Annotated in this window: 59 protein-coding genes (2 of these 59 cut by a window edge); 25 read left to right on the top strand and 34 right to left on the bottom strand. The window is 34.1% G+C overall.

Annotated elements, in window-relative coordinates:
- The 4 genes from EKL95_RS03005 to EKL95_RS15120 all read right to left on the bottom strand — a co-directional run.
- A protein-coding gene (locus EKL95_RS03005; protein WP_126563516.1) for a peptidase domain-containing ABC transporter crosses the window boundary here: on the bottom strand, window positions 1-372 show its beginning. 1,803 nt of this gene lie to the left of the window's left edge; 372 of the gene's 2,175 nt are visible here — the first part of the coding sequence; the start codon lies at window positions 370-372; its stop codon lies off the left edge, out of view.
- Window positions 373-450: 78 nt separating this feature from the next.
- Window positions 451-1,593 carry an HlyD family secretion protein gene (locus tag EKL95_RS03000; RefSeq protein ID WP_199736771.1) on the bottom strand — a complete coding sequence of 381 codons (1,143 nt, stop codon included), beginning with the start codon at window positions 1,591-1,593 and terminating at the stop codon, window positions 451-453.
- Between the two features lie 279 nt (window positions 1,594-1,872).
- Window positions 1,873-2,058, bottom strand: coding sequence for a hypothetical protein (locus tag EKL95_RS15020; RefSeq protein WP_091259184.1), 186 nt, complete (start codon window positions 2,056-2,058; stop codon window positions 1,873-1,875).
- A 24-nt stretch (window positions 2,059-2,082) separates the two neighbouring features.
- Window positions 2,083-2,256: a bacteriocin gene (locus tag EKL95_RS15120; protein WP_231507447.1), complete on the bottom strand. Its 174-nt coding sequence runs from the start codon at window positions 2,254-2,256 to the stop codon at window positions 2,083-2,085.
- Window positions 2,257-2,769: 513 nt separating this feature from the next.
- Here EKL95_RS15120 and EKL95_RS02985 point away from each other — a divergent pair.
- From EKL95_RS02985 to EKL95_RS02965, 5 genes are all read left to right on the top strand, one after another.
- Window positions 2,770-4,476 carry a helix-turn-helix domain-containing protein gene (locus EKL95_RS02985; protein WP_158614838.1) on the top strand — a complete coding sequence of 569 codons (1,707 nt, stop codon included), beginning with the start codon at window positions 2,770-2,772 and terminating at the stop codon, window positions 4,474-4,476.
- Window positions 4,477-4,617: 141 nt separating this feature from the next.
- Window positions 4,618-4,797, top strand: a complete 180-nt coding sequence (locus EKL95_RS02980) for a hypothetical protein (RefSeq protein ID WP_126457790.1) — start codon at window positions 4,618-4,620, stop codon at window positions 4,795-4,797.
- A complete protein-coding gene (locus tag EKL95_RS02975) occupies window positions 4,794-6,458 on the top strand; it encodes a S8 family serine peptidase (protein ID WP_126457791.1) in 1,665 nt (554 codons plus the stop codon). Before EKL95_RS02980 ends, EKL95_RS02975 begins: the two co-directional genes overlap by 4 nt.
- Entirely contained in the window at window positions 6,458-8,668 is a 2,211-nt protein-coding gene (locus EKL95_RS02970) for a lantibiotic dehydratase family protein (RefSeq protein ID WP_126457792.1), read from the top strand. The genes EKL95_RS02975 and EKL95_RS02970 overlap by 1 nt, the downstream gene beginning before the upstream one ends.
- A gap of 3 nt (window positions 8,669-8,671) precedes the next feature.
- A complete protein-coding gene (locus EKL95_RS02965; protein WP_126457793.1) occupies window positions 8,672-9,520 on the top strand; it encodes a thiopeptide-type bacteriocin biosynthesis protein in 849 nt (282 codons plus the stop codon).
- A 60-nt stretch (window positions 9,521-9,580) separates the two neighbouring features.
- Here EKL95_RS02965 and EKL95_RS02960 read toward each other — a convergent pair whose 3' ends face one another.
- The 5 genes from EKL95_RS02960 to EKL95_RS02940 all read right to left on the bottom strand — a co-directional run bounded on the left by EKL95_RS02960 (window position 9,581) and on the right by EKL95_RS02940 (window position 14,375).
- Complete coding sequence (locus EKL95_RS02960) at window positions 9,581-10,558, bottom strand: hypothetical protein (RefSeq protein WP_126457795.1); 978 nt, start codon at window positions 10,556-10,558, stop codon at window positions 9,581-9,583.
- Window positions 10,552-11,322 carry a hypothetical protein gene (locus EKL95_RS02955; RefSeq protein ID WP_126552889.1) on the bottom strand — a complete coding sequence of 257 codons (771 nt, stop codon included), beginning with the start codon at window positions 11,320-11,322 and terminating at the stop codon, window positions 10,552-10,554. The genes EKL95_RS02960 and EKL95_RS02955 overlap by 7 nt, the downstream gene beginning before the upstream one ends.
- A 169-nt stretch (window positions 11,323-11,491) precedes the next feature.
- Window positions 11,492-12,118 carry a hypothetical protein gene (locus tag EKL95_RS02950; RefSeq protein WP_126457799.1) on the bottom strand — a complete coding sequence of 209 codons (627 nt, stop codon included), beginning with the start codon at window positions 12,116-12,118 and terminating at the stop codon, window positions 11,492-11,494.
- A gap of 83 nt (window positions 12,119-12,201) precedes the next feature.
- A complete protein-coding gene (locus EKL95_RS02945) occupies window positions 12,202-12,864 on the bottom strand; it encodes a hypothetical protein (RefSeq protein WP_091259556.1) in 663 nt (220 codons plus the stop codon).
- Between the two features lie 50 nt (window positions 12,865-12,914).
- Complete coding sequence (locus EKL95_RS02940) at window positions 12,915-14,375, bottom strand: hypothetical protein (protein ID WP_126552891.1); 1,461 nt, start codon at window positions 14,373-14,375, stop codon at window positions 12,915-12,917.
- Between the two features lie 406 nt (window positions 14,376-14,781).
- Here EKL95_RS02940 and EKL95_RS02935 point away from each other — a divergent pair, with 406 nt between their 5' ends.
- The 8 genes from EKL95_RS02935 (at window position 14,782) to EKL95_RS02900 (ending at window position 22,433) form a co-directional block, all read left to right on the top strand.
- Window positions 14,782-15,225 (top strand): GNAT family N-acetyltransferase, encoded by a 444-nt coding sequence (locus EKL95_RS02935; protein WP_126457805.1) that lies wholly within the window; start codon window positions 14,782-14,784, stop codon window positions 15,223-15,225.
- A 10-nt stretch (window positions 15,226-15,235) separates the two neighbouring features.
- A complete protein-coding gene (locus tag EKL95_RS02930) occupies window positions 15,236-15,694 on the top strand; it encodes a hypothetical protein (protein WP_126457807.1) in 459 nt (152 codons plus the stop codon).
- A gap of 123 nt (window positions 15,695-15,817) precedes the next feature.
- On the top strand, window positions 15,818-17,284 hold the full coding sequence (locus EKL95_RS02925) for a lipopolysaccharide biosynthesis protein (protein WP_126459065.1): 1,467 nt from the start codon (window positions 15,818-15,820) through the stop codon (window positions 17,282-17,284).
- Between the two features lie 177 nt (window positions 17,285-17,461).
- Window positions 17,462-17,896 (top strand): dUTP diphosphatase, encoded by a 435-nt coding sequence (gene dut, locus EKL95_RS02920; RefSeq protein ID WP_126457809.1) that lies wholly within the window; start codon window positions 17,462-17,464, stop codon window positions 17,894-17,896.
- 84 nt (window positions 17,897-17,980) lie between these two features.
- Window positions 17,981-18,991, top strand: coding sequence for a sugar phosphate nucleotidyltransferase (locus tag EKL95_RS02915; RefSeq protein ID WP_126563515.1), 1,011 nt, complete (start codon window positions 17,981-17,983; stop codon window positions 18,989-18,991).
- A gap of 27 nt (window positions 18,992-19,018) precedes the next feature.
- A complete protein-coding gene (locus EKL95_RS02910) occupies window positions 19,019-20,371 on the top strand; it encodes a tetratricopeptide repeat protein (protein ID WP_126563514.1) in 1,353 nt (450 codons plus the stop codon).
- On the top strand, window positions 20,371-21,156 hold the full coding sequence (locus EKL95_RS02905; RefSeq protein ID WP_126563513.1) for a DUF4292 domain-containing protein: 786 nt from the start codon (window positions 20,371-20,373) through the stop codon (window positions 21,154-21,156). Before EKL95_RS02910 ends, EKL95_RS02905 begins: the two co-directional genes overlap by 1 nt.
- 23 nt (window positions 21,157-21,179) lie before the next feature.
- A complete protein-coding gene (locus EKL95_RS02900; protein WP_126455028.1) occupies window positions 21,180-22,433 on the top strand; it encodes a murein hydrolase activator EnvC family protein in 1,254 nt (417 codons plus the stop codon).
- A 201-nt stretch (window positions 22,434-22,634) separates the two neighbouring features.
- On the opposite strand, the gene EKL95_RS02895 is transcribed toward EKL95_RS02900, so the two are convergent.
- Window positions 22,635-23,483 (bottom strand): polysaccharide deacetylase family protein, encoded by an 849-nt coding sequence (locus tag EKL95_RS02895; RefSeq protein ID WP_126563512.1) that lies wholly within the window; start codon window positions 23,481-23,483, stop codon window positions 22,635-22,637.
- A gap of 15 nt (window positions 23,484-23,498) precedes the next feature.
- Window positions 23,499-24,527 carry a hypothetical protein gene (locus EKL95_RS02890; protein ID WP_126561342.1) on the bottom strand — a complete coding sequence of 343 codons (1,029 nt, stop codon included), beginning with the start codon at window positions 24,525-24,527 and terminating at the stop codon, window positions 23,499-23,501.
- A gap of 340 nt (window positions 24,528-24,867) precedes the next feature.
- Here EKL95_RS02890 and EKL95_RS02885 point away from each other — a divergent pair, with 340 nt between their 5' ends.
- Window positions 24,868-26,946 carry a TonB-dependent receptor family protein gene (locus tag EKL95_RS02885; RefSeq protein WP_126561341.1) on the top strand — a complete coding sequence of 693 codons (2,079 nt, stop codon included), beginning with the start codon at window positions 24,868-24,870 and terminating at the stop codon, window positions 26,944-26,946.
- A gap of 22 nt (window positions 26,947-26,968) precedes the next feature.
- On the opposite strand, the gene EKL95_RS02880 is transcribed toward EKL95_RS02885, so the two are convergent.
- The 10 genes from EKL95_RS02880 to EKL95_RS02845 form a co-directional block, all read right to left on the bottom strand.
- Window positions 26,969-27,412 (bottom strand): c-type cytochrome, encoded by a 444-nt coding sequence (locus EKL95_RS02880; RefSeq protein WP_126561340.1) that lies wholly within the window; start codon window positions 27,410-27,412, stop codon window positions 26,969-26,971.
- Between the two features lie 3 nt (window positions 27,413-27,415).
- Complete coding sequence (locus EKL95_RS02875) at window positions 27,416-28,540, bottom strand: PQQ-dependent sugar dehydrogenase (protein WP_126563511.1); 1,125 nt, start codon at window positions 28,538-28,540, stop codon at window positions 27,416-27,418.
- A gap of 206 nt (window positions 28,541-28,746) precedes the next feature.
- Window positions 28,747-28,899: a hypothetical protein gene (locus EKL95_RS14875; RefSeq protein WP_158614837.1), complete on the bottom strand. Its 153-nt coding sequence runs from the start codon at window positions 28,897-28,899 to the stop codon at window positions 28,747-28,749.
- Between the two features lie 12 nt (window positions 28,900-28,911).
- Window positions 28,912-29,079: a hypothetical protein gene (locus EKL95_RS14870; protein ID WP_156063277.1), complete on the bottom strand. Its 168-nt coding sequence runs from the start codon at window positions 29,077-29,079 to the stop codon at window positions 28,912-28,914.
- A 25-nt stretch (window positions 29,080-29,104) separates the two neighbouring features.
- On the bottom strand, window positions 29,105-29,614 hold the full coding sequence (locus EKL95_RS02870; RefSeq protein WP_126552907.1) for a DUF2480 family protein: 510 nt from the start codon (window positions 29,612-29,614) through the stop codon (window positions 29,105-29,107).
- An 81-nt stretch (window positions 29,615-29,695) separates the two neighbouring features.
- Entirely contained in the window at window positions 29,696-30,019 is a 324-nt protein-coding gene (locus EKL95_RS02865) for an SUF system Fe-S cluster assembly protein (protein ID WP_066075681.1), read from the bottom strand.
- 128 nt (window positions 30,020-30,147) lie between these two features.
- On the bottom strand, window positions 30,148-30,555 hold the full coding sequence (locus EKL95_RS02860; protein ID WP_126457831.1) for a GxxExxY protein: 408 nt from the start codon (window positions 30,553-30,555) through the stop codon (window positions 30,148-30,150).
- A 70-nt stretch (window positions 30,556-30,625) separates the two neighbouring features.
- Window positions 30,626-31,045: a SufE family protein gene (locus EKL95_RS02855; protein ID WP_126563510.1), complete on the bottom strand. Its 420-nt coding sequence runs from the start codon at window positions 31,043-31,045 to the stop codon at window positions 30,626-30,628.
- 23 nt (window positions 31,046-31,068) lie between these two features.
- Window positions 31,069-31,500, bottom strand: coding sequence for a hypothetical protein (locus EKL95_RS02850; protein WP_126552911.1), 432 nt, complete (start codon window positions 31,498-31,500; stop codon window positions 31,069-31,071).
- Window positions 31,501-31,606: 106 nt separating this feature from the next.
- Window positions 31,607-32,821 carry an aminotransferase class V-fold PLP-dependent enzyme gene (locus tag EKL95_RS02845; protein WP_126563509.1) on the bottom strand — a complete coding sequence of 405 codons (1,215 nt, stop codon included), beginning with the start codon at window positions 32,819-32,821 and terminating at the stop codon, window positions 31,607-31,609.
- A gap of 237 nt (window positions 32,822-33,058) precedes the next feature.
- On the opposite strand from EKL95_RS02845, the gene EKL95_RS02840 reads away from it, so the two are divergent.
- Window positions 33,059-34,405, top strand: coding sequence for a serine hydrolase domain-containing protein (locus EKL95_RS02840; protein WP_126561337.1), 1,347 nt, complete (start codon window positions 33,059-33,061; stop codon window positions 34,403-34,405).
- Between the two features lie 70 nt (window positions 34,406-34,475).
- On the opposite strand, the gene sufD is transcribed toward EKL95_RS02840, so the two are convergent.
- From sufD to EKL95_RS02800, 8 genes are all read right to left on the bottom strand, one after another.
- A complete protein-coding gene (gene sufD, locus EKL95_RS02835) occupies window positions 34,476-35,792 on the bottom strand; it encodes a Fe-S cluster assembly protein SufD (protein WP_126552917.1) in 1,317 nt (438 codons plus the stop codon).
- 97 nt (window positions 35,793-35,889) lie between these two features.
- A complete protein-coding gene (locus tag EKL95_RS02830) occupies window positions 35,890-36,264 on the bottom strand; it encodes a four helix bundle protein (RefSeq protein WP_126552919.1) in 375 nt (124 codons plus the stop codon).
- A 49-nt stretch (window positions 36,265-36,313) separates the two neighbouring features.
- On the bottom strand, window positions 36,314-37,066 hold the full coding sequence (gene sufC / locus EKL95_RS02825; RefSeq protein WP_126455797.1) for a Fe-S cluster assembly ATPase SufC: 753 nt from the start codon (window positions 37,064-37,066) through the stop codon (window positions 36,314-36,316).
- A 44-nt stretch (window positions 37,067-37,110) separates the two neighbouring features.
- Complete coding sequence (locus EKL95_RS02820; RefSeq protein ID WP_126561336.1) at window positions 37,111-37,350, bottom strand: Txe/YoeB family addiction module toxin; 240 nt, start codon at window positions 37,348-37,350, stop codon at window positions 37,111-37,113.
- Entirely contained in the window at window positions 37,341-37,544 is a 204-nt protein-coding gene (locus tag EKL95_RS02815) for a DUF2683 family protein (protein ID WP_126552921.1), read from the bottom strand. The genes EKL95_RS02820 and EKL95_RS02815 overlap by 10 nt, the downstream gene beginning before the upstream one ends.
- 19 nt (window positions 37,545-37,563) lie before the next feature.
- Window positions 37,564-39,012: a Fe-S cluster assembly protein SufB gene (gene sufB, locus EKL95_RS02810; protein ID WP_126457852.1), complete on the bottom strand. Its 1,449-nt coding sequence runs from the start codon at window positions 39,010-39,012 to the stop codon at window positions 37,564-37,566.
- Window positions 39,013-39,168: 156 nt separating this feature from the next.
- Window positions 39,169-39,426: a four helix bundle protein gene (locus EKL95_RS02805; protein ID WP_199736767.1), complete on the bottom strand. Its 258-nt coding sequence runs from the start codon at window positions 39,424-39,426 to the stop codon at window positions 39,169-39,171.
- Between the two features lie 43 nt (window positions 39,427-39,469).
- Window positions 39,470-39,799, bottom strand: a complete 330-nt coding sequence (locus tag EKL95_RS02800) for a HesB/IscA family protein (protein WP_126455801.1) — start codon at window positions 39,797-39,799, stop codon at window positions 39,470-39,472.
- Between the two features lie 167 nt (window positions 39,800-39,966).
- Between EKL95_RS02800 and EKL95_RS02795 the strand changes: the two genes are divergently transcribed.
- The 3 genes from EKL95_RS02795 (at window position 39,967) to EKL95_RS02785 (ending at window position 44,472) form a co-directional block, all read left to right on the top strand.
- Window positions 39,967-40,827, top strand: a complete 861-nt coding sequence (locus EKL95_RS02795; protein ID WP_126455803.1) for an MBL fold metallo-hydrolase — start codon at window positions 39,967-39,969, stop codon at window positions 40,825-40,827.
- A 76-nt stretch (window positions 40,828-40,903) separates the two neighbouring features.
- Window positions 40,904-42,535, top strand: a complete 1,632-nt coding sequence (locus EKL95_RS02790; RefSeq protein ID WP_126515245.1) for a S8 family peptidase — start codon at window positions 40,904-40,906, stop codon at window positions 42,533-42,535.
- Between the two features lie 62 nt (window positions 42,536-42,597).
- Complete coding sequence (locus EKL95_RS02785) at window positions 42,598-44,472, top strand: M1 family metallopeptidase (protein ID WP_126563508.1); 1,875 nt, start codon at window positions 42,598-42,600, stop codon at window positions 44,470-44,472.
- Between the two features lie 74 nt (window positions 44,473-44,546).
- On the opposite strand, the gene EKL95_RS02780 is transcribed toward EKL95_RS02785, so the two are convergent.
- Window positions 44,547-45,485 (bottom strand): L-threonine 3-dehydrogenase, encoded by a 939-nt coding sequence (locus tag EKL95_RS02780; RefSeq protein WP_126563507.1) that lies wholly within the window; start codon window positions 45,483-45,485, stop codon window positions 44,547-44,549.
- Window positions 45,486-45,797: 312 nt separating this feature from the next.
- On the opposite strand from EKL95_RS02780, the gene EKL95_RS02775 reads away from it, so the two are divergent.
- The gene (locus EKL95_RS02775) at window positions 45,798-46,403 is read left to right on the top strand and encodes a hypothetical protein (protein WP_126563506.1); all 606 of its coding nucleotides are present in this window, start codon (window positions 45,798-45,800) and stop codon (window positions 46,401-46,403) included.
- Entirely contained in the window at window positions 46,396-49,764 is a 3,369-nt protein-coding gene (gene mfd / locus EKL95_RS02770) for a transcription-repair coupling factor (RefSeq protein ID WP_126563505.1), read from the top strand. The genes EKL95_RS02775 and mfd overlap by 8 nt, the downstream gene beginning before the upstream one ends.
- Window positions 49,765-49,820: 56 nt before the next feature.
- On the opposite strand, the gene EKL95_RS02765 is transcribed toward mfd, so the two are convergent.
- The 3 genes from EKL95_RS02765 to EKL95_RS02755 form a co-directional block, all read right to left on the bottom strand.
- Window positions 49,821-50,477 (bottom strand): aspartate kinase, encoded by a 657-nt coding sequence (locus EKL95_RS02765; RefSeq protein ID WP_126451909.1) that lies wholly within the window; start codon window positions 50,475-50,477, stop codon window positions 49,821-49,823.
- Window positions 50,478-50,585: 108 nt separating this feature from the next.
- Window positions 50,586-50,945, bottom strand: coding sequence for a YraN family protein (locus EKL95_RS02760; RefSeq protein WP_126451910.1), 360 nt, complete (start codon window positions 50,943-50,945; stop codon window positions 50,586-50,588).
- Window positions 50,946-51,110: 165 nt separating this feature from the next.
- Entirely contained in the window at window positions 51,111-52,112 is a 1,002-nt protein-coding gene (locus tag EKL95_RS02755) for an LD-carboxypeptidase (protein ID WP_126457871.1), read from the bottom strand.
- Between the two features lie 162 nt (window positions 52,113-52,274).
- Here EKL95_RS02755 and EKL95_RS02750 point away from each other — a divergent pair, with 162 nt between their 5' ends.
- A complete protein-coding gene (locus EKL95_RS02750) occupies window positions 52,275-53,387 on the top strand; it encodes an endonuclease/exonuclease/phosphatase family protein (protein ID WP_126563504.1) in 1,113 nt (370 codons plus the stop codon).
- An 89-nt stretch (window positions 53,388-53,476) separates the two neighbouring features.
- The gene (locus tag EKL95_RS02745; RefSeq protein WP_126451913.1) at window positions 53,477-54,016 is read left to right on the top strand and encodes a 3-hydroxyanthranilate 3,4-dioxygenase; all 540 of its coding nucleotides are present in this window, start codon (window positions 53,477-53,479) and stop codon (window positions 54,014-54,016) included.
- 507 nt (window positions 54,017-54,523) lie between these two features.
- On the opposite strand, the gene EKL95_RS02740 is transcribed toward EKL95_RS02745, so the two are convergent.
- Complete coding sequence (locus EKL95_RS02740) at window positions 54,524-54,679, bottom strand: helix-turn-helix domain-containing protein (protein ID WP_233589366.1); 156 nt, start codon at window positions 54,677-54,679, stop codon at window positions 54,524-54,526.
- Between the two features lie 110 nt (window positions 54,680-54,789).
- On the opposite strand from EKL95_RS02740, the gene EKL95_RS02735 reads away from it, so the two are divergent.
- The 3 genes in view from EKL95_RS02735 to EKL95_RS02725 are tightly spaced (at most 45 nt apart) and all read left to right on the top strand, a layout consistent with a single transcriptional unit that may run on beyond the window.
- The gene (locus tag EKL95_RS02735; protein WP_126563502.1) at window positions 54,790-56,199 is read left to right on the top strand and encodes a phospholipase D-like domain-containing protein; all 1,410 of its coding nucleotides are present in this window, start codon (window positions 54,790-54,792) and stop codon (window positions 56,197-56,199) included.
- A gap of 3 nt (window positions 56,200-56,202) precedes the next feature.
- Window positions 56,203-57,231 carry a hypothetical protein gene (locus EKL95_RS02730; protein ID WP_126563501.1) on the top strand — a complete coding sequence of 343 codons (1,029 nt, stop codon included), beginning with the start codon at window positions 56,203-56,205 and terminating at the stop codon, window positions 57,229-57,231.
- A gap of 45 nt (window positions 57,232-57,276) precedes the next feature.
- Window positions 57,277-57,671 carry the start of an FRG domain-containing protein gene (locus EKL95_RS02725; RefSeq protein WP_126563500.1) on the top strand. It continues 403 nt past the right edge of the window, so only the first 395 of its 798 coding nucleotides appear in the window; its start codon is at window positions 57,277-57,279; its stop codon lies beyond the right edge, outside the window.

The following is a 57,671-nucleotide window of genomic DNA, read 5'->3' as shown; positions in this document are numbered from 1 at the left end:
ATAGGTTTCCATTTTGCCAAAAGCGGGATCCATTACCGTTATGGTTCCCCCTCCTTTGGAGGGGTTAGGGGAGGATTCAACTTTATAAATCACCACATAATGATGCAATTGTTCTTTTACTATAATGTGAGCAATAGCAGGGAGCGGAATTTTATCAATAGCATCTATGCCTCCTTTTACTCCCTTGGCAGAAAAACCCATTTTTTCGGCAGCTTCAATTATCCCCAGCACATTGGTACCTCTTTTATCGGTATTCGCAAATTGACGAATGCGCGCTATAGGCAGATTAACTTTGTAATGATTGCCAATAGAAGCGAGACAAGCAGCACCACAATCTTTAATATCATGTTGTTTTATTTTTATTGAAGCCATTATAAGAGTATAGATGATAGAAAAAAGACTTTAGAATTTTCTCAGAGAGTATAAATTATTTTATAAAATTTTACCAGTTTAAGATTTGGATGCAATTTGTTTTGGGTTGAGCCAATCATCGACTTTGTCAAACAATAAATCAAATAAGCTTCTTCTTGTAATGATGTATCGTGTGGTTAGGGTCATTCCTTTTGTAATTTGGGTTTTGTAACCGGATTGCAATTGCATTGCGGTAGTATTCAGTGCGCATCGTACTTTAAAAAAAGCTTGTTCCCCTTGAATGGTAATATTACGGTCAATATCGATTACTTTTCCTTCTAGCAAACCCCATTGGTTGTAATTGAAAGCATCGAGTTGAAATTTCACCTTTTGATTTTTTCTAATTAAACCTATATCGTTTGGTGAAACGGTGCTTTCTACAATCAATTGATCTATTGCCGAAATAGAGGCTATAGGTTGAGAGGCGTTCAAGAAAGAACCAGCTTGAATTCCTGAGAAATTTTCTATAGTTCCAGATAATGGTGCTGTTATATAATAGTTTTGCGCTTCTACTTTTATTTTTTCTAGGGTGCCGTTTAGGTTTTGAAGTTGCATTTGTAGCTCTCGTTTGCTGTTTTGCCAAAGGCTACGTTGGTTTTTTTCTAAACCAGAAAGTGCTTGCTGAGCATACGTATAATCAAAACTATATTTCTCAAATTCAGCTTTGGCAATTATGCCCTTATCATGCAACTGTTTGTTTCGGTCATATACTATTTTTGATTGGGCAATTTTGCTTTGCAATTCCTCTCTTTTATTATTGTAACTCTGCCACTCTTGCTGCATAGCAAGTGTTTTAAAACCCGTAGCCCTGCCTTGTGTAACTTGAGTTAAATCATGAATTTGATCCTGAATAGTAGCCGCCGTCACTTGATTATTGGCTTTCTCGGTATTTAAATTTTCTTGGGTAATGGCAATCAGGGTATCTCCTTGTTGCACTACTTGGTTATTCTTTATTTTTATAAAAGTTACTTTGCCATTCACTAAGCTACTTACTGGAACATTGTCAGTAGTACTTCGCACGATACCGCGACTCTGACTGCTAATGTCTATTTTGATGACAGGCAATAGTGCCAGAAAAATAAGTATAGCCAGAATCAAGACCAAGTAAATAGAAATACTCTTGGTTTTGTTTTTTGCGATAAGGTTTTCGAGAGTGTTTATGGGATCTTGACTGAAGTTCATTTTTTTTAGTGAATTTATAAGACACGTTTGTATAGATAATAAAAACATGGAGAACCTGCAATCCAACAAACAAATTTCCTTTAACTGATTACTATTTCAATACTAAAAAGACTGCCTAATAAAATAGGCAGTCTCACAATAAAAATCTTGATTTAAAAGTTATTTTTTAACTTTTGAATATGAGCAATTAACGCTCCTAAAGCAATACCTATGATAAATATCTTAAACCAATAAGGAGCTAAGTATTGCATTATTTTATGATAAGTCATTGTGTTAATTTTATGATGTTGCCCAGTCTACAAATTTATAGACGCCATATCCAACTAAAGCACCTACAACAACAACGCCAACAACTGTAGCCCCTGCAGCAGCCACGGCTATCACTGCTGGAGCAAGATAACCTCCTTCAGTCTCTTTGGACTCTTGGATACTAATTTCCTTTAAATTCAACGCTTCTAAATTCATATTTTAATTTTTTGATATTTAACATTATTTTTGTCCTTGAGCAACTGCTGCACCTACACCAACTCCTACCCAAAATGCAGTAGCTACAGTTTCAGCAGATATTGCTATTCCCCATATTAGAAGAGGTATAAACCCACCTTCTGTTCCTTTAACTTCTTGAGCATTAAGCTCCACTAAATTCAAATTATCTAAATTCATTTTTTAAGTTTTTAAAATTACACATTTCATTTCAATAAAAAGTTTCTCGAGAACTTTTGTGCTTGGTTTTTTTTAGAGACCATAGCTTTCAAACTCCTTGCTCTGTTTTTTTTGAAAGGGTTACAGTACAGCTGAATTATTCCCTTATGCTTTGTTTTTTGAGGAACAAATACCTTTACATAAAACCTCATGCTCTGTTTTTTTTGAAAGGGTTACAGTACAGCTGAATTATTCCCTTGTAATTGGCCAATTGATTTAGGAAAGTAATCTACATTTAAAAGTAACGTCTTACTCCAAACGCTTTCACTTTCTTTGTGCCAAAACTAGAGTAAGAAGAGGTTCTAAGCAAACTGTTGTTATCGGAATTCCTGAATTCCGATACTGAATTCACGGAATTCCACAAATTGTATTTTATAAATCACTGAAAATATGCTATTTAAATAATGTAAAAAAATCATTATTTTTAAGATTATTTTAGTGATGTTGCTGTATTTTTGTGCAAAATCTACTGTAATGACTAACCAACGTTTTATTAAAATAGTGCTTTTAATACTGTTTCCTTATTGTTTATTGGCGCAAACGGCTGATAAATTTATCGGAAAAGATTCGTATGAAGATTTAAAAAAAGAGTTTATTTTACAGAAAAGTGATAATAATAAGAAAACATTTATTTCGGAAATCATTTCTAAATCTTATTCTAGAAAAAATAATTTAAGTCTTTCACGGGGTTTTTATCTTTTATCAACATTATACAAAGGAAATAAAGCAATACAATACCTTGATTCATCTATTGCCTATTCAACTAATCAAAATGATTATAATTTTCCAGCATTGTCTTATTCTAGAAAGGCATATGAGTTAAGAATGCAATTTAAGTATAGCAAGGCTTTAGCTAATTATTTCAAAGCAGAAAAATATGCTAAAGACAATAATGAAGATTTAAATTTTTATATCAAGCGGTCAATTGGTGTTTTAAGGTCAGAGGAATTAGGTGAAGTAGAGGAGGCATTGCTACTATATCGTGAATGTTTAAGTTACATAAGAAAAAAAGACATATCATCTTTAAAATACAGTAGCGATTATCACAATCTTTTATTTGTGATTGCCGATGCGCACAAATCATTAAAGAATTTAGACTCTGCTAGTTTTTATAACAAATTAGGGTACAAAGAATCGATTATAACCAACGATAAGTTTTATATACCATATTTTATTTTAAATGAAGGTGCAAATGAAATGTTAAAGAAAAATTACAAAGCATCTTTAGATAGTATAAATAAGGCATTGCCTCAAATAATATTAGATAAAAATTTTGGTAATATACTGGCGTCTTATTTTTATTTAGGAAAGTCGTACGCTGGTATGAGTAGTGAAAAGAAAGCGATTCAAAATTTTATCAAAGTAGATTCCATGTATTTATTAAATAAAAGAATTACACCAGAGTTTATAAGTGGGTATTCCTATTTAATTGAATATTACAAAAAAACTGGAGACAAAGAAAATCAATTAAAATTCTTGAATAAGTTTATGAGTATTGATAGCATATTACAAAGAAACTATAAGCATTTAAATAAAGTTTTAGTCAAAGAATATGACACTCCTCGTTTACTTGCAGAAAAAGAATCCCTTGTACAATCCTTGCAAAACAATGAATCTAGATATTTTATATGGATTTTGATTCTAATAGTAGGTATTGGAGGCTTAATAGGCTACCAATTTTATTCAAAAAAACAATATCAAAAACGATTTGAAGCAATTATTCGTCCTACATCAGTTGATTTTCAGCCTTCTGGTGCTATAAAAAAGGAAGATGATTTTAAACAAGAAAGTAAATCACAAGAATCACGAGGTATAGCAATAGAGGTTGTGGAGCAATTATTAGAGAAGTTAGTCTACTTTGAACGCAATAAGGGATATTTAGAGAATACGATTACCATTCAAAAAGTAGCTTTGCAGTTAAATACAAATACAAAATATTTGTCTAATGTTATTAATGAACATAAAGGAAAAACGTTTGTGCATTATATTAACGATTTGAGAATTACACATGCGGTTGACCAATTGCAAGCCCAAACGAAATTACGAAATTACACCATGCCTTTTTTAGCGAAGGAGTTTGGATTCAATTCTGCCGAAGCTTTTGCTGCGGCTTTTTATAAGAAAAACAAGATTAAGCCTACTTTTTTTCTAAAAGCACTAGAAAATGAAAAATATTCATAACTATTTCGTTTTCAGTTAATTATTTTATATAGCGCTATCGGAATTCACGGAATTCCGCCAATAACTTTTAATTTTTTTTAGCTATTATCAGGCCAAGCTTTTACTTTTGCAACTTGTATAATAAATAAATAATTTTATCACATGAAAACAGAAAAAAAACAAACAAAAACGCAATCAAAGTTCAATTTAGAAAAAATGAAAGTAGCTCAATTGGATAACTTACATTTAATAAATGGTGGTTTTTTAAAATTGACTGGTGACATTGAAACTGTAACTGACTCTTTAATGCCTCCTCCCAATAACTTTAACTTAAAAAAATGAAAAATATTTATTTAATTTTTTTAGTCTGTATAATTTTAAGTTGTGCCACAAAAAAAAATGGAGTTTATGTTTTAAAAAATGAATCAATTAGCTCTGGTTGGCGAAGTTTAGATTCTTTAAATTGGTTTCATAAAGTCAATAAAGATCAAAATGCTTTTATCATTGATTTTATTCAAGTCAAAAAAACATCTAAAAGTAAAGTTCGAAACAATAATGTTGTGGTTGCTATAATTGACACTCCATTAGATACTAATCATGAATATTTAAAGAATAATATTTGGTTCAATAAACATGAAATTCCTTCTAACGGTATAGATGACGATAAAAATGGCTATGTAGACGATATTAATGGTTGGAATTTTATAGGAACAAGAGATAATGGTTATTTAGTTTGGGTTAATTTTGAATTTGTAAGATTTTTGAAAATTTTGAACGCTAATTCTAATCCTCAATTAACTATTCAAAACCTAGGCGGTGATGAATATAAACGTATAATCAACACTTATAACAAGCAATTTGGAGCTTATGACAACTGGTTAAAATCACAACAATACATTGTTGATAATTATCAAATAGCAAAAGATAGCTTAAAAAGATATTTTCCTAATGAAAAGTATTCAATCAAGGAATTAGATAGTTTGTATCTCAAGCATAAAATTAATGATAAAACTTTTAAACAAAGACGTGAAGACAAGGATTATGATATTGGTGCAATGATAGGTTTTATAAAGTCAAGATTGCAAGCAGGAGAGAATACAATTGAGGAAGCTTTAGATACAAGGGTTCGAATAGATTCGATAGTCAACAGAAATCTAAATGTAAATTTTGATGAAAGAATATATATTAAAGGCAATCCTTATTTAGTTAGTAAAGGATATGGAAATGCGACTATCTCAGAAAACAAGGCAGGCAAAAGATCTACGCATAATCATTCAACTAAGGTATCAGGTATTGTATCGATGATTGCAAAAAATAATTTCAAGATAATGCCGTTAGTAATTTCGGCATCAGGTGATGAATACGATCAGGATATAGCTAATGCGATATATTATGCAGTAGATAATGGTGCAAAGGTTATCAATATGTCATTTGGTAAAGAATTTTCTTTATATAAAGAATTGGTAATAGAAGCATTAAAGTATGCAATGAAAAGGGATGTATTGATTGTACATTCTGCGGGTAACAATAAATTCAATATTGACGAAAACCCTTATTATCCGTCAGATACAGAATTTAAGGATGATGCAAAAGAAGTCGTAGATAATTTTATCAATGTAGGCGCCACTACTGCAAAAGCAGACAGTACTTTTGTGGCCTCTTATTCAAATTACGGCAAGAAGAATGTAGATTTATTTGCTCCTGGAGATAAAATTTATACCACAACCGCAGGCAATAGTTATGGCTATGATTCAGGTACTTCACTTGCAGCACCCATGGTTTCTGGAACAGCGGCTTTAATATGGTCGTATTATCCTAAACTAACAGCTAAGGAGGTTAAACAAATTATTCTAGAATCAGGAACGGCTTACGATTTAGACGTTTTGGTCCCTGGTGGAGAGGGCAAAAAAATCAAATTTAGTGAATTATCTAAATCAGGAAAAGTATTAAATGTCTATAACGCGATGCAACTCGCTGAGAAAGTGAGTAAAAAGAAACGATAATGCACCACTATCAAGTTCGTCCTTTCTCGCACTATGTTTTAAGAACCCCTTTATTTCCATTGCCTTTCTATTTTGATTTATTGGAAAATTATTCCGAAGAGGCCTTATTGCTGCAGTTTGAAAACCCTTATGTTAGAGAAGCCATTCGTATGGCTTCACCGGAACTACTAACAGCTTTAAAAAAATGGAAAGCTGATCCTTCCAGTGTATCACCTAAAAAAAGGGAGAGTTTGCAGCTTAGTTTACTGAAATACATTGCGCGAATATCAACTCGTTGTACTCCTTTCGGGTTATTTGCGGGTTGTTCAGTTGGAAAAATAGCTTCTGAAACGAACATTATACTCAATTCAACTGAAAATTTTAGTCGTTTTACACAATTTGACATGCAATTTTGGGTGGCATTATTACGAGAATTTGCTAAAAGAGAAGAAGTTATACCTTATCTTAAATATTATCCTAATAATTCGATCTATGCTCTTGGGGATTTTTACCGCTATGTTGATTACAACTATGTAAAAACAAAAAGAGTCCATACCATTTCAGCATTGCGAAAAACAGCCCTTTTAAGTGAATTAGTGCTTAAAGCAACATCAGGGATGACTGTTGATGAAATGGTTTGTCTTCTTGCCGATGATGATTCTGAAACCGCAGAAGCTTTAGAATATATTAATCAGCTTATCGATTTTCAGTTTCTTGTAAGTGAATTGGATGCAACAGTTACAGGTAGTGATGAATGGGGACGCGTTTTTTCTATCATCGATAAAATTCCGAACTTAAAAAAAGATTCTCAACTTTTGCAAAGTATAAGAACTCAATTTTTAGTATTAGACCAAACGCTTGTTCCTTCTGAAAAAGACTATGAAGCGATACAGGATTTAATTGAGAAAACAGGTGTGGAGTTTGATGAAAAATATCTTTTTCAAACTGATTTAAATACGACCGCTTCCGTAAATACTTTGAGTACTAGTTCACAAAATAAAGTCTTCCAAGCGGTTCGTTTTTTAAACGGAATTCAAAAGCAAAAGAAGTCTGAAAACCATACTAATTTTATAAAAGCATTCACACAAAGGAATGAATCAAGAGAAATGCCTTTGACAACTGTTTTAGATACTGAAACGGGAATTGGGTATCTTCAAAATTCTGAAATGAATGATACGCATGAGATTTTGGAGCATTTTTCTTTTAAAAGTAAAGTTCAAGAAACAATCCTCGAACCTTGGACGGCTTATGATTTTATAATGGAGAAGAAACTTCAGCAATGTATTCTTAAAAATGAAGAAGCAGTATCGCTTTCTGAAAAGGATTTTCCGGATTTTGATCCTAGTTGGAATAATGCACCAGCTACTTTCTCGGTAATGATTGAAATTGCATTGCATCAAGAAAAAGAAATCATATCAATTGAATCTTCGGGGGATGTTAGTGCCGCCAAACTATTAGGGCGTTTTTGTAATGGAAATGATGCTATTTTCAATTTAACCAATGAAGTTGTAGCCAAAGAAGCGACCTATCATTCTGATAAAATTTTAGCAGAGATTGTTCATATTCCGGAATCAAGAACTGGTAATATATTAAGAAGACCTGTTTTAAGAGCATTTGAAATTGCCTATTTGGCTAATTCGGCAGCAACTAAAGACTACACGATTGACTTAAATGATTTAATGATTTCGATACGCAACAACAAAATTATTTTGCGATCTAAGAAACACAATAAAGAAGTTATTCCTTGTTTGTCAAATGCCCATAATTATGTTACTAAATCGCTGCCTGTTTATCATTTTTTATGTGATTTACAGTCGCAAGATGTAAAGCCTATTTACAGTTTCAGTTGGGGTGTTTTAGAAACGCATTATGATTTTTTTCCAAGGGTTGAATATAACGGAGTACTACTTTCAAAATCAAAATGGATCGTAAGTAAAACTGAAATTATGCCTTTTTATAAAATGGATGGCATTCTATTATTTGAAGCTTTTTCGATTTGGAGAAAACAACGAAGCATTCCTAGTCTTGTAAATTGGGCTCATTTTGACAACACATTGTTACTTGATTTTGAGACAAATATAGGGATTCAATTATTTTTGAAATCAGTTGTAAATCATGTTAAAATCACTTTAGAAGAATTTCTATTTACAGAGGAATCTGTGGTGAAAAACGCAAAAGGTGAAAATTTTGCCAATCAGTTCATTCTATCCTATTATAAAGACCAATTGTAAAGTATGAAAAGGGATTTTTGCATAGGAAGTGAATGGCTGTATTATAAAATATACACTGGAGTAAAAACAGCAGATCTTATATTATCTGAAAAGTTGTATCCCTTAATTTTAGATTTACAAAAGGAAAAGATAATTGCCAAATGGTTTTTTATTCGGTATAACGATCCTGATTCGCATCTTCGTCTTCGTTTTTTAGTAACCAAACCAGAAGCAATAGCTACCATTATCAGTTCATTCCATCCTGTTTTTGAGAAGTTATTGGTCAACCATTTAGTTTGGAAAGTACAAACGGATACTTATAAGAGAGAATTGGAGCGGTACGGAGAGGCTACCATGGTAGATTCTGAGACTTTGTTTGGGTATCATAGTGAGTTGATTGTAGCCTATTTAAAGCATAAATCCAATTTTGAGGTAGCAGCACAGCTATTGTTTGGACTGTTTACAATTCATCATTTTTTAGAAAGTTTTCAGTTATCAATGTCTGAAAAACATGAATTGATGCGCCGGTTACAAATGAATTTTAAAAAAGAATTTAATGCCGATGCGGCCACAAATAAGGGACTAGATACCCAATACCGCAAGCGTGAAGTAGAAATTACTGCCTTGCTACTAGGCAAAACGGACTTGCCATTTGAAGTATTAACTCCCTTCATAGAAACTAAAATATCAGAAATTGCTTTGTTAAGTTCCAACATAAAAAGTCAGTTGGAGATTCCTCTTTTTGATTTTTTAAGCAGCCATATTCACATGATGGTTAATCGTCAGTTTACCTCCCGCCAACGACAATATGAGCTCCTGATATACGACCATTTGTATCGGTTTTATAAAACTCAGGAGCTCAGAAGGCATTAAAAATTGGGATTGACTTTTGAGTTAAGCCCTTTTGCTCTATAATACAATAGAATGTTTTAGTTAAAAATCAGTGACAACAAATTTACCATTTGTAATATTGTGAATCAAAGCGCCTTTATTATAAACTTGCAGATTCATTTCGCCTCTAGTTACTTTTTCTTCATTTATAGTTGTATGCTCAAGAATTGTGTAACTGCCAGCTGTTTGGTATTTTTTCCAATCAATATCTCTAATCCACAATAACTGGGTAGCTCTAAATATGCCAACATATTGATCAAAATCAATTCTGTTCTCTATTGTATTTTGGTCAAATTTATACGTGCCTACTGCTAAATTTGGCAATTTAATTTTAGATTTAATTAAAGCTCTAAATCCGTTATCTGTGTAAAAGTACATTTGATATGGATTATTTAATAGTTTCGGATCATATTCGCCAAAATGAAATGCGGTAAAAAAACTTAAAGCAGTTCCTTTAAAATTCATATTTGTAAAAGTATATGGGCACTCGGTAGTTCTTACATTATTACTAGTTACCGACCCTTCGATATATTTTCTTTTTTTATCAATGTCTAATTCATCATAGTAAGATTGTTCTAATAGATATCCTTTAAAATCAAAATGAAGGTACTTTTTTGTTTCATCGTAGTTGAAATTTGATATTGTCATTAAGCCTTTAGGGTTAAAATCGGCAGATTCAAAATGTGCATTTTGATTTCTATAGTCAAAAAGTGTAATATTTTTTAACGTACCATTTTTCAATAGCGAGAATTCAATTCTAAAACCTGGATTTTTATTGTTTTGATAGCTACAACTAAAAAATAAACTTTCACAACTTTCGTTGGAGCCGATGCGACTATTTATTAAATTTAACTGTTCATTGTCAATTTTAATATTTAGAGAATTCACAACTTCTTCTTTAAGAACTTCTTCTCTTTCACAAGATGCTATAAAAAGGAATAAAAGCAAACTATTTGCTTTTATTAAAAACCACCTACAGTACTTACCGTAGGTGGATATGTTTTTTTTTGTGCCTACCATTGAACTTGAATTGGTCTTACTTGAAACTCTACTTTACCAGTATAATATGTTCTTGTAGCAAATTGCCCAGTATTAGGATTTTTATTTACTACATTATCGTAAAAAGGAATTACAGAGTCGAATAAATTGTTGCTTTTCGTTGTTCTTTTGACGATATAATCATTTGATTTTGATTCTTCAATTGACGCTCCATATTTCGTGTTCACTTTAACAACCTCAAAAATTGTCCCGCTTAATTCGGTAGAAAAGTTAGCATTGAATTTTGAGCTTATTGATTGTTTAGTTTCAATTATTAATGGATCATCTACTTCTTCAAAAGAAAATTTCCATTCATTTGAAAATCTATTTAAATCCCACGTTTGAAATTCTAACACTGTACCGTAATTATTATTCAAAAAATTTATAGTTTTTAAGCCAATTATAGTTGTACGAATGTAAGTTTTTTTGAAAGGCCAATTAAATCTGCTGTATGCTTCATGTTTTAATTCAAATAAATCAGACGGTTTAGCAAAAAAGCCTTTTTTATCTGATTCACCAGTGTTTGATGCTTTTGATCCATAAAAGCAATAAATCATAAATTCAAATTGTCCGTCTGTCCATCCGGAGGAGCTATTGAGTCTATAATCAGTTACTTGTTTTGGGTCATCTGTGTTTGAAATAGTATTAAATGCTCCTTGTGCATCATTTCCCGACATTTTGAAAGAGGTTATGTATTCTCTATACTTCCCACCACTAATTGCTCCTTTTTGCTTGCTAGGAGTCAATCCATAATAGATGTTGTCTCTTTGCCAACCCTCTGATGCAGTACCTTCCCAAACATTGTAAGCATCCTTTAAAAATTGACTTTAGCACCATCATTTTTTATGTTGGAAAATAGCAAAATTACTGAACATTTCTATTCGATTTGCTACATAACAAGTAACAATCATTACGTTATAATTTTACTCTTAAAGTAGGTAATATAGCTATGGTTTCAACACCATTTAATGAATAATACAACTTGCTTTTTAAACCAAGTTCAGCATAACTATTGAGTTTGAAATAATATTCTAAAGATCCAAATAAACCCAAATTGTCTGCTCGATTTTTTTCGTTTATTAACACAAACACAGTATTGTTATCAATATTAGTAATATCGCTTCTGTTCATATTTTCAATAAAATAGTATGCTCCAAGCGTAAACTGCAAATTGTTTTTAAAAACGGTTCTAAAATGAACATCATAAAAGTCTTTGGTATGAATGTTTCTATAGTTTTGTAAAACCAAACCAGTATTGGTTGAAGTAAGTATTACACCATCATCTATATTTTTTGCATGCTGTAACCTAGAATAACCTAATCCAATGTAGCGGTCTTTAGGTAATTTAAAATCAAAATTTATTTCATAAAACGAGCCAATATTTGGCAATTCAAAAGGTACGGGATCATCTAAAAAGGATTTGGAGTACTCGATGTAGGATAGACCATAAGAGAACGAAATTTCAATTTTTTGTTCTTTGTTTTCTTGAGCAAATAAAGAAGTTGAAAGAAAAAATATAGTTAATAGTAGTCTATTTTTCATAGGATTAGATTTTATAAGTAACTGTTTTTTAATTTTAATGAATGTTTTATTGAATCATTTTTCTAAAAATAATTTTATGATAATTAGAATCTTTTACCAATATTTAAAGTAAGGTTATAGTGGTTAGGATACACCGGAATTGAGTTAATTTTTTTTTCGCCAATAGGCATTAAATAGTACGGACTGATACCAACAAAGTAATTCTTATAAAATGTACATTGAAATTGTAATCCTAAGGTATAATAAAAAGTATTTAAATTACCTGAAGTGGTTCCATTTTCATAAGTAAGTATCTGTCCATTATTAAAATCATAAGTCCAATTTTTTACATCATGCGCTCTAGAATATGAAAACAAATAGCCAGCACCTAAATTAAAATTAAATAAAAACCGATCATTATTAACAAATAGATAATCTATCTTAGTTCCTACAGTAACAGTATTTATTTTTGACCAAAGCGAATTAAAATATACACCTGAGTAGGTTTGATCCATTAAATAATTATCGACTGCTGTTGCATCATCAAAAAAACGAGGAAAATCATTACTTTGATTGTATTCTAAATACAAATCAAATGCAAAAGACTGAGAAAATCTATTTTGATAATTTAAACCTAGTGAAAAATTATTTAAGTTGCTTTCTTTATCAGGAAACCAAGGTTTGCCAATTGACACATAAACGCTTTCGTTTTGAGCAGATGAGATTGTAAAAATAAAGATAAATAAAACTGTAAAATTTTTTTTCATAACAACATAAATGTAGATGCTGTACCAAAGATACAGCATCTAATTAATAATTAAAGGTCGGTATAATAGTGTTTAAAGTAGTAATCTACAATGCCATTTTTCTTCACATTATAATCCACACCACCATCACTGACTGTTTCACCAGTAGCGCCAAGACCTACAATAGTTGCTAAAACAATTCTACGTGAGATTTCTGCATTTGTCCTAAACTTTGCATTACCGACTGAAACATTAATTTTAGCTGAACCGCTTGCCTCGGCATTTGGTTTAATTTTACCATCTTCAAGTTTAAAACCTGACTTCATGGAAAGTTCAAAAGATGCTGTAGCCTTCAAGTTATGTATGGAAAAAATAGCGAAATCCTGTGTATTTTCGCTCATGTTCCAATCTTGGTCAAATTCAGCACCAAAATCAACCCAATTTTTATCTTTGACATGTTTTCTTTTACATCTGAATTCTTTTACAATATAATCTTTTGGAGAAGCTGTTATTGTGCCATCTGCGTTTTGTGTGACAGAACCATCAGTTGTGCCGCGGTAAAATCTCAACTTTTGATGTGTGCCACCAAACCCCATGTAACCAGTTCCATTTATTCTTATTCTTGGGATATAGGAACTGATACCATCTGTTTCGGGAATATTATTATGATTGGTATTTGTTGTCAGTAATGTTGTTGTTGGTATTGTATTGTTATTATTAGTAAATCCACTAGGATTGTAAACCATGAATTGATTCTCACTAGTTATCAGTTCATTATTTTGGTCTAAAGGTGTAGGTAACAGTTCTATAAAATTACAAGGTCTACCAGCAATATCACATGGATCTATAGGTACGATTACATAAACGGGATTGTTATCTAAAAAATTGTTATCAAGATTATTAATAATTTCATAATCACTGTAGCCTGTATTAAATTGAAATCCGATGTTTGTTTGCGAATTGTTTAGCGGATCGAATGAAACATAATATTCTTGTGCATTTTGATCATCATTTTCATATTCAGGATCAAATGGAAAAAAAATTTGTAATTCCTGTGAAACAAGAAGATTAGTTAATTCATCTGCAATAAACGCTGTAGATCTAAAATTGTTCTTAGAAGTTAAGTTTTTGTCCAAAATTTCTTTAATTGTTTTATAATCATTAGAATTATTTTCAAACTCTTTTCTTAAAGCATTTTTAAAAATATTTTGCTTTCTTAAATTATTTATTTGGTTTTTGAACGTAGCTTGTTCATTTTTTCTTAAACCTTCTTCTTGTTCAAGTAAGTATGCAAAAGATACAATATTTGCATCTTTGTCAACTTCTTTCATTTTGTTATTTAAAGCGTTTTTGACTTCAGAGTCAGTTAATAACTTGCCTAACAAAATAGCAGTTTCTTGTACTAACTTCTGTTTTGAATTTAAATTTGTTTTTTCTAGTGTTTCACTATTGTTTTCAGTAGAACAACTGATTACCAAGAGGCAGAAGGAAAGTAGGAATATACTTTTTCTCATTATAAATTTTGTTCTCATTTAAGATTGTTTTAATTGTTTTAAATTGATAAATTTTAGATAAGTAGCTACAATATCATTTTAGAAAAAAAACTTAATTCTAAATAACGTCTTACTAAGAACTTATTTGTTTTTCTTGACTCCAAAACTACCCTCATATATTTTAACATACAAACACTTGTTATCGGAATTCACGGAATTCCGTGTCTTAATTCCGTGAATATTTTTTTAAAATACCTGAACATCAATAATTTGAAAACATGATTTTTTCTATGAATTTAAGCTATAAGCTCTAATTTTAGGTGTTGCGCGATAAATGACACTTATTAAACTTCAAAATTTTCAATTAGATTTCTCAAAAATTTACCCTATCATCACTTTCAATCTCATTCCTTTTTCTCTAATTTTACATTTTTGAAAAGCAAATATGAAATTAGAAATTAGAGAACTGACCACTAAACAGGAAATGTTAGCTCAATATGAAGTTATGCTACATTTATATACGAATTTCACTTTAGACAAATACGATGCGTATCTCACAGAGATGATCCCACACAACTACAAGCAAATTGCCGTTTTTGAAGGTGATGTATGTGTTGGACTCTCTGGATTGTGGTCAGGAACTAAACTCTGGTCTGGCAAGTATTTAGAAATTGATAATTTTATTGTACACCCAGATCACCGCAAAAAAGGAATTGGCAAAATGTTGACGGATTATGTTGATGCTTTGGCAAAAAAAACGGGCTGTACGATGATCGTTTTAGATGCCTTTACCGGAAATTTCACCGCACATCGCTTTTATTACAACCAAGGTTACGTACCCAAAGGGTTTCACTTTCTTAAAATTTTAAACGAAGAAGGTCTAAGTTAAAGAGAAAATTATGAAAGGATATAAAATAATTTTTTTCTCTGTGATTACCGCTATCAGCCTTACTTTTTGTGCTATGAAACACGAACTTCAAACGGAATTCCCTCAAGAAATACAATCAGTATTCTACCAAAAAGTGAAAAAAGATACGGAAAGCAGCGTGATCAATTTTTATATCGAATTCAAAAAACCGCTTGCGGCAAACATCAAATTGGAGAAAATCTATTTTCACAATCAAGAATCTCTAGTTCAGGAAATTACACCAAAAGACTTTAAATCTTCATTTTTACAAAGCAATAAAAAAGAAGATTTGATTATGGATATAAATCCCACCAAAGAATATTGCAACAAAGCACCTATAATTTCAAAGACCAAATTCGATATCAAATCCACAGAAGCAGTATTAAAATACAAGCTAAAAAATAAAACGTATTATTTGAAAATCTCCAATGTCTTCGAAAAACCGCTCTAATTAAAATCTTCAAATCAAATATTTTCTAAGACAAAACAGCAGTAAAAACAAAAAGGTACTGAGGTCATTTAAACCAAAGAATTGGTTATTTTTGTCGATATCAATTTAAACAAATACGCCATTTTGGGATTATATAAAAATCTTTTTAAACAGACTGCGATTTACGGTTTAGCAACGGTTGTCCCGCGAATGTTCAGTTTTTTTTTGGTGCCCTTATATACGGATTTACTTCCAAAAGCAGCATACGGAAAACTTTCCATCATTTTTGCCGGCATGATTTTTTTTAATGTCATTCTTGCGTACGGAATGGAAACCGCTTTTTTTAGATTTTACAATAAAGAAACAGACAAGAAATCGGTAGTGGAAACCACATCCGTTTCGCTTTTTTGGACTTCCATTTCGTTTCTATTTATAGCATTATTATTCCGCAATAAATTAGCCGTTTGGGCCGGAATTGAAGCGCAATTTATTACGTATAACATCTGGATTTTAGTGCTCGACGCTTTGGTGATTGTTCCTTTTTCTAAATTAAGAGTCAATCAACAACCGATAAAATACGCCATAATCAAAATAGGAAATGTAGCTGTCAATTTATTTTTGAACCTTTTCTTTTTGAGTTATTTACCGGTGATTTCACAATCAAACCCGGATAGTTTTTTAGGTTCTTTTTACTTGGAAGATTTTCAGATAGGCTATATTTTTGTGTCTAATTTAATTGCCAGTCTACTGACCTTTATAGTGTTGTCACCCAATTACTTTATATTGAAATGGCATTTTGATTATTCGCTTTGGAAACGCATGATGCAATACGGTATGCCTGTTATGGTGGCCGGAATAGCATTTGCCATCAACGACCAATTTGACAAAATTTTATTGGGATACTTATTGCCTCCTGACATTGCTGATGCCGAAGTGGGAGTGTATAACGCCTGCTACAAACTCGGTTTGTTCATGGTCTTGTACCGAACTGCCTATACTTTGGGAATCGAACCCTTCTTTTTTAGCCATTCTAATAGTAAAGATGCGCCACAAACCTATGCTACAATTACCAAATATTTTGTCATTTTTGGGTCGTTTATATTACTGTCCGTCATCGTTTTTGCCGATGTGCTCAAAGTTATTATGATCCGAGATGATTCCTATTGGGAAGCCATGAAAGTAGTACCATTAATTATTTTGGCTAATTTTTTCCTAGGCATTTACACCAACCTTTCCGTTTGGTACAAACTCATTGACAAAACGCATATTGGTGCATACATTTCTATAGTGGGAGCCATCATTACCTTAGCATTAAACTTTCTTTTAATTCCTACAATGAGTTATTACGGTTCTGCAATTGCCACCATTGCGGCTTATGGGAGCATGATGACCATCTCTTATTATTTTGGAAACAAATATTACCCCATACCGTACGAAACCAATAAAATTGCCATGTATTTAGTGATTTCCATAGGTTTTTCAGCAGTTTCATTTTATGGCTTTAGAGAAAATTATTTAGTTGGAGTGCCGCTATTGTTAGCATTCCTATATTTTATTTACTACAACGAGAAAGAATTATTAATCAAAATGTTGAACCGAAAAAAGAATTAGAATCTAGTTTTTAGGAGCTATTTCCTGCTTTTTGCTGTATCTTTTCTTTTTTAAAGAAAAAAAGAAAAGGATGCCGCTTCAATCAGGGCTAAAAAATCGAAAACAATACAAAAGAACATATACGGACAAGTAGGGACAAGTCGCGACTTGTCCCTACAGCACATAAAAATAAAAAAAATGACAATAAACATCATCAACAAATCACAACATGCCTTACCAAACTATGAAACCATAGCCTCTGCCGGAATGGATTTACGTGCTAACTTAACAGCATCTATAACATTAAAACCATTAGATCGAGCCATCGTAAAAACAGGACTTTTCATAGAACTACCCATAGGTTACGAAGCGCAAGTAAGACCTCGAAGCGGTCTCGCTGCTAAAAACGGAATCACAGTATTGAACGCACCCGGAACAGTAGATGCCGATTATCGTGGTGAAATTGGAGTTATTTTAGTAAATTTATCCAATCAGGATTTTGTGATCCAAAACGGAGAACGCATAGCACAACTCATCATTGCAAAACACGAACGCGCAGAATGGACAGAAGTTCAGGAATTAACTGAAACCTCCAGAGGTGAAGGTGGTTTTGGTAGTACGGGAGTGAAATAGATTTAATAATTTAAAGATTGAAAAATTTAAAGATTTGCGATACTCTTTAAATTTTTCAATCGTTTAATCTTTCAATAAAAAAACATGAAAATAATTGTCCCAATGGCTGGTCGTGGTTCACGCCTTCGCCCGCATACATTAACCATTCCTAAACCATTAATTCCTATTGTAGGAAAACCAATTGTACACCGCCTAGTTGAGGATATCGCTGGCGTTTTGAATCAAGAAATTGAGGAAGTAGCATTCATCATTCATGAAACTTTTGGCAGTAAAGTAGAGGAGGAATTGATCGCTATCGCTAACAAACTTGGGGCAAGAGGCACCATTTATTATCAAAACGAAGCATTAGGCACTGGTCACGCCATTATGTGCGCTAAAGATTCATTGAGTGGACCAGCAGTAATTGCGTATGCAGACACCTTAATTCGAGCTGATTTCGATTTAGATAAAAATGCCGACAGTGTAATTTGGGTCAAACAAGTAGATCAACCAGAAGCTTTTGGTGTTGTAAAACTAAACGAAGCAAATGAAATAGTAGAATTGGTCGAAAAACCAGAAACATTTGTTTCAGATTTAGCGGTGATTGGGATTTACTATTTTAAAGATGTAGCGGTATTAAGAAATGAACTGCAGCTAGTGCTAGACAATAATATTATCCATGGTGGTGAGTACCAAATTAATGATGGTATCAAGCAAATGATGGCTAAAGGCATGAAATTTGTCCCAGGAAAAGTAGCCGAATGGATGGATTGTGGGAATAAAAATGTCACTGTAGAAACTAATTCACGAATGCTAGGTTTCTTACACAACGACGGTATACATTTAGTAGATGATGCTGTAAAACTAGAAAATTCAACTATTATTCCGCCTTGTTATATAGGTAAAGATGTTATTTTAATCAATGCTACTGTTGGTCCAAATGTTTCCATAGGTAATAATTGTCACGTGATAAACAGTACCATACAAAACAGTTTGATACAAACGCATACGCACATAAAAAATGCAAATCTCGATAATGCCATGATTGGAAATCACGTTAATTTTGATGGTAATTTTACCAGTATCAGTATTGGAGATTACTCTGTTTTAGAATAATCCCCATCCAAAAGGAGAACAAAAGGAATGATAAAAAAAAGACTTTTTATTGTACTATTTATCGCTTTGCAATGCAATTCGGCTTTGATATGGGCACAAATAGAACCAGAAGACATTAAGCTGGATGCAGATCAGTTTCAAGAACTTTTTTTCGAATCCTTAATGCAAAAGGGAATTGAAAACTATGACAAAGCAATAGTGGCTTTAGAAAAAGCTAATAAATTCAAGCCAGATGACGCTTCGGTATATTACGAACTAGGAAAAAATTACTTGTCGTTAAAAGAATATAAAAGCGCCTACTCTTCTTTTGAAAAAGCGACTCAAATAGATCCAAAAAACAAATGGTTTTGGGTTGGAATGTATGATGTAAGTTATGAAACTCGAAATTTTACGCAAGGAATTACCGTTATCAATAAATTGATTGAATTCGACACCAATTATAAAGAGGATTTGACCTCGCTTTACATGGCAACCAACCAGTTTGATAAAGCGTTGGCTTTAATTCAAGAACTCAATGAAACTACTGGAAAAACAGATCGCAGAGAATTATACAGAAGCCAGATTCTATCTGAAGGGAAATTTCAAAATGCAGAAATCAACAATCTAGAACAGTTGATTGCAAAAAATCCGCAGGAAGAAGCCAATTATATCAGCTTAATATTTTTATATTCTAAAAATAATGAAGAGAAAAAAGCATTCGAAATTGTTGAAAAATTAGAAAAAGCAATTCCAGGTTCTGAATGGGCTCAAGTAACGTTGTTTAAAAAATATTTGGATGCTAATGATGGTCCACAAACGGTCAAAGCGATGAATATTGTTTTATCTAGTGCCAAAATTGATTCTAAAATTAAGCATCGAATTTTAAACGAGTTCTTACTTTTCACGGAGAAAAATCCGCAATACGCTGCTGATTTAGAGCAAGCCGTTAGCTATTTTGATACTGATAAATCGGTAGCAGTGGCTAAAGAAATAGGAAAGTTTTTTCAGGTCAAAAAACAATGGGAAAAGGCTATTAAATATTACAATCAAGCTTTGAAAACGGGATTATCGGAGGATATTGAAACGAATTTACTTTTGCTGCAAGCGCAAACAGAATTGAAACAATTTGATAATGTTGCTACAAACGCAACGCTTCTGGTAGAAAGTTTCCCAACCCAAGCTCAGTTTTATTACTATGCCGGATTAGCAAACAATCAGTTAAAGCAATATAAAAAAGCCAAGGATCTTCTAGAAATGGGCATAGATTATGTAGTAGAGAATAAGGAATTAGAAATTAATTTCAATATTCAATTAGGAGAAGCCTACAACGGATTGGGAGATTTCAAGAAAAAAGACTTGTTTTTTTCCAAAGCCAATCAATTATTAAAAGAAAAAAAGTAATGAAAAAAATAGCATTAGTACTCGTACTTTCTGTTTTGGCGCTGTCGTGTAAATCTAAAGCAGTGGCTGTAGTAGCTAGTAACGAGCCTGTTGCAGCATCAAACGGAATGTCAGCAAAAAAAATAATAGAAAATTATTACAACAATAAAAATCAGTTTTCTACATTATATATTAAGTCCAGTGCGCGCTATTCTGACAACAAGCAAACTCAGAATGTAACAGCAGAAATTAGGATTAAGAAAGACGAACAAATTTTGATAAGCATTCGCTTTCTTGGAATCACGATGGCAAAAGCATTGATTACACCCCAGTCTGTTAATTATTATGAAAAAATAAATGGTAGTTATTTTGAAGGGGATTTCAGTAGTTTGAGCCAATGGCTGGGAACGGATTTGGATTATAATAAAATCCAAAACATGCTTTTAGGCAAAGCTATTGATGATTTAACAAAAGGAAAATATTCGGAATCAGTATTAGAAAAAACCTATCGATTGGATGCTATTTCAAATGGTAGTACAAAAAAATCATTTTTTTTGGATTCAGATACTTTTTTAATAGAAAAACAAGAAATTACACAAACTACCGAAGAGCGAACGATCAAAGTTACATACACAGACAACAAAGTATACAACGAGACAACATTGCCTACAAGTGTTTTAATTAATACGTTTCAGAAGAAAGGAACTACCGAAATCAGTTTAGATTACAATACGGTAACTTTCAATGAAGAACTTTCTTTTCCTTATAGTGTTCCAAATGGGTACAAAAGAATTATAATTAAGTAAATTAGCAAAAATATTTTTCCGATATGCCAAAATTTCTCCTAAGCCTAATTTTAATTTGTACCACTTCATTACTATGGAGTCAGGAATCCCAACAAGAAAAATTAGAAGAACGTAAAGCTCAAATTCAAAAAGAAATTCGAGAAAATGAAAGATTACTGCAGAATGTAAAGAAAAAAGAGAAATCCGCTCTCAATGTGGTGATTATTCAAAGTACTAAAATAAGGCTTAAAGAAAAATTAATAAATACCACTGAAAAGCAAACCAAGTTGCTTAACAACGATATGTATATTAATCAGGTTCAGATCAATAAATTAAAAAAAGAATTGGGGGAACTGAAGGAGGATTATGCCGAAATGATTTTAAAATCATATAAAAGCCGTTCGTCAGAAAGTAGAGCGATGTTTTTATTGTCTTCTGAAAACTTTTTACAGGCATACAAAAGAGCGCAGTACATGAAGCAGTACACCAGTTATAGAAAAGCACAGGGCGAGGAAATTAAATCTAAGTCGACCAAGTTATTGGACTATAATGATAAATTAAACATTCAAAAAAAGGAAAAACAAAAACTGATTGCCGAAAACGAAAAGGAACGATTGGCTCTGGAAAAGGAAAAGAAAGAACAGCAAAAGGTAGTAAATTTTATCAAAAAAGATAAAAATATGATTGCCAAAGAGCTTAAGAAAAGACAACAAGAGTACAAATCAATTGACAGACAAATCAATAAATTAATTCGGGAAGCCATTGCGGCAGCCAATAGGAAAGCCGCCTTAGAAAAAGCGAAAGCCAATCCAAGTGCTCCGGTTTCCAGAGGTGCAGTGTCATCCTCTAAAATTGAGTTAACTCCCGAAGCTAAAATAGTTGCTGATAATTTTAGAGCGAATAGAGGAAGATTGCCGTATCCTGTTGAAAAAGGATATATATCATTAGGATATGGAAACCAAACCCATCCTTTGTTCAATACAATTACGGTTCACAACAGCGGTGTAGAAATCACTACGGACAATGGCGCAAGTGCCAGAGCTGTTTTTGGAGGAGAAGTAACCAGTGTCATCGTTTTGTCACCAGTAAACAAAGCCGTAATGATACAGCACGGAGATTTCTTTACGGTCTATCAAAATTTAAGCTCAGTGTCAGTCAATAAAGGAGATAAAGTGAGTATAAAGCAAAGTCTTGGAAAAGTAAGAACGAATGGCGAGACCGGAAAAACGATAATTAAATTTTTAATCCTACAAAATACAACCTATAATAATCCTTCAAGCTGGTTGTCCCCAAGATAGAAAATAGTTGTCTGATAAAAAAAGCACTATCAATTCAATCGAATTGATAGTGCTTTTTTTAGTTAAGGAATTCTTTAGTATTAATGGATAAAAGGTCTGTTGACGAAACCTTTTTGACGGTTGTGCTCCATTACTGTAGTGTTAGTATAGATAGCTGTTTGATTTTTGAATAAATTAACGAATTTAGAACCTTTTAATGGGTTATTCTGCTTTGTTAAAAGAAGAATGTACAGCTTTCATCATTCCTTCAGTAGACCAGGTTCCGGAAACTATAATACGTCTGATAGTGTACAATGGATCTGCAGGATCTCTTTTGGTTGATAAAATATAAGCCATTTCATAACCACTTTTCTTAATTTCAGGAATAGCTGCAGTATTCCATAATCCAAACGGATAGGCAAAATCCGTCACCGGTTTTCCTATGATTTCTTCTAATTTTGCTTTTGGTTTTACCAATTGTAAATTCCAGTCGTCGCCCATATATTTTGTAACCATGTGGTGATCCCAAGTATGCGCGCCTACCACATGTCCGTCATCAGATAAGCTTTTAATTTGCTTTTTGCTCATATATCCGGGACGATTAATTGAGACAGTCATAATATAAAACACGCCTTTGAAACCCTGTTTTTTCATTTCGGCTGCGCCAATGCTAAATTGTTCTTCTCTGGTATCATCAAAAGTAATCATGATTGGTTTTTCCGGTAAGGGACCATCAAATACTAAATAATCATAGAGTTGTTGTGGTAAAATGGTTTTATATCCTGCATCGGCTAAGGCTTTCATTTGTGCTGCAAAAGCATCAGGTTTTACGGTGTACACTTTCATGTTTCCGCTCGCACTGGCACTAAAATCTCGGATATTATGATAACATAAAACGGGTACTTCTTTTTTTGAAAGAATAGTCGCAGCATCAGCCGCTACTTTTTTTGGTGCAATAATTTTTGCAGGAACAGTTATAAGCGGGATTTCCGGTATTATTTTACGAGGTTCTGATTGGCATCCAACTACTAAAAAAAACCCAACAGAAAGGGAATAAAGAATATTCTTCATAAATCAATTAGTAAATTATTGGTACTGAATGTAAATTGGTTTTGGAGTAAATTTTACTAATTCCTCTGGGCTGTACATCTTCCAATCGTTTTTATTGTCATTTTTATAAAATAATTTAAAACCAGTGAATTGTACCGGTTCTCTATAAATATAACTCATATACGTGGACTTTTTTAGAATTTTACTTCCAAAACCATCCATGTCCATAACGATTTGAACTTCAGGAACGGTCTTGATTTCTTTATAGTTTTTTACCATGCCCTGAGTAAAACGGTGTATTACAAGCACTTTTGGAGTCAGTTTATTTTTGCGCACAATATTTGCCAATATGTCAATGGCATCGTTAATATCAGCGGCAGTGAAATGCCCGATTTTTGAACCTGGGCGCTCTCCATTTTTCATAGAAAACTCCGGATCAATTCCAAGGTGTACATTAGGCATTGAAAGGTATTGTTCCAGTTCTGCCACTTCTGCCTTAACGGTGCTGTGTCCCACCTGAATGTCTAGAAATACCAGCGCATTTATAGGTTTTGCCCAACTTATAATAGTGTCTATTTGCTTAAATGGCATACGCATGCGGTGCATATTATTTTTTCCCGGAGCGCCTTGAGCGGTAACGGCAATATAATGCAAAGCCGGAATTGCTTTTACAGTAGAATCCGCTGCTTGCCACTTGGCCACTTCACCTTGTAATTTTGCCAACATTTCTTTTCGGGGAATTTCACCTAATATTCCCATTCTGGTGGAATATAAGTTGCCGTAATAAGCAATGATTCTATTGTAGGGCAAGAGTGCGCCCGGTAAAGGATAAGGGGCTTTTACAGGCCATCTGCCCGTGGTGTCATTGTTGCTTAAGGCAATCATTCTGGAATTAAAATCAAGCGTGTCGATGGTAAGGGCTATTTTCTTTTCTATCGAATTTACTTTTACGGTGGCCGGTTTTTCTGTTTCACTTTCATTATCAGCGGCTTTATTCCGATTACAGGCTAGCGTACTTAACAATAATACGGGAAGTGTGATATATGCAATTGTTGATTTTTTCATAGGTAGCTACTACTTTTTATTTAAAATGAAGGTCCAAGTTTAAAGATAATTTAATTCTCGGATTAATCACAAAGATATGATTTTTAAAGAACGTCATTTTGGTTAAACTAGTGTTTTTAAAATGGTGCTTTTTATATAATTTCCGTTTAAACTAGACTTTTGTGTAATTTTACAATAATCTTTAATGGAATTCAAAACAATATGAAACAGAATATAGGTTGCAACTTATAATTGTGGGGAGCATTTTTATTTAATCCATATTTTATTTAAAAGGGTTTTTTGGAACAAAAAGAAAATGCTAACTTTATAAACGTTTTCATTCCCTTTAACACAACAAAAATTGTTCAAAAACAGCCTTTCCTTTCTTCTTTTTTTATGCAGTGTTTTCACTGTTTTTGGACAAATAAAAAAAGATACCATAGCCCTTTCAGAAATCACTTTGAAGGGTTCGCCAATCAAAAATGCACCTCAAAACACTGCTTCTTCCGTTTCAGTGATTACGACTGTCGACATCAATAAAAGTGATGGCATTATACTGACTCCTGTGCTAAACAAAATTCCCGGGGTTACCATGCAACAAGGTGCGTTGAACACCAACAGGATTACGATTCGTGGCATTGGCGCCAGATCTCAATACGGAACCAATAAAATAAAAGCCTATTTTGATGGTATACCATTGAGTTCCGGTGATGGTGAAACCACTATTGACGATATTGATTTAGCGTCAATCGAAAAAATAGAAATCATAAAAGGACCAAATTCTACGAGTTTTGGATCCGGTTTGGGTGGCGTGATTCAGTTGTTTTCAAGAGAAACTCCATTATTGGAATCGTTTGGAAAATCAACAGTTACTTTTGGGAGTTTTGGGTTGCTACAAAACCGACTCTCGGCAGGATACAGCGATTCCAAAACGAATGTATTTGCGAGTTTTACGGATTTACAAAGTGAGGGATTCAGGGAAAATAGTTCCTATGACAGAAAATCATTTAACCTGCATGCCAAACAAAAAATTAATTCAAAGGGTAGTTTTTCCTTTTTGGGAACATTCACCCGATTGAAAGCTTTTATTCCAAGTTCTATTAATGAGACGGATTTAAAAAATAATCCAGAGAAAGCAGCCGCTACATGGGCAGCCGCACAAGGTTTTGAGTCGTATGATAAATTCATGCTGGGTTTAGGATACGACCATCAATTTTCTGAAAAATGGTCGCTGCAAACCAGTATTTTTTCTAATTTTAAAGATGCTTACGAACCCAGACCTTTTGATATTTTGGACGAAAAAACAAGTTCGCTAGGCCTTCGTTCGAATGTGAATTACAAAGACCAATTGTTTTCTTTGCCCTTTGAACTGAGTTTTGGTACCGAATTATTAACGGAAAAATACGCGTATTCCCTTTTTAAAAATTTGTACAAATCGCAACCTGGTCAAGGTAGTTTAAAAGGCGACGAATTCAGCTCTGTCAAACAAAACCGGAATTACAGCAACTACTTTTTACAAATGGAATTTTGGATTTCAGAAAAACTGCATCTGGAAACCGGAGTAGCATTTAACACAACCAAATATTCGTTAAAAGATATTTTCGAAAATAATTCTGAGGCTCAAAAAATGCCCTTTACTTTTGGAAATGTGTGGTCACCAAGAATTGGTTTCTCGTATAAAGTAAGCAAAGGAAAAAATATATTTACATCGGTGAGTAAAGGATTTTCGGTGCCATCAGTTGCTGAAACATTGACTCCAGAAGGGCAAATAAACACCGATTTGAAACCAGAAGTGGGGTGGAATTATGAATTGGGTTTCAAAGGAAACTGGCTTGAAAATAAAATATACACCGAAGTAACGTTTTATAGCACACAAATTGAAAATTTATTAGTGGCACGACGCACCGCCAATGATCAATTTGTTGGGATTAATGCAGGAAGCAGTTCACATTCAGGATTAGAATTCTTGGTTAATTACAAACTTTTCGAACTTACCCAATTTCAAATGACTTCTTATTTTTCAGGTGCGGTGAATACCTTTAAATTCAAAGAATTCTTGGATGGTGATGCTGATTATTCGGGAAATCAATTGACGGGCGTTCCTGAAAAGCAATTTAATTTTGGAGTAGATTTAACCACAAAAAATGGATTTGGTGTCAACACTTCTTTCCGAACGATGAGTAAAATTCCGTTAAATGATTCCAATACAAAATACAGTGAGCGGTATTCGTTGCTTGATATTAAAACGACCTATGTTTTCACGATTCTTAAAATCCTGAAAACAGAGCTGAATGCTGGAATCAATAACGCTTTGGATACTAAATATGCGGCTAATATTTTGCCAAACGCAGTTGGTTTTGGCACTGCTGCGCCACGTTATTTTTATCCAGGAAATCCCGTCAATTTTTACGGTGGTTTTTCGGTAGCGTTTCTTTTTTAGATAGGAATCCTAAGCCGATATTTTATTTTTTAATGCCCGCGACTTCTTTCTCGGTAACGATTTTGGTTTGTTTATTACTCCAGGAAGTCATAATGTAATTCATCACATCAGCCACTTCCTGATCCGTAAGTCCCATGGCCGGCATGCTGCTATTGTACTTGATTTTATTGACAATAATTTCGCCACTTTGTCCAAATTTTACGGCAGCGATACTTTGATTTCTCTTAGTTTTCAACCAGTCCGAACCGTCTAGAGGCGGGAAGTTCTTACCATCTCCTTTTCCATTTGCGCCATGGCATTGCATGCAAAAATCTGCATAAATTTCTTTTCCGGGTGACTGAAGTTTTGCAGCAACTTCGGTTTCAGTATTCAAGTCAATATAGTTGTCTGCGGAAAATGGATTTGCAAAAGAGAAGCCTCCCAATACAAACACTCCAAATCCTAAAAATAATTTCGTTATCAACATCGTTTAATTTGGTATAATTTTAATAATTCCTTTTCCTTCCACGCCCATATAAATATAGCCATCCGGACCTTGTGCCACATTACGCACGCGACCAATTCCGGTTGCAATTTTTTGTCTGCCGATCACTTCATTTCCTTTTAACTTTAGCAATTCAAGATATTGGAATTTCAAAGAGCCCACCAATAAATGTCCTTTCCAGTCTGGATATTTGTCGCTGGTGACAAAGGTCATTCCGCTTGGAGCGATGGATGGCAACCAATAATAAATAGGTTTTTGAATACCTGGTTTTTCGTTTTCTTTACTAATGGTGGTTCCGTCATAATCGATACCATAAGTCACCACAGGCCATCCATAATTGGTTCCTTTTTTTATGATATTGATTTCATCTCCACCTTGTGGACCATGTTCATGTTCCCAAATGGCGCCTGTTACTGGGTTTTTTGCCATTCCTTGCGGATTGCGATTTCCATAAGTGTAAATTGCTTCTTTGGCTCCGGTTTGACCTACAAATGGATTGTCTTTAGGGATGCTTCCATCATCATTTAGTCGGTATATTTTTCCGCCATCACGCTTAATGTCTTGCGGATTGACAAAATGTTCGCCCCGCTCTCCGATGGAGAAATACAAATAACCGTCGTTGTCAAATAGAATTCGGGAACCAAAATGTTGTCCTTTTGTAGTGTTTGGAGTGGCTTTGTAAAGTGATTCGATTTGTGTCAGCGCTCCGTCCAATAATTTGGCTCGAATGAGTTTTGTGTGACCGCCAGTACCTTCCCCTTCATCGGAAGCGAAGGTCATATAAATCCAACCATTTTTAGCATAATCAGGGTGTAAAGCGATGTCTAATAACCCACCTTGTCCACGTGCGTATACTTTTGGAACATTTTTGATTTCTGTTTTTGTTCCGTTTTTGATATGGTATAAAACACCACTTTTTTCGGTAACTAACATGCTGCCGTCTGGCAACCAAGTCATCCCCCACGGAACAACAATATCTGCAACCACGGTTTCAAGCGTATAGTTTTTTACCTCGTCTTTGATAGGAATATCTTCAGATTTTACCTGAGCGTTACAACTTAAAGAAAGAAAGGATATAATTGAAAGTGAAACTAATTTAATTTTTTTCATGAGTATCATTTTTGGTCTTTTTAAAAAAGAAATCTTTTAAAGATAGTAAAAGAGGATTTAAAAAGGCAAATAAGTATTTGATTTTGCTTAGAATTAACAAAAGGAAGCTATTGAATTCCTTTTTTAAAGCTATGATTTAAATTTAGAATTGGACAAAAACCCCATCTAAAAATCAGGTGGTTAAATTTAATCTTCTTGAAAAAAAATTATTTCTTAGCGCTGTATTTTGCAGTTCTGGCGTTGTTGATTACCCCTTTCCAGTTCAATCCAAAACCAAAATCATTCACATTACCAGATGCATCTGTGTATGGAATCATGTCAAGAGGAACGTCTTCTAATTGTTTTTCAACGGTTGTCATATTCAATGGCATTTACAAAGGCAATAATCCGGAAGGTTCTGTTTTACCCGAAACAATATCCAATAAAGCTTCCATTTGAACACCAAATTCTCCCACGATGGCATCTACTTCTTTTTTAAATTCCCCAAAAACCATTGGATTAGAAATATTCACAGATACTAATACCGGCTTTCCTTTCATGGCGCTTTTAGTTTCCGTAATGGTATTATCCTTTTTTAGGCGCTTTGTATAATGGAACGGCAGAGCAGGCTTCACCATACATGATACTTCGTGCAAAAGGGTACAAGTAATGCGCGGCCAATACATAAGCCCGCATCGGAACCGGTTTTCTGGAGCATCCTTTTATAATAATAGGCTTGTTTTCATACGCTGAGTAGTCAATTTTAGGCAGTAATTCTTCATACAAGGATGCGTCTAAATCTTCCAAGGTTCCATTGATAATTTTCTTTGCAAACGGCGCCAATTGAATGGCAACCAAAATCGAAGCCCAGGCAGGAACAATAGCATCAGTGCTGCAGTGAATTGCCACATAGTGATCTTGATATTGTGACCAATCGTGATTTTTCAGTTCCTCTCTAAAGTCTTTTTCTTTCAATAAAAATCCTTCTAAAAGCCATTTTGAAATATCGATTTGCGTACGAATCCCTTTTGGATAATAGTCTTCAAGATCGAAAACTTCCAAAACACTATTCGCAACTTTATTTATTATTTCCATTTTAAAAATCATAAAGTCGAATATCGAAAGCCATAAGGTCAATTACTTAGAGACTTTATGACTTTCGACATTAGGACTAATTTAAAGCATTCCCAATTCTAATTTAGCTTCTTCGCTCATTAAATCTTTGCTCCAAGGCGGATCAAAAGTAATTTCTACTTCAGCGTCTTTTACATGTTCGATCGATTTCACTTTTTCTTCCACTTCTCTTGGTAAGCTTTCTGCAACGGGGCAGTTGGGCGAAGTAAGGGTCATCAGGATTTTTACTTCATAATCCGTATTGACCATCACGTCATAAATTAATCCTAATTCGTAAATGTCTACAGGAATCTCCGGATCGTAAATAGTCTTTAATATTTTTACGATCGATTCTCCTAATTCAGTTGTGTCTATTTCTTGTTCCATTATTTGAGTGTTTTAACCATATAAGACATTGAAGGTCATTTAAGGTTTTTGTTTTGAATATTATATTTGTACTTTTTATTATTATTTAGCTTGATTAAATCATATTTAAAGTCTGCTATGTTTGTTTTTTATTCTTCCAGATATCTATATCTTTCGTTGACATATGTTTTTTGTCCTTCTTTAAAAATATGTGTTACATTGAAATTTATCATTAATCCTATAGGAATTTCTAAAAGGTTCATATAGGTTAAAATTTGAGCTTCATGTATTGGTAAAACTTTTTCTATTGCTTTCAGTTCAACAACCAAACTTTTTTCAACCAATAAGTCACATCTTAATCCTGTTTCAAGTTCTAAACCTTTATAATAAACAGGAATTGTAAGTTCAGTTTGAAATTCAAAACCTCTTATTGTCAATTCTTTTTTTAAACAAGTATGATAAACACTTTCTAAAAGACCGGGACCAAGATGTTTATGTACTTCTATGGCACAACCATTAACCTGATAAATTAAATCTTTTAAATATGTTTTGGTCATAAATTTCCATTTTTTATTCTGACTTATATGACCTTAAATGTCTTATATGGTTAAACGAATTAGTTCGCAATTAATTCTGCGAATTGAATGCCAAAGCATACATTTTTATATTTTTTATCATAGATACCAATCCGTTGGCTCGAGTTGGCGACAAGTGTTCTTTCAAACCTATTTCGTCAATAAAATGTAGATCTGCTTCCAGAATATCAGATGCTTTTTGATTGGAAAAAGTACGAATTAATATCGCAATAATTCCTTTGGTCAAAATGGCATCACTGTCAGCAGTGAAAATAATTTTATCATCCGTTTGCTCTCCTTGCAACCACACTTTGGACTGGCAGCCTTTGATAATGTTGTTCTCTGTCTTGAATTCTTCTTTGATTAAAGGAAGCTTTCTTCCTAATTCGATGATGTATTCATAACGCTCCATCCAGTCGTCAAACATGGAGAACTCCGCTACAATTTCTTCTTGTATTTCTTTAATTTTCATACTATGCTGAATTTATTTCAGTATTATTCTTTAGCTAATGAAGTTATCGTATTCACAAACTTCTTAATTTCTTTTGGTGGAAAACCGTGATCAAAACTAGTGGTTTCATAGGCTTTCTCCTTAAGGGTAATTTTCAGTTTGGCTATAGCGGCACCGTCATGAAAACGTTTTTCGCTGGGCGCTTTGAGCTTAGACAAACTATCCAATTTCACTGTTTTAAAACAATCTACTAACTCTTTCCAGTCGGCATCCGATACTTTTTTGGGTATTGGTTTGTCATTTCCGTCTCTGTCTTTTGAAACTGTCAGTATCTGATTTTTCAGCGTTATTTTTTGATAAAAACCTCTGGTGTTGGCCGTGTATTCAATAACAGTAGTTTCCATATCTTGCGCTTTGGCACTATTGCAACCGTTGCCCATAAAAATAGTCAGGAATATAATAGATAGTATTTTCATATGAAGATAATATTTGTTTTTTATAGGAATATGGTATCGCCAGATCTTCATTGGTGTTTGATACAGCTTCTGTCATGGCGATTTCATATGAAGATAATTTTAAATTTTAGGACAGCATGACTTTTGCTTTTTTAATAGCTTCAACCATAACATCAATTTCTTCGGTGGTATTATAAAAAGCAAATGATGCTCGTATCGTACCTGGAATCTTAAAGAAATCCATGATGGGTTGCGCACAATGATGGCCTGTTCGTACGGCTATTCCTAGCTTGTCAATTATAGTGCCAATATCGTACGGATGAATGCCTTCAATATTAAAGGATATTACGGAAGTCTTTGCTGCTGCGGTGCCAAAAATTTTCAACCCTTCAATTTCCAATAACCGTTTGGTTCCATATTCCAATAATTCTAATTCCTGTTGTTGAATGTTGTCAAAACCCACTTCGTTCATATAATCAACCGCAGTTCCCAGAACAATTCCTCCGGCAATATTTGGTGTTCCGGCCTCAAATTTATGGGGCAATTCCGCATAAGTAGTTTTTTCGAAAGTTACTTCTTTGATCATTTCGCCTCCGCCTTGATATGGGGGTAATTTATTCAACCACGCTTCTTTTCCGTATAAAATTCCGACGCCAGTTGGACCACATATTTTATGTCCTGAAAAAACATAAAAATCACAATTTAATTCTTGTACATCTGGTTTCAGGTGTGGAACGGCTTGTGCGCCATCAATCAAAATTGCGGCTCCTGCCTCATGTGCTTTGTCAATCATGTATTTGATAGGATTGACAGTTCCAAGAGCATTCGAAATATGATTTACTGTTACAATCTTCGTTTTGTCCGAAAGTAATTTGTCATATTCGGACATGATCAGTTCGCCATCCAGATTCATTGGAATGACCCGCAAAATTGCTCCGGTTTTCTCACACAACATTTGCCAAGGCACAATATTGCTGTGGTGTTCCATTGCCGAAACTAAAATTTCATCACCGGGTTTCAAAATCGAAGTAAATCCATTGGCCACTAAATTAATTCCATGAGTAGTCCCCGAAGTAAAAAGCACTTCATGGGGAAATTTTGCATTGATGTGATTTTGTAATTTACCGCGTGAAATTTCATATGCATCGGTGGCCAGTTGGCTCAGCGTATGAACACCACGATGAATATTAGCATTGATTTCCTGGTAGTATTTAGAGATCGCATCAATCACAACTTGTGGCTTTTGCGAAGTGGCTCCGTTGTCAAAATAAACCAATGCTTTCCCGTTTACTTTCTGAGAAAGAATAGGGAAGTCGGCTCTAATTTTATTTACATCTAACATTTTATCTGCTTGTTTTTATTGTTTTTATTGGTAAGATAGAACGCCAATAGTCAACAATTTTTTCGACAATCCAATTTAGTATTGGTCTTTTCTTATTTAGAATTTTTCTACATACAAAAGTAGTGAAATTGGAATTAATTTATAGCAAACACTTGTTAATAATACCTCATTTTCTCAATCCGATACTGTTCCAATAATGTGGTTCTTTTTTATTAAATTGCTTCAAATTAAGCCTCTATGAAAAAAGTATTCAAGTTCGTTGGTTTTGTCTCTTTTATCGGAATCTTTTATGTTGGTTTAATAACCTATCCAAAATTGGATTTAATTTCTGGCTTTTCAGCCAAAAGTATAGCCTCGGGACATTTTATTGATAATCGTTCGCAGAAAATGATAGAAAAAGGCGACAATGACATCGATATGATTGACTTAGCCAAAAACAAAATAGAAGCTACCGGAAAATTTGCGATTGCTTCGGTTTATGGTTTGAAAGAACGAAAAGCGATTTATCGTGAAGGCTTGGGGGCCACTTTAATCAACGATGATTTTGATGTTTCAAAGCCGTATTTGGTTCCTAAAAGAACGAGATTGAATATTAATATGCCTTTTCCATACGGGAATAACGAGCCAAAAGACACTGTTTTTTCAGATGTTGATTACACTAAATTGAATGCAGCTGTTGCCAATGCTTTTGATGAAAAAGAGGCAATCAAAAAAAGAACCCGCTCCCTTTTAGTGATTTATAAAGATAAAATTATTGCCGAAAAATACGATAGCGGTTTTGATAAAAACAGTAAAATATTGGGTTGGTCGATGACAAAAAGTATTACCAGCGCCATGTTTGGAATTTTGGAAATACAAGGCAAATACGATATTTACAAACCTGCTCCAATTCCAGAATGGAAAAATGACGATCGAAAAAGTATTACTACCAATGATTTATTACACATGAATTCCGGTTTAGAATGGGAGGAGCAATACGATAAAATTTCTGATGCCACCAAAATGCTTTTCCAAGCCGAAGACATGACCCTTGTACAACGGAAAAAATCAATGGTATTCCGGACGAATACGCATTGGAATTATTCTTCGGGGACCACGAATTTGCTTTCGGGAATTTTACGGAAGCAGTTCAAAACGCATCAGGAATATTTAGATTTCTGGTACAGTGCCTTGATAGATAAAATAGGAATGTACTCGATGGTAATCGAAACGGATATGGCAGGAAATTATGTGGGTTCATCTTACGGTTGGGCTACCACACGTGATTGGTCTAAATTTGGGTTGTTGTATTTGCATAAAGGCAACTGGAATGGTGAACAAATTTTCAACGAAAGTTGGGCAAAATACACCGCAACTCCTACAAACACTTCGAATGGAAGATATGGTGGACACTTTTGGCTCAATGCCGGCGGACACTTCCCTGATGTTCCCAGAGATATGTATTACTGCAGCGGTTTTCAAGGTCAGATGGTAGCGATTATTCCATCACTGGATTTAGTGATTGTACGAATGGGTTTGAAGGAAAATCCTAATTTTGATTTTAATGGAATGTTGCGTGGGATTGTGGAGAGTGTGAAAAAATGATTGGATAAAAAACCCTGTTAGAGTTTTAAACTCTGACAGGGTTACTATTATAACTTCTTTTTAGTGTTGATTACAAATCGAATCCCATTTTTACACCTAATTTAGTTGCAATAATCGTAGTAATTCGTTTTTTGAGTTCCGGTATTTTAATGCTTTCAATAACTGCATTGGAGAAGGCATACATTAATAACGCTTTGGCTTCTTTTTTAGGAATTCCACGCGCTTGCATGTAGAACATTGCGGTTTCATCCAATTGTCCAATAGTACAGCCATGAGAACATTTTACATCATCAGCAAAAATTTCTAGTTGCGGTTTGGCGTTGATTGTTGCTTTATCACTCAAGAGTATATTATTGCTTTTTTGAAAGGCATTGGTTTTTTGTGCTTCTCTTTCTACAAAAATCTTTCCGTTGAAAACGCCTGTCGAGCGATCAGAATAGATTCCTTTATAATCTTGATGACTTTCGCAATTAGGAGTAGAGTGCTGCACTAGAGTGTAATGATCTACGTGTTGTTTCTCCCCAATTATTGTTATTCCGTTAAGATAACTTACGATTCTTTCTCCAAAATGATAAAAGTTCAAGTTGTTTCTGGTGAGGTTTCCGCCAAAACAAAACGTATTAACGGATACACTGCTTTCTTGTTTTTGAGAAACGTAGGTATTGTCAATGAGATTGGCTTCAAGCGTATCGTTTTGAATTTTATAATAATCAACGATGGCGCGTTTTTGAGCAAAAATCTCAGTCACAGAATTCGTTAATACGGGATTTTCGGTTAAGCTTTGATGCCGTTCAATAATTTGTACATGGGAATTCTCCCCTACAATAATCAAATTTCTAGGTTGAACCATTAGTGCTGCTTCATTCCCTGTAGAGAAATACATGATTTCAATAGGCTTGTCAGCTACTTTACTTTTTGGGATATTGATATACGCTCCTTCATTGGCGAAAGCCGTATTCAATGATGTTAGACTTTCCTCTTTGCTGGCAATTTGATTAAAATAAGTATCAATAACCATTTTGTATTTTGGTTTGGTCAATGCCGATGACATTAAGCAAACATCAATTCCTTCGTGTGTGGTTGACGATAAATTAGAACTGAAAACACCGTCGATAAATACTACTTTGTAGGTGTCTATTTCGTGTAAGAAATATTTTTTTACATGGTTGAATTCAACTGCATTTTCCTGTTTTGAAAAAACGGTAAAGTCATTTTTCAGGATGGCGTTTAGCGATGTGTATTTCCAAGACTCCTCTTTTTTTGTTGGGAAACCTTTATTTTCGAAGTTTTTTATGGCTGCAGTTCTCACATCATGAAGTTCAGAATGTACATCAATGCGTTCTTCGAAAGCCATAAAAGACGATAGTAATTTTTCTTTTAATTCCATTTTTATTTAAGTCTTAAAGTCGAAAGTCAAATGTCTTAAAGTCGGTATAAGCATAAAATAGCTGATTCAACTATTTTAGACTTTCGACTTTCGATTTTTAAACTTTACGACTAGATTCTAGGTATTTAATAAAACCACTTAACAATTTTGATATTTCTGTTACTGATTCTAAAAGTTTTTCAAATTCTTCTTTAGTAATATAATCTAAATCAAATGCTAAATATAATTGAGAACGAACTTCTCCAGCGGAAGCTTTTGCAACATATAAAAAGTAAATAAACTCTTTGTCTGTATTTCTCTCAAAGCCTTCAGCGATATTTGATGATATAGAAATTGATGCTCGCCTAATTTGTCTAGTGAAATCAAAGTCTTTCTTGAAATTTGTGTTTTCGGTAACTAGGTAAACTTTTTTGTTAAAAACTCTTGCTTTTTGCCAAGAATTAATTTCTTCGAAAGAATTAAATTTTCCCATTACTTTTTTCTTTTGACTTTATGACCTTCGACTTTAGACTATTTTAATTTTAAGCTTCTTGTTCTTGTTTAATCCAGTCGTATCCTTTTTCTTCCAGTTCGTGTGCCAGTTCTTTTCCACCAGATTTTACAATTTTTCCATTGTACAATACGTGAACAAAATCAGGAACGATATAGTCTAACAATCTTTGGTAGTGTGTGATCACTACAATTGCATTTTTGTCGCTTTTTAGTTTGTTTACCCCATTTGCAACAATACGCAAGGCATCAATATCAAGTCCAGAATCAGTTTCATCAAGAATAGCCAATTTTGGTTCTAGCATTGCCATTTGGAAAATTTCATTCCTTTTTTTCTCACCACCAGAAAAACCTTCGTTTAAAGAGCGAGACAAAAATTTACGGTCAATTTCTAATAATTCTGATTTCTCCCGAATCACTTTTAGCATTTCATTAGAAGGCATTTCTTCTAATCCTTTAGCTTTACGGGTTTCGTTGATTGCTGTTCTCATGAAGTTGGTAACTGAAACTCCTGGAATTTCCACTGGATATTGGAACGAAAGAAAAACGCCTTTGTGCGCTCTTTCTTCTGGTGCCAATTCCGAAAGGTCTTCTCCGTCTAAAGTGATTTCGCCTTCGGTTACTTCGTAGTTTTCGTTTCCTGCAATAATGGAGGCTAACGTACTTTTTCCAGCACCATTTGGTCCCATTATTGCGTGAATTTCTCCCGCTTTTACTTCAAGGTTGATTCCTTTTAATATTTCTTTGTCACCTATTGAGGCGTGTAAATTTTTTATGCTTAACATTTGTTTCTTTGTTTATTCGTAATGACCTTTTAGTGATAAAATGTCTAATATTTCAATTGTATTTTTTCGGTAACTTTATATATAATGCGATGTTCTTGATTTATTCTTCTTGACCATTTTCCAGAAAGCTGGTATTTTAATTGTTCCGGCTTTCCAATTCCTTCAAAAGCATGTAGTTGAATGTCTTCTATTAAATCTGTAATTTTATTTAAAATATTTTTATTTCCAGATTTAATCCAAAAATCTAAATCTTTTCTAGCTTTAGTCGTAAATACTATTTGCATAAAGCACGTATTTCTTCCATCGTCATTTTTATCCCTTTCCCGTTTTTAATACTTTGTTCTGCTTCCAAAATTTCTTTTACAAACTCAGGGTTATATGGATTTTCTTCTTTTACAATTTCAAATCCAAGTGATTTCGCCAACGATTTTAACAATGGAAAATCTTTTTTCTTTACATTTTTTAAAATTATATCCATAATATTTAGATTTAAAAAATTACCCTACAGAACCTTCTAACGAAATTTCTAATAATTTTTGTGCTTCTACGGCGAATTCCATTGGTAACTTATTCAATACATCTTTACTGAAACCGTTTACGATTAAAGCAATAGCTTTTTCGGTTGGAATTCCACGTTGGTTGCAATAGAAAACTTGGTCTTCGCCAATTTTACTTGTCGTAGCCTCATGTTCGATTTTTGCCGATGGATTTTTGCTTTCGATATAAGGAAACGTATGCGCGCCACAATTGTTTCCCATTAATAAGGAATCACATTGTGAAAAGTTTCTAGCGTTCTCTGCGTTTGCTGAAATGCGCACCAAACCTCTGTAACTATTTTGTGATCTTCCGGCAGAAATCCCTTTAGATATAATAGTAGATTTAGTGTTTTTACCTAGATGCACCATCTTAGTTCCTGTATCGGCTTGTTGGAAATTATTGGTCACCGCAATCGAATAAAATTCGCCGGTTGAATTGTCTCCTTTTAAAATAACCGAAGGATATTTCCATGTTATTGCAGAGCCGGTCTCCACTTGTGTCCAGGAAATTTTTGCGTTTTTCTCGCAAATTCCTCTTTTGGTTACAAAGTTGAAAACGCCGCCTTTTCCTTCTTTGTTTCCCGGATACCAGTTTTGTACGGTTGAATATTTTATTTCGGCATCGTCCAAAGCGATTAATTCTACTACTGCAGCGTGCAATTGATTTTCATCACGACTTGGAGCGGTGCAACCTTCTAAGTAAGACACATAGCTACCTTCGTCAGCAATTAATAATGTTCTTTCAAATTGTCCTGTTCCTGCTTGATTAATTCTAAAATAAGTAGATAGTTCCATTGGACAACGAATGCCTTTTGGAATATAACAGAAAGATCCGTCAGAGAAAACTGCCGAATTCAGCGCCGCATAAAAGTTGTCTTTTTGCGGTACAACTGTCCCTAAATATTTACGAACTAATTCGGGATGTTCTTTGATGGCTTCAGAAATACTCATGAAGATAATTCCTTTTTCGCCTAATGTTTTTTTGAAAGTCGTTGCTACTGAAACGGAATCCACAACGATATCCATAGCTACATTATTCATCATCTTTTGCTCATCGACAGAGATGCCTAACTTTTTGTACATTTCTAAAAGTTCCGGATCTACATCATCCAATGTTTTATTTGGATCTACCGCTTTTGGAGCTGAATAATAGGAAATAGCCTGAAAATCAGGTTTGGTATAATGCACATTTGCCCATTCTGGCTCTGTCATTTGCTCCCAAGCACGAAAAGCCTCAAGACGCCAATCAGTCATCCATTGAGGTTCTCCTTTTTTGTGCGAAATAGCGCGAACGATATCTTCATTTAAACCTATAGGAAACGTTTCTGATTCTAATTCAGTGTAAAATCCGTATTCGTATTCTTTATTTTCGAGTTCGATTTTTAAGTCGTCTTCTGTATATTTGCTCATTCTGATTTAAAGATTTAAAGATTTAAAGATTCAATTATTGAATATTAAACTTTATTATTTGTGTCTAATATATTTAATAAAATTAGAAAGGTTTTGAGAAATCTCAATAGTTAAATTATAACTTTTTTGAATTTCTTCGTGATTGCAAAAACCTAACTATCTGGATAATACTAACATATTTCTAACCTCAGCACAACTGCCTTTGGAGATTTTTAAATATCTTGTAAATTGTCTATTACTGTTGTATTCTGAACCTTCGACAATATTATTTGTAATTGAAACTACTGCTCTTTTTATTTGGTCCTTAAAACCAAATTCTTTTTCCAAGGATTTATTATTTAATAATTCAAAAACTAATTTAGTTAAGACAATACCTTTTTTATGGACATCAAATTCTTCAAATGATTTTGTCATACTATCATTAATCTTTTAATTTTTAAATTTTTCAATCTTTAAATTAAAGAGAGAAACTCTCACCGCAACCACATGTTCTATTGGCATTAGGATTATTAAAAACAAATCCTTTGCCATTTATTCCTCCTGAAAATTCTAATACTGTTCCGGCTAGGTACAGAAAGGATTTTTTTTCGACAGCAATAGTGATATCGTTGTCTATAAAAATCTTATCGTCGTCGCTTTTTGTTTTATCAAATTTTAAATCATAAGACAATCCAGAACATCCGCCGCTTTTCACACCTACTCTCACGTAGTCTATGGAGGCGTCAAAACCATCATCTTGCATTAAATCGATGATTTTTTTTCTTGCTGTGTCAGAAACTTTTATCATAGCTTATATTGATTTTGTCTAAATTAAAGACAAAGATAGTATATAAAAAGCTTTTTACATAGTTGATAACATTTTTATAACCAATACAAAAATAGAAAAAAGCTATTTTAAACAACTAAAAGCATTTGAATTCCTTAACTTTGAAACTTCTCAAAAAACACAAAAACATGAAATTATACCCCATAGAAACTGGAAACTTTAAATTAGATGGAGGTGCAATGTTTGGCGTAGTGCCAAAAACCATTTGGAACAAAACCAATCCCGCAGATGAGAATAACCTGATTGACATTGCCGCTCGTTGTTTACTAATTGAAGAGGGCAATCGATTGATTTTGATTGATACCGGAATGGGAAACAAACAATCCGATAAATTTTTTGGATATTACTCGCTTTGGGGTACCCATTCGATGGACAACTCATTAGCTAAACACGGTTTTCATCGGGATGATGTCACGGATGTTTTTATGACGCATTTGCATTTTGACCATTGTGGGGGCAGTGTACAATGGAATAAGGGCAAAACGGGGTATGAACCGGCTTTTAAAAACGCTAAATTCTGGAGTAACGAAAATCACTGGGAATGGGCAACCAAACCAAATCCCAGAGAGAAAGCATCGTTCTTGTCTGAAAACATTTTGCCGATACAGGAAAGCGGTCAGTTGCATTTTATCCAAAGACCGGAAGGCGATTTTCTGGCAAAATCGGAATTGGGTTTTGGCATCTTCTTTGCTGATGGACATACGGAAAAGCAAATGATTCCGCACATACAGTACAAGGACAAAACCATCGTTTTTTGCGCTGATTTATTGGCAACAGCCGGACACGTTCCCATTGCGTATGTCATGGGTTATGACACCAGACCTTTGTTAACGATGCCTGAAAAAGCGAAATTTCTAAATGCTGCGGCAGAAAATAATTACTATTTATTCTTAGAACATGATGCGCATAACGAAATCATAACGGTTGAAAAAACGGAAAAAGGGGTGCGTTTGAAAGAACGGTTTTCATGTGATGAAGTCTTAACGTAGTGTTAAGTATAGTTTCAGTTGTAACAAAAAAAATTATTTTAGACAAATATTTTAAAATTAACAAAAAACATTTTCGATGAATACCATTAAACCCATTTGCATTTCTGCTTTTGCTTTATTAGCATTAGCAGGTTGTGGCGCTTCAAGACAAGTTTCAAATACTTCAATTTCTGGACTGGTTGCCATAAGCGCTCCTTTGAATATTACAAAAAAAGCACCAATAACTGAAAATGACTTGAAACGTTGGAGCCATTTAGATATTGTTACTGACACGATTCCCGGAATGAGCGTAGATAAAGCGTATGCTGAATTATTGAAGGGTAAAAAAGGCGTGCCTGTTATTGTTGGGATTGTAGATTCGGGAGTGGATATTGAACATGAGGATTTAAAATCGGCACTTTGGACTAATACCAAAGAAATTCCCGGAAACGGAATTGACGATGACAAAAATGGATATATTGATGATATTCACGGTTGGAATTTTCTTGGAGATAGTACCAAAGAGAATCTGGAATACGAAAGGATTATCAAAGATAAAACCCTGGTAGATGACGTTACCTATCAAGCTGCAAAAGCGTTGAATGACAAAAAAGTGGCTGATGCTGCGGCAGGAAAAACACGTTCCGAGCAAATGTTAGCGGCTCTTATGACCAGCGATGCTACTTTAGTAAAACATTTTGGTAAGTCAGTTTATACCATTGAAGAGGTAAATGCGATTGTTTCGCAAGAACTGGAAATACAAAAGAGCAAAGCGGCTATGCAACAAATGCTTTCTTATGGATTGCCAATTGCGGAACTAAAAGTGGCTATTCAAAAACAATTAGACGATCAGGTTGCCCTTATAAACGGAGACAATCTAAAAACAGACTACCGTAAAGTGGTAGGAGATAATCCAAATGATATTACGGATACTAAATACGGAAACAATAATGTGATGGGACCAGACAAGAATGAAATTCTTCATGGGACTCACGTTGCCGGAATTGTTGCTCAAACCAGAAATAATACTTTGGGGGGTGATGGTGTGGCTAATAATGTTCAAATTCTGACCGTTCGCGCTGTGCCGGATGGAGATGAGTATGATAAAGATATTGCACTTGGAATTCGTTACGCAGTAGATAATGGAGCCAAAGTAATCAACGGAAGTTTTGGAAAAGGCTTTTCTCCTCACAAGCAATGGGTGTACGATGCTATAAAATATGCAGAGAAAAAAGACGTCTTGATTGTACATGCAGCCGGAAATGACGCAAAAGACATCGATTATGCAGACAATTTTCCAAATGACTCTGAGGATAAAATAACAGAGTTTGCAGATAATTTTATCACAATTGGGGCTTTAAATTTTGAATATGGAAACAAAGTGGTGGCTCGTTTTTCTAACATTGGAAAAATTAATGTAGATGTTTTTGCGCCTGGCGTAAAAATCTATGCTACAACTCCAAACGATACTTATAAATACTTGCAAGGAACTTCAATGGCTGCGCCAAACGTTGCCGGAGTAGCGGCTTTGATCCGTTCGTATTACCCAAAATTATCCGCGCAACAAGTAAAACACATCTTGATGGATTCCGGAATTGCAATTACAACAGCTGTTATTGTGGGAGGAAAACCAAATGACACGCGTCCCTTTTCGGCACTTTCTAAATCTGGTAAAATAGTAAATGCATACAATGCTTTACTCATGGCAGAAAAAATGTCTAAAAAATAATATTTTAAGAATTTAGTACTTGGAAGGGCAGTTTGTCCTTCCATTTTTATTTAAACCTACCTATGAAAAAATTACTTTTATTTTCTTTTGTTGTTTTTGGTCTCGGAACTGTTTTTGCCCAAAACTCCTCGTATTGGCAACAACATGTCGATTACAAAATGGATGTTACCTTGGATGTAAAAACATACCAGTACACCGGGAAGCAGGAATTGGTATACACCAATAATTCTTCGGATACTTTGAGAAAAGTATATTATCACCTATTTAATAATGCCTTTCAGCCCGGAAGCGAAATGGATGCCAGAATCCAAAGTATCAAAGATCCTGACGGCAGAATGGTCACCAAAATAAAAGTAGACGGTAAAGAAGTGAAGGAAAGCCGCATTAAAAACCTGAAACCAAATGAAATTGGTTTTTTGCGAATTTCTAATTTTAAACAAGATGGAGCAGTTGCTACTGCAAAAGAGGTTGGAACTATTCTTGAAGTGACTTTGGCCAAGCCAATATTACCGAATACTAAAACTACATTTACATTAGATTTTGAGGGTCAGGTTCCCATTCAGATTCGTCGTTCCGGAAGAAATAATGCTGAAGGTGTAGCATTATCCATGTCGCAATGGTATCCAAAAATGGCTGAATTTGATTTTGAAGGTTGGCATGCTGATCCTTACATTGCCAGAGAATTTCATGGTGTTTGGGGAAATTTTGACGTAAATATTACTATTGACAAGGATTACGTTTTAGGCGGTACCGGTTATTTGCAAAACAAAAATGAAATTGGTCACGGCTATCAAGACCAAGGTGTTGTTGTGTCTGTTCCAAAGAAAACAAAAATGTTGACTTGGCATTTTAATGCACCAATGGTTCATGATTTTACATGGGCTGCTGATCCGGATTACATTCACGATGTAGTAAAAGGGCCTAACGGTGTTGATTTGCATTTTTTGTATAAAAACAACCCTAAATACATTCAAAACTGGAAAAACCTGCAACCAAAAACGGTCCAGTTAATGGAAATTTACAACAAAACGGTAGGGGATTATCCATACAAACAATATTCTGTGATTCAGGGTGGCGATGGTGGTATGGAATATGCCATGTGTACACTGATTTTAGGACAAGGTAGTTTTGAAGGATTGCTTGGAGTAACTGCACACGAAATGGCGCACTCTTGGTTCCAACATGTTTTGGCTTCCAATGAATCAAAACACGGATGGATGGACGAAGGTTTTACCTCATTTCTGGAAGATTTTGGACTGAATGAAATTGCAAATAAAAAAGTAGAAAACCCTTATACAGGAGCCTATACCGGTTATTTTTCTATGGCAAATTCGGGAAAAGAATTACCACAAGGAACGCATGCAGATCGTTTTGATGAAAACAGAGTCTACAGCATCACATCGTATAGTAAAGGGGAAATTTTCTTGACTCAATTGATGTATTTGATTGGAAAAGATAATGTCATGAAAACATTGAAGAAATATTACAGCGATTTTAAATTCAAGCACCCTACGCCAAATGACATTAAAAGATCTGCAGAACGAATTTCTGGAGCAAATCTCGATTGGTACTTAGTGGATTGGACAGAAACCACCAATACTATTGATTATGGTATTAAGGATATAAAAGAAAATGGAGACAAAACAACCGTTACTTTAGAAAGAATTGGTAGAATGCCAATGCCAATTGATTTATTAGTGGAGTACACAGATGGAACAACGGAAAGTTTCTACATTCCGTTGCGCATGATGAGTTTCGAAAAAGAAAATCCAAATCCCGCCATAAAAAGAACAGTTTTGAATGATTGGGCTTGGGCGTACCCAACCTTTGAATTTGATATTTCTAAATCGAAAGCTTCTATCAAGAAAATCACCATCGACTCAAGTGGATTAATGGCTGATTTGAAAAAGGAAAACAATACGTACGAGATAAAGTAACTACTATTGAAACGTTATAAAAAAAGTCTAATTTTCACAACTAGACTTTTTTTTGGTTTATATTGTTAAATGATTTACTTCAAATGCTCCAACATATCGACAGTCATCGTTTCTAAATTAAACTCATGTTTCCATCCCCAGTCCTTTCTAGCCTCAGCGTCATCAATACTCGCTGGCCAGCTATCGGCTATTTTTTGACGGAAGTCTGGCTCATAAGTGATGGTAAATTCAGGAATGTGTTTCTGGATTTCGGCAGCAATCTCCGTCGGTGTAAAGCTCATTGCCGCCAAATTATATGAAGAATGAATTTTTATTTGTTCTACCGGCGCTTGCATAATTTGGATGGTCGCAGCAATGGCATCGTCCATATACATCATCGGCATTTTTGTTTCGGAAGATAAAAAACATTCGTATGTTTTATCCGAAATCGCCTTGTGAAAAATATCTACCGCATAATCTGTTGTACCGCCACCAGGAGGCGATGACCAGCTAATTAAACCAGGATAACGAATGCTTCTTACATCTACACCAAAAATATTATGGTAGTATTCGCACCATCTTTCGCCAGCTTGTTTACTGATTCCGTACACCGTTGAAGGTTCCATGATTGTGTATTGCGGCGTATTTTCTCTGGGTGTTGTTGGACCAAAAACGGCAATACTCGAAGGCCAGAATATTTTTTTTATTTTTCCGGCTTTCGCCAAATTCAAAACGTGAAATAACGAATTCATATTCAAATCCCAAGCAAAAGCTGGGTTTTTTTCTGCTGTAGCTGATAAAAGTGCTGCCATCAAATAGACCTCGTCAATCTGATGCAATTCCACCAGATGTTCAATTTGATTGAAATCCAAGGCATTTACCACTTCAAATGGACCGGAATTGACAACGTCAATATTTAACTTTCGAATATCCGAAGCAATTACATTTTCTGTTCCGTATATTTTTCGTAATTTTTGGGTAAGTTCCGTTCCTATCTGGCCGCAAGCGCCAATAATTAATATTTTAGTACTCATTTTTGTCTGTTTTAAAAAACAAAGATAACGTTTTCGTAAATAACATAATTTTGATAAAAAATACTGTTAAATTCTTAAAGTTGTAATTAAAAACAAGCTATGTTTCTTAATTTTATAGGTTTTAAATATAAAAACTGCTTTAGGGATATTAGATAGTTATTCCGATGCCGTAATTCGTAATTGTAAATTTACTTTGTAACTTTGCACCTAAATTAATGGCGATTTTTAAACGAGCATAATGGGTTTTCGTTTGCAAAAGTAAGAGCGTATAGCGATTGCATTCAGCCAGTAAAAAACAACAAATTGCCACACATGAAATATAAAACAGCAATCTTCTTTGCTCTTGCTTTGCTCTTGTTTTCCTGTCAGGATAATAATCAAAAACGCCTTTCCGAAAATAAAAAAGAGATGCAGCGAAGAGAAATTATTTTTAAAAACATAGAAAAGGGTTGGGTTTTTTATGATACTCCAGTTACGGAGGCTTCTGAAAAAAGTTTGGCTACTTGGAATGCCTGGCGTATTTTTTTGGCTGAATTAGCGCTGAAACCCAGAAAATCAATTAAAGCGTTCCAACAAAAATCAAAAGCACTTTCTAAAAAAGTAATGGATTTAAACGAAAATATCCCTTATGAATACAGTAAACCTCAAATAAAAAGCAGAATTTCGACCTTAATTACTAAGGTACGATTGTTGGATTTATTTATTAATTTAGATGCTATTCCAGATAAAAAAGTAACGCAGCTAGTGTCAGAAATCAATTTAGAATTGGTTTCGCTTCAAAGACAGATGGACAAAATCATAGAGAAAAGTAAGATTCCCATCGAGGAAGGGGAATCTGAGTTAATGAAAATGATGGATACCACAAGAGCCATTCCCAATACACCGATAATCGACCCAAATATTCCACGCGTTGAGTAAAACAGCCTTATACAATACCTACGATAATTCGCCAAAAACCCAGCAAATCGTTGCTCGTTTATTAGAAAACAAGCAAATCAAAATACAGCTGTCGGGACTTTTGGGCTCCGCACTTTCATTTGTAATTCGATCCGTTTTTAAGAAAGCCGAACTTCCTCTTCTAATTGTTCTAAACAATAAAGAAGAAGCAGCGTATTACTTGAACGATCTGGAACAAATGATTGGCGAACAAGATGTACTCTTTTATCCTGGTTCATTTCGCCGCCCGTACGAAATTGAAGACACGGATAATGCGAATGTTTTGCTTCGCGCCGAAGTCCTCAACCGGATCAATTCCCGCAAGAAATCAGCCGTTATTGTCACCTATCCCGAAGCCTTATTCGAGAAAGTGGTCACCCGGAAAGAATTAGATAAAAACACGTTGAAGGTTGCTGTTGGTGACAAAATTTCTATCGATTTTATCAATGAAGTATTGTTCGAATACGAGTTCAAAAGAGTCGATTTTATTACTGAACCCGGAGAATTTTCGGTTCGTGGTGGCATTGTCGACGTCTTTTCGTTTTCGAATGATAATCCGTACCGAATTGAGTTTTTTGGAGATGAAGTGGAGAGCATTCGTACCTTTGATGTTGCGACCCAATTGTCAATGGTACAACAGAAGAAAATTACGATAATCCCTAATGTGGAAAACAAAGTTTTTCAGGAAAACAGAGAAAGTTTCTTGGATTATATTTCAGAGAAAACGGTGATTTTCATCCAGAATACTGAAGATTTTTTATCACAATTAGACAAGCAATTTGGCAAAGCCGAAGAAGCTTTCGCAAAATTATCGCAAGAAATAAAGCGGTCATCCCCGGAGCAATTGTTCTTGAATCAAGCCGAATTTATAAAACGAGCCTTGGATTTCTCGATTGTAGAATTGAGTTCAAAACCTATTTTTAGAACCACCAAAAAATTCGAATTTCACATTCAACCACAGCCGTCGTTCAACAAACAATTTGATTTGTTGTTGAATAATCTGAATGAAAATCATTTCAATGGATACAAGAATCATTTATTTTGTTCTAATGAGGCTCAAGCCAAACGATTTCATGATATTTTCAAAACTTTGGATGAAGCCAATTCTGAGAATATCCGCAAGCAGTATCACACGGTTGTTTTGCCTTTGTACCAAGGATTTATTGATGAGGAAAACCAAATTACCTGTTACACTGACCATCAGATTTTTGAACGGTATCATAAATTCAATATTAAAAACGGTTATTCGAAAAAGCAGAATATCACGTTAAAAGAACTGACGACCTTAGCTGTTGGGGATTATGTGACGCATATCGATCACGGAATTGGACGATTTGGAGGACTGCAAAAAATACAAGTCGAAGGCAAAACGCAAGAAGCCATCAAGCTCGTGTATGCCGATAATGATATTGTGTATGTGAGTATTCATTCGCTGCACAAAATTTCAAAATACAACGGAAAAGACGGAACGCCACCCAAAATTTACAAATTGGGTTCGAACGCCTGGAAGATTTTAAAACAAAAAACCAAGGCGCGTGTCAAACATATTGCCTTCAATTTGATTCAGTTGTATGCCAAAAGAAGACTCGAAAAAGGATTCCAGTTTGCGCCCGACAGTTATTTACAAAATGAACTGGAAAGTTCGTTCATTTATGAAGATACGCCGGACCAAACTAAATCAACGGCAGAAGTAAAAGCGGATATGGAAAGTGACCGTCCAATGGATCGCTTGGTTTGTGGTGATGTAGGTTTTGGTAAAACTGAAGTCGCTATTCGTGCGGCTTTCAAAGCTGTGGATAATAGCAAACAAGTGGCGATATTAGTTCCTACAACTATTTTGGCATACCAGCATTACCGTACTTTTACGGAACGATTGAAAGATATGCCAGTTTCCGTTGGCTATTTAAACCGTTTTAGAACTGCCAAACAAAAAGCAGAAACCTTAAAATTACTAGCCGAAGGGAAACTCGATATTGTGATAGGAACACACCAACTGGTCAACAAAAATGTAGTTTTTAAAGACCTTGGATTGTTGATTGTGGATGAGGAACAAAAATTCGGAGTTAATGTAAAAGACAAACTGAAAACCATAGCTGCCAATGTTGATACACTGACATTGACCGCAACTCCAATACCACGAACATTACAATTTTCGTTGATGGCAGCGCGTGATTTATCCGTAATTACAACTCCACCGCCCAATCGTTATCCTATTGAAACCAATGTAGTCGGTTTTAGCGAAGAGTTGATTCGGGATGCGATTTCGTATGAAATTCAGCGTAACGGACAGGTGTTTTTCATCAATAACAGAATAGAAAACATCAAAGAAGTGGCCGGAATGATCCAGCGTTTGGTACCCAATGCCAAAGTTGGAATTGGTCACGGCCAAATGGAAGGACGAAAACTGGAGGAATTAATGTTGGCTTTTATGAACGGAGAATTTGATGTTTTGGTGGCCACGACCATCATCGAAAGCGGTTTGGATGTTCCTAATGCGAACACGATTTTCATCAATAATGCGAATAATTTTGGATTGTCTGATTTACATCAAATGCGCGGTCGTGTAGGACGTAGCAACAAGAAAGCGTTTTGTTATTTTATTTGCCCGCCGTATTCCGCAATGACAGACGATGCTAGAAAACGAATTCAGGCTTTGGAACAATTTAGTGAATTGGGAAGTGGATTTAATATTGCGATGAAAGATCTTGAGATTCGTGGTGCCGGAGATTTATTGGGCGGTGAACAAAGCGGTTTTATCAACGAAATTGGTTTTGATACGTACCAAAAAATTATGAATGAAGCCCTTGATGAATTGAAAGAAAATGAATTCAAGGATTTGTATCCGGAGGAAAATAATTTGGAAACCAAAGAATATGTCAAGGACCTTCAAATCGACACTGATTTTGAGTTATTATTTTCGGATGAATACATCAATAATGTATCGGAACGATTGAGTTTGTACAATGAATTAGGCGCTGTAAAAAACGAAGAAGAACTCATCATTTTCCAAAATAAATTGATTGATCGTTTTGGCCCAATGCCGCCACGTGCCAAAGCATTAATGAACAGTATTCGTATCAAATGGATCGCTACCCGCATTGGAATTGAAAAATTAGTAATGAAACAAGGCAAGATGATTGGGTATTTCATTTCGGATCAACAATCCGATTATTACCAATCGAAACGTTTTAATCAAGTCCTACTGTTTGTGCAAAAAAACAGTTCTATTTGTAAAATGAAAGAAAAACAAACGCCGGCTGGTTTGCGATTACTGTTGACTTTTGACAATGTAAAGAACACCAGGAGAGCTTTGGAATTGATGGAGCTATTGGGTGGGGAATAAATAACAAAGCTTCCAGTCTTTTGAAGGCTGGAAGCTTTGTTGATTAACCGAATTTTCTAATTCTTCAAATCCTTAATTACTTTGAAAGCCACATCTACTTGTTCTTCACTTACTAAAATTGTGAATTCATTAGAAGTCGAAATTACTTCGTTTATGATGATTCCTTCCCAAGCCAAACGCTGGAAAATAAAATAGTAAATCCCAGGAACAACGATGTTTTCTTTCGGTAATTTCACGGTAATCGAAGCCAGATTATCCAGTTTTTGAATTAATTTCTCAGAAGCAAAATGCTTGTCAACCAAATTGTTGATGCTGTTGCTGACCACAATATTTGTTTCATTCACACCTCTGGACGAAGTGTAAAAAATATCCGGCAGCGTATTAATATCGGTAATTAAATCTGCTTGTTTATTTAAAACAGTGTCAGAAGCAGCAAATGTATAATCCGTCAAAGCAGAACGAACGGTAATTTCCCCAATATTTTTAATTACTTTATTGATCTTGTGATTCAGTCTGAAATCCAGTTCTTCAGTGAGTCTTTTTAAAGCCATAACCACTGCGCCTTGTTTTACTTCCTTGCCAAATTCACTTTCTAATTCAGTCATTATATTCCGGGATAATGAGGTCAGATTAATGATCCCTAATGATAACGCATTCAACAAAAATGGCTTTGTTTTGATGTAGTTCTCTACAATGGAAGAAACAGTTTTCATAATTTAATTTTTTTAGTGGTTGTAAATATACGCGTAGTCAGTGTGTACATATAACGCAAATGTAAATAAAAAAACAATTTGTTACAAATATAACATTAAAAAAACGAATTAAAAATGATAAAACGCATCGATAAGATGCTCAATGACATAAGATTTGCCTTCTTTATGTATTGCAATAATGTCAAAACGGACATCTATATCTAAATTTCTTTTGTTGACAAAGGCATGAACGGCCTTTACAAGGAGCTGGATTTTTTTTGGTTTTACAAAATCTTGTGGTAAGCCAAATTCTAATGAGGAACGCGTTTTGACTTCAACAACAGCAAGTGTGTTTCCTTTTTGGGCGAGAATATCTATTTCGGCTTTTTGGAAGGTCCAATTGGTTTGCAAAATCGTGTAGCCGTCTTTCCGTAGAAATTCGACTGCCATTTCTTCTCCTAGTTTTCCAAGTTCATTATGTGCAGCCATAAAAAAATTTTCAGTTAATAAACCTGTGAAATTAATTCCTACAATTCAGAATGGTAATTTATAACCAAAAACCCAAAATGATATGTAATATTACAAACAATTATCCTGAGTCTATTTCTGTTTAGTCTCTCCCTCCTTCGGAGTGGAGCCGGAGGGAGGATTTCTTTATTCAAAAACTAGTGTGCTGCTTTTCTCGCTGACATTGATCGTTACAGTATTGCCTAAAATTAAGGCTCTGTTGTCTTGTATGTGTCCCGCCGGGAAATTATACAAAATAGGAATAGAGTATTTTTTGGTTACATCCTCGATAATTTCGATGGCATTTTTCCCCCACGGAATATCATTATCCTTCATCTTTGTCATCGAACCTACCACAATTCCCTTGACGCTTTCCAGGCAACCATTTCGTTTTAAATTCATCATCATACGGTCAATGTGATACAAATATTCGTCTAAATCTTCTAGAAACAAGATTTTATCGGAACAATCAATCGCGGAGGGTGAACCCAACAAACTGTATAGAATGGATAAATTTCCACCCACTAATTCTCCGGTAGCTTTCCCGGGTCTATTCATTACAAAAGGCGTTATATTGTAGGATAGTTTTTCACCAAATAAAGCAGTCCGCATAGTTTTTATAGCTTCAGGAGTGGCTCTTGGAGCGGTTATCGGCATGATTCCGTGAATGGATTTGAAACCCATAGTGTTCAAGTGATTGTGTAAAACAGTCACATCACTAAAGCCAATAATCCATTTCGGATTTTTTCTGAACGCAGTAAAATCTAACAAATCAATCATACGCACGGTTCCGTATCCGCCTTTTACGCACCAAATGGCTTTGATGTTTGGATTGTCCAGTTGCTGCTGAAAATCAGTTGCTCGCTGTTCGTCAGTCCCGGCTAATTGGTTGTTGTCTAAACCTATTGTGCTGCCTATGACCACTTCCAGGCCCCAACTGTGCAGCAAATCAATAGCTGGTTTCAAGTTATCATCTGTGTTTTTTCGGGCTGTTGCCAAAATAGCTACGGTATCTCCTTTTTGTAAACTAGGGGGTGTAATCATATTGTATTGGGCTTGACTGTTGAAAGATTGTAACACAAAAATAAGCAATAGCAATTGATATAAAATAGAATAACGGGATGTAAAAGTAAATTGATTTTGATTCATGCGGTATTGCTTTTCTGAGAAATTCTAATGATAAAGGCGTTAAATGACAAAAACAAAGATAGACATTTAGAAAATAATTCTAAGTTCACACTCAAATGACTATTTTTACAATAACCAGATTCTAAAAGGGATCTCAGCAACAGCGGTAAATAAATGATATTTATGAGAATTACGTACTGGATTCCTATTCTTTTTTTATTCTTTCCAATTGCAAAAAATACTGCGCAACCAAAAAAATATGTTATTCATACCGTTGCGTTTTATAATTTTGAAAATCTTTTTGACACCATAAACGATCCGGATACTTTTGACGAAGAGTGGACTCCAAAAGGGTTGCAACGCTGGAATTATGGGAAGTACCAAAAAAAATTGGGAAACTTAGCCCGAGTGTTAGCTGAAATTGGTTCAGCTGAAAACACGGATTCGCCCACATTTATTGGCGGTTGTGAAATAGAAAACAGAGGCGTTTTAGAAGATTTAGTAAAACAGCCCAAACTTATTGATAAAGACTACGGAATCATCCATTTTGATTCACCGGACAAAAGAGGAATTGACGTGGCGCTGTTGTATCAAAAAAAGAAATTTCAGCCCACGAGTTATAGTAACATTCCGTTGTACATTTATAAAGAAGGAACCACCACAAACGAAAATTCTAAAGCCAATTCCGAAGAAAAAACAGATGACGAATTGCAAATAAGCACCAAAAATTATCGGGTTTACACACGAGATCAGCTATTGGTAACCGGATTTCTGGACGGAGAGGAAATCAATATCATAGTCAATCACTGGCCGTCGCGTTCTGGCGGCGAGAAAAAATCAAGTCCGTTCCGGGAAGCCGCTGGAGCATTAAACCGAAAAATAATCGATTCTTTGCAACGCATAAATCCAGAAGCAAAAGTGATTACTTTAGGTGATTTGAATGACGGACCATATAATAGAAGTGTCAAATTTGGGCTTGGCGCCAAAGCAAAAAAAGCAGACGTGCTACCGTTTGGGATTTATAATCCCTTCGAGGAAATGGCCAAGAAAGGATTTGGAACTATCGCATTTCGTGATGCATGGGATATTTTTGACCAAATAATGGTTTCCGAAACCTTACTGCAATCAGACTATTCTAGCTTTCGGTATTGGAAAGCCGGAATTTACAACAAATCTTTTTTGATACAAACCAGCGGACAATACAAAGGCTATCCGTTGCGGCATTCCCCCACCGAAATAGGATTTAGCGACCATTTTCCCGTGTATATTTATTTGATTAAGGAAAAACGGAACTAAAGTGCTTGTACTTTTGGAGAGAATTAGTAGGTTCTATCATTTAAAATCTTAGTACCTTAGTACCTTAAAAACTTTGACCTTCAGAAAAAATGGCAATTGCAAAACCTTTCAACCTCAATAAATGGATTGACGAAAACCGTCATCTGCTGAAACCACCCGTTGGTAATAAAAATTTATACACGGAATCCGGTGATTATATCGTCATGGTTGTTGCCGGCCCAAATGCCAGGAAAGACTACCATTACAACGAAACTGAAGAATTGTTTTACCAGCTTGAAGGCTCCATCAAAGTGATTATTCAAGAAGATGGGGAACGCAAAGAAATGGAATTACACGCCGGTGATATGTATCTTCATCCTGCTAAAATCCCTCATTCTCCGGTGCGTTCCGAGGGTTCTATAGGACTTGTCATCGAAAGAAAAAGAGCTGGAAAAGGATTCACGGACGGATTGCTTTGGTTTTGTGATACTTGTAATCATAAGCTGCACGAAGTCTATTTTGAACTTCATAATATCGAGAAAGATTTCCTGCCTCATTTTGAACAGTTCTATACTTCTACAAAGATGCGAACCTGTGAAAAATGTGGAACCATAATGGAAACCGACACCAGATTTGTAGCCAAAAAATAATTTTAAGTCGCTGCTTAGCATCAGTTCGCTTCCTTCATGTCCCAATATTTCTGAAAATTATATGTTTTTGGCAGCAAAAAACAAAATATTTTTTAGGATAAGAACAGCTCGCGACTTGTCTGTACTACGGAGAAATTGTTTGTATTTTTTGGAGCTATTTCCCGCTATTCGTTGCAATCCACGCCCAAAAGCGTGGGATTTCCACTGCTATCGGGGCTAGGGGATTTGGGATTTCTATAAATTTTCGCCAATAATTTAATAGGTGTCGTTCCTATAAACTTTATTCCTTTTATTTATACCTGCCAACGGATTATAATCCGTTGCTACAATATGAATCGTTCCTAGGGAACTTTCACGCATCAATAAGAGTCGTAGGCTCGGCAATTATTTAGGGACGGATTTTAATCCGTCCACATTTGAGGATATATACATAAAGTGTCGTAGGTGCGGACGATATTTACAATCAAATTTGTTGGGAAATAACAGAATAAAGGAACAACGTAAAAATTATTTTATTTGAAAATTGAGCAATTCTTTTGGCTCGATTTCCAGAGCGTTGGCAATTTTTACTAAAGTTCTAATGGTGGTGTTTGTTTTTGCTCTTTCGATTCTGCCTATGGTAGTTTTAGGAACCTTGTAAAATGTAAAAATCAAAAAAGCCATGTTTTTTAACATAATGTGGAAAGCCGTAAAGTAATGAATTTTCTTTTCTGTAAATTTGAAGAAAGAATTTAAAGCTAAATACAAGCTTTCCAATAAATACAAGAGATTTAATGAAATCACAAGCGTACTTCGAGAAAATACATAAACACATCGAAAACAATTTAAAAAGTTCGAAAACAAGTATTAGAATTGCAGTTGCTTGGTTTACAGATACGAAACTATTCGATATTCTTTGCGAAAAAGCCAAAGAAGGAATTCAAGTTGAATTACTTATGGCAAATCACGAAATAAATCACGATAGCAATATAAAATATAGAGATTTAATAAACGATGGAGGACAAATATTTTGGATAGGCAAAGAAGGTGCTTATGCTCCTTTGATGCACAACAAATTTTGTATCATTGACAATACTATTTTAATTTTTGGGTCTTATAACTGGACACAAAAAGCAAAGTCAAATCACGAAAGCATAACAGTAATTGAAGAAGATTACAATCTCATTTTAGATTTCAATCAGGAATTTGACAAGATAAAAGACAAGTATTATAATCCAAATGCCGAAATAGATTGGATTAAGATTGTTATACGATTGGAAACATTAGTAAATGTAATTAAGCTCGAAGATTTAGAAGATATTAATTATCAGATTGATAAAACCAAAAGTCTGATTCCTAAAAATCATTCAGATAAAAAACTGGACTCGTTAACCATTATATTAAATCATTGTTCAAAAAAAGAATTCAGCCAAGCCGTAGTTTTAATTCAAAAATTTACCAGTGAATTCAAAAAGATAAGTATTTACAATGACCCTGAAATTCCTGCATTACAATTAGAAATTAGAAGTCTTGAATATCAAATTTCAAGTTTATCTGACGAAAAAACGGATATAGAAAAGAACATTAGAAGTTTTGAATTAAAATATAATGAAGAATTAGGGGGATTAATCACCAAAATCCTTCATTACAAAAAAGTTGTAGCCGAGAAAATTGCCAAAGAATCAATAAAAGATAAACAAAAACAGCAAGAATACGAAGAAGCAAAATTTGACTATGAAGATTTCTCAAAGTCATATAACGATAAATTAAACGAGCCTAAACCCTTTGTTTTAGATGAAGAAAAACAAAATGAACTAAAGAAAAATTATCGTAAGGCAACAAAACTTTGCCATCCTGACAAAGTAACGGACGACCAAAAAGAATTGGCAACCAAAATATTTACGGATTTAAAAAACGCTTACGATAATAATAACCTCAAAAAAGTAAATCAAATCTTAAATGATTTAGAAAAAGGAATTTTCAAATCACAAGGCGAAACGATAGACAAAAAAGATAAGCTTAAAATAATTCGTGAAAATTTAATTCGTAAACGTAATGAATTAGAAGAAATATTATTATCAATTAAGAATACCGATGCTTTCAACAAGATAAGTCATATTAAAAATTGGGATAATTATTTTGAGAAAACAAAAGAAGAGTTTAATAAAATTCTTGAAGAATTAGAAAATGAAATAATTATCTAGAATATGGAAGAAAACAACAAATCATTAATTTCTGTAAATAATTCATTAGCCAAAATTGAGAGGCAGATTGCTGTTGGTGAGAAATTATTGAGTCTTGGAAACAATAAAATACAAAGAGAGAAAATTAAAAATTTATTAATTAGAATTTCCCATCTCGATAAAGATAAAAAAACATTTTTCAATTTAATTTCAGCTAATTATCCATTTAATGAGGAAATGTTAATGGAATACCAACACATTCTTAATTGGAAAATATTAAGTTCAAATAACAAAATAAAATTTTCTCCATCTTTAATTGAAAAATATTCCGATAAATGGGATTTCAATGAATTAGGAGCAAATAAAAGTATTCATTGGGATATTGATTTATTTGATAACTATAAAGATAAATTTGATTGGAAATTCTTATTATATGTTAATTGTGAAGCTTTACCATGGTCAATTGATTTTATTGAAAAATATAAAGATAAATCAATTGGTATATGGATTAGTTTGTCTCTTTGGGCTAAATTGAGCGAAGAATTTATTGAAAATTTTAAAAATGAATTAAAATGGATGAATCTCTCAAGTAATAATGGACTAATTTGGTCTGAAGATTTTATTAATAAATATATTGATAAATGGAACTGGTTGAATCTCTCAAGTAATGATGGATTACCTTGGTCTGAAGATTTTTTTATTAAATATATTGATAAATGGTATTGGTCGAATCTCTCAGCTAATAATGGATTGCCTTGGTCTGAAGATTTTTTTAATAAATATATTCATCGATGGAGTTGGTTGAGTCTCTCAAGTAATAATGGATTACCTTGGTCTGAAGATCTTTTTAATAAATACATTGATAAATGGGATTGGTGGCAACTTTCAAGTAATAATGGATTGCCTTGGTCTGAAGATTTTTTTAATAAATATATTGACAAATGGGATTTTAACGTTTTATCTTTAAATAACGGTTTTTATAAAATATTTGAACCAACTTTAAATGACACATTGTTAAATGAAATAATATCTGAAATCTCCAGAAAACAATAAAGCAATAATTTGTTTTAAACAAAACAATCCTAAATAACAATATTTATGAAAAAATTTGACATTAATGATTATAAAGATTTTGAAAATATTATTTCTTATGCGTCTTCTGGTACACTTTCCTGGCAATACAAACCGTTATTTCAACCTTTATATAGAGGACATTCAAAAGATACATATAAATTAGAAACAGGCATTGCGCGTAAAGTCAAATCTGCTAAAGAAATACAAGAACTTGAAGCAAATTTAATTATTGATTTTAAACAATTGGTTACTAATATTTCTGATTACAGAAATATTATTCATCTAAATAATGAAATTTTAGATTATGAAAATGATTGGAGATGGCTTGAACAAATGCAACATTTCAGAATTCCAACTCGGCTTTTAGACTGGAGTTTAGAACCTGAAATTGCTCTTTTTTTTGCTGTTGAAAGTGAAGA

Source organism: Flavobacterium sp. LB2P53, assembly GCF_003970305.1.
Lineage (GTDB): Bacteria > Bacteroidota > Bacteroidia > Flavobacteriales > Flavobacteriaceae > Flavobacterium.
This window is presented reverse-complemented; position numbering and strand designations above follow the sequence as displayed.

Coding starts and splice junctions, on each gene's coding strand:
- EKL95_RS02980 (WP_126457790.1), top strand. CDS start 4,618: ATGAAAACAGAAAAAAAACAAACAAAAACGCAATCAAAGTTCAATTTA.
- EKL95_RS02745 (WP_126451913.1), top strand. CDS start 53,477: ATGGCAATTGCAAAACCTTTCAACCTCAATAAATGGATTGACGAAAAC.
- EKL95_RS02945 (WP_091259556.1), bottom strand. CDS start 12,864: ATGAAAAAAAATTTTACAGTTTTATTTATCTTTATTTTTACAATCTCA.
- EKL95_RS02960 (WP_126457795.1), bottom strand. CDS start 10,558: ATGGTAGGCACAAAAAAAAACATATCCACCTACGGTAAGTACTGTAGG.
- EKL95_RS15120 (WP_231507447.1), bottom strand. CDS start 2,256: ATGAATTTAGATAATTTGAATTTAGTGGAGCTTAATGCTCAAGAAGTT.
- EKL95_RS02780 (WP_126563507.1), bottom strand. CDS start 45,485: ATGAGTACTAAAATATTAATTATTGGCGCTTGCGGCCAGATAGGAACG.
- EKL95_RS02950 (WP_126457799.1), bottom strand. CDS start 12,118: ATGAAAAATAGACTACTATTAACTATATTTTTTCTTTCAACTTCTTTA.
- sufB (WP_126457852.1), bottom strand. CDS start 39,012: ATGAGCAAATATACAGAAGACGACTTAAAAATCGAACTCGAAAATAAA.
- EKL95_RS02830 (WP_126552919.1), bottom strand. CDS start 36,264: ATGGGAAAATTTAATTCTTTCGAAGAAATTAATTCTTGGCAAAAAGCA.
- EKL95_RS02805 (WP_199736767.1), bottom strand. CDS start 39,426: ATGACAAAATCATTTGAAGAATTTGATGTCCATAAAAAAGGTATTGTC.
- EKL95_RS02790 (WP_126515245.1), top strand. CDS start 40,904: ATGAATACCATTAAACCCATTTGCATTTCTGCTTTTGCTTTATTAGCA.
- EKL95_RS02750 (WP_126563504.1), top strand. CDS start 52,275: ATGAGAATTACGTACTGGATTCCTATTCTTTTTTTATTCTTTCCAATT.
- EKL95_RS02820 (WP_126561336.1), bottom strand. CDS start 37,350: ATGCAAATAGTATTTACGACTAAAGCTAGAAAAGATTTAGATTTTTGG.
- EKL95_RS02890 (WP_126561342.1), bottom strand. CDS start 24,527: ATGAAAAAATCAACAATTGCATATATCACACTTCCCGTATTATTGTTA.
- EKL95_RS02930 (WP_126457807.1), top strand. CDS start 15,236: ATGAAAGGATATAAAATAATTTTTTTCTCTGTGATTACCGCTATCAGC.
- sufD (WP_126552917.1), bottom strand. CDS start 35,792: ATGGAATTAAAAGAAAAATTACTATCGTCTTTTATGGCTTTCGAAGAA.
- EKL95_RS02865 (WP_066075681.1), bottom strand. CDS start 30,019: ATGGAACAAGAAATAGACACAACTGAATTAGGAGAATCGATCGTAAAA.
- EKL95_RS02850 (WP_126552911.1), bottom strand. CDS start 31,500: ATGAAAATACTATCTATTATATTCCTGACTATTTTTATGGGCAACGGT.
- EKL95_RS14870 (WP_156063277.1), bottom strand. CDS start 29,079: ATGAAAGGAAAGCCGGTATTAGTATCTGTGAATATTTCTAATCCAATG.
- EKL95_RS02740 (WP_233589366.1), bottom strand. CDS start 54,679: ATGGCTTTTTTGATTTTTACATTTTACAAGGTTCCTAAAACTACCATA.
- EKL95_RS02755 (WP_126457871.1), bottom strand. CDS start 52,112: ATGAATCAAAATCAATTTACTTTTACATCCCGTTATTCTATTTTATAT.
- EKL95_RS02730 (WP_126563501.1), top strand. CDS start 56,203: ATGGAAGAAAACAACAAATCATTAATTTCTGTAAATAATTCATTAGCC.
- EKL95_RS02900 (WP_126455028.1), top strand. CDS start 21,180: ATGCCAAAATTTCTCCTAAGCCTAATTTTAATTTGTACCACTTCATTA.
- dut (WP_126457809.1), top strand. CDS start 17,462: ATGACAATAAACATCATCAACAAATCACAACATGCCTTACCAAACTAT.
- EKL95_RS02855 (WP_126563510.1), bottom strand. CDS start 31,045: ATGAAAATTAAAGAAATACAAGAAGAAATTGTAGCGGAGTTCTCCATG.
- EKL95_RS02970 (WP_126457792.1), top strand. CDS start 6,458: ATGCACCACTATCAAGTTCGTCCTTTCTCGCACTATGTTTTAAGAACC.
- EKL95_RS02905 (WP_126563513.1), top strand. CDS start 20,371: ATGAAAAAAATAGCATTAGTACTCGTACTTTCTGTTTTGGCGCTGTCG.
- EKL95_RS02975 (WP_126457791.1), top strand. CDS start 4,794: ATGAAAAATATTTATTTAATTTTTTTAGTCTGTATAATTTTAAGTTGT.
- EKL95_RS02800 (WP_126455801.1), bottom strand. CDS start 39,799: ATGATAAAAGTTTCTGACACAGCAAGAAAAAAAATCATCGATTTAATG.
- EKL95_RS03000 (WP_199736771.1), bottom strand. CDS start 1,593: ATGAACTTCAGTCAAGATCCCATAAACACTCTCGAAAACCTTATCGCA.
- EKL95_RS02915 (WP_126563515.1), top strand. CDS start 17,981: ATGAAAATAATTGTCCCAATGGCTGGTCGTGGTTCACGCCTTCGCCCG.
- EKL95_RS02875 (WP_126563511.1), bottom strand. CDS start 28,540: ATGAAAAAAATTAAATTAGTTTCACTTTCAATTATATCCTTTCTTTCT.
- EKL95_RS02760 (WP_126451910.1), bottom strand. CDS start 50,945: ATGGCTGCACATAATGAACTTGGAAAACTAGGAGAAGAAATGGCAGTC.
- EKL95_RS02895 (WP_126563512.1), bottom strand. CDS start 23,483: ATGAAGAATATTCTTTATTCCCTTTCTGTTGGGTTTTTTTTAGTAGTT.
- EKL95_RS02880 (WP_126561340.1), bottom strand. CDS start 27,412: ATGTTGATAACGAAATTATTTTTAGGATTTGGAGTGTTTGTATTGGGA.
- EKL95_RS02935 (WP_126457805.1), top strand. CDS start 14,782: ATGAAATTAGAAATTAGAGAACTGACCACTAAACAGGAAATGTTAGCT.
- EKL95_RS14875 (WP_158614837.1), bottom strand. CDS start 28,899: ATGACAACCGTTGAAAAACAATTAGAAGACGTTCCTCTTGACATGATT.
- EKL95_RS02910 (WP_126563514.1), top strand. CDS start 19,019: ATGATAAAAAAAAGACTTTTTATTGTACTATTTATCGCTTTGCAATGC.
- EKL95_RS15020 (WP_091259184.1), bottom strand. CDS start 2,058: ATGAATTTAGAAGCGTTGAATTTAAAGGAAATTAGTATCCAAGAGTCC.
- EKL95_RS02815 (WP_126552921.1), bottom strand. CDS start 37,544: ATGGATATAATTTTAAAAAATGTAAAGAAAAAAGATTTTCCATTGTTA.
- sufC (WP_126455797.1), bottom strand. CDS start 37,066: ATGTTAAGCATAAAAAATTTACACGCCTCAATAGGTGACAAAGAAATA.
- EKL95_RS02775 (WP_126563506.1), top strand. CDS start 45,798: ATGAAATATAAAACAGCAATCTTCTTTGCTCTTGCTTTGCTCTTGTTT.
- EKL95_RS02795 (WP_126455803.1), top strand. CDS start 39,967: ATGAAATTATACCCCATAGAAACTGGAAACTTTAAATTAGATGGAGGT.
- EKL95_RS02965 (WP_126457793.1), top strand. CDS start 8,672: ATGAAAAGGGATTTTTGCATAGGAAGTGAATGGCTGTATTATAAAATA.
- EKL95_RS02765 (WP_126451909.1), bottom strand. CDS start 50,477: ATGAAAACTGTTTCTTCCATTGTAGAGAACTACATCAAAACAAAGCCA.
- EKL95_RS02940 (WP_126552891.1), bottom strand. CDS start 14,375: ATGAGAACAAAATTTATAATGAGAAAAAGTATATTCCTACTTTCCTTC.
- EKL95_RS02735 (WP_126563502.1), top strand. CDS start 54,790: ATGAAATCACAAGCGTACTTCGAGAAAATACATAAACACATCGAAAAC.
- EKL95_RS02840 (WP_126561337.1), top strand. CDS start 33,059: ATGAAAAAAGTATTCAAGTTCGTTGGTTTTGTCTCTTTTATCGGAATC.
- EKL95_RS02860 (WP_126457831.1), bottom strand. CDS start 30,555: ATGACCAAAACATATTTAAAAGATTTAATTTATCAGGTTAATGGTTGT.
- EKL95_RS02985 (WP_158614838.1), top strand. CDS start 2,770: ATGACTAACCAACGTTTTATTAAAATAGTGCTTTTAATACTGTTTCCT.
- EKL95_RS02870 (WP_126552907.1), bottom strand. CDS start 29,614: ATGGAAATAATAAATAAAGTTGCGAATAGTGTTTTGGAAGTTTTCGAT.
- EKL95_RS02845 (WP_126563509.1), bottom strand. CDS start 32,821: ATGTTAGATGTAAATAAAATTAGAGCCGACTTCCCTATTCTTTCTCAG.
- EKL95_RS02785 (WP_126563508.1), top strand. CDS start 42,598: ATGAAAAAATTACTTTTATTTTCTTTTGTTGTTTTTGGTCTCGGAACT.